The 56280-nt window shown below is 71.8% G+C and carries 52 protein-coding genes (2 of these 52 only partly in view); 25 read left to right on the top strand and 27 right to left on the bottom strand.

Features of this window, described 5'->3' with window-relative positions; genetic code table 11:
• A protein-coding gene (locus AC07F3_RS07460; protein WP_479111383.1) for a response regulator crosses the window boundary here: on the top strand, nt 1-79 show its 3' end. Its footprint begins 617 nt before the window's first position; 79 of the gene's 696 nt are visible here — the last part of the coding sequence; its start codon lies off the left edge, out of view; its stop codon occupies nt 77-79.
• Nucleotides 80-91: 12 nt separating this feature from the next.
• On the opposite strand, the gene AC07F3_RS07465 is transcribed toward AC07F3_RS07460, so the two are convergent.
• A complete protein-coding gene (locus AC07F3_RS07465; RefSeq protein ID WP_479111385.1) occupies nt 92-799 on the bottom strand; it encodes a hypothetical protein in 708 nt (235 codons plus the stop codon).
• A 260-nt stretch (nt 800-1059) separates the two neighbouring features.
• On the opposite strand from AC07F3_RS07465, the gene recO reads away from it, so the two are divergent.
• Entirely contained in the window at nt 1060-1809 is a 750-nt protein-coding gene (gene recO / locus AC07F3_RS07470; protein ID WP_479111387.1) for a DNA repair protein RecO, read from the top strand.
• Nucleotides 1810-1831: 22 nt separating this feature from the next.
• Nucleotides 1832-2680, top strand: coding sequence for an isoprenyl transferase (locus tag AC07F3_RS07475; RefSeq protein ID WP_114035398.1), 849 nt, complete (start codon nt 1832-1834; stop codon nt 2678-2680).
• Between the two features lie 88 nt (nt 2681-2768).
• On the opposite strand, the gene AC07F3_RS07480 is transcribed toward AC07F3_RS07475, so the two are convergent.
• From AC07F3_RS07480 to AC07F3_RS07495, 4 genes are read right to left on the bottom strand one after another with little or no spacing between them, the layout of a single operon-like run.
• On the bottom strand, nt 2769-3206 hold the full coding sequence (locus AC07F3_RS07480) for a Fur family transcriptional regulator (RefSeq protein ID WP_114035399.1): 438 nt from the start codon (nt 3204-3206) through the stop codon (nt 2769-2771).
• 59 nt (nt 3207-3265) lie between these two features.
• Nucleotides 3266-4168 carry a metal ABC transporter permease gene (locus AC07F3_RS07485; protein ID WP_479111923.1) on the bottom strand — a complete coding sequence of 301 codons (903 nt, stop codon included), beginning with the start codon at nt 4166-4168 and terminating at the stop codon, nt 3266-3268.
• Nucleotides 4169-4173: 5 nt separating this feature from the next.
• Nucleotides 4174-4932, bottom strand: coding sequence for a metal ABC transporter ATP-binding protein (locus tag AC07F3_RS07490; RefSeq protein ID WP_479111389.1), 759 nt, complete (start codon nt 4930-4932; stop codon nt 4174-4176).
• A 32-nt stretch (nt 4933-4964) separates the two neighbouring features.
• Nucleotides 4965-5963 carry a metal ABC transporter substrate-binding protein gene (locus tag AC07F3_RS07495; RefSeq protein ID WP_479111391.1) on the bottom strand — a complete coding sequence of 333 codons (999 nt, stop codon included), beginning with the start codon at nt 5961-5963 and terminating at the stop codon, nt 4965-4967.
• A 167-nt stretch (nt 5964-6130) separates the two neighbouring features.
• Here AC07F3_RS07495 and AC07F3_RS07500 point away from each other — a divergent pair, with 167 nt between their 5' ends.
• Nucleotides 6131-7513 (top strand): glycine--tRNA ligase, encoded by a 1383-nt coding sequence (locus tag AC07F3_RS07500; protein WP_114035402.1) that lies wholly within the window; start codon nt 6131-6133, stop codon nt 7511-7513.
• 184 nt (nt 7514-7697) lie between these two features.
• Here AC07F3_RS07500 and AC07F3_RS07505 read toward each other — a convergent pair whose 3' ends face one another.
• Complete coding sequence (locus tag AC07F3_RS07505; protein ID WP_479111393.1) at nt 7698-8129, bottom strand: hypothetical protein; 432 nt, start codon at nt 8127-8129, stop codon at nt 7698-7700.
• Between the two features lie 177 nt (nt 8130-8306).
• Between AC07F3_RS07505 and AC07F3_RS07510 the strand changes: the two genes are divergently transcribed.
• From AC07F3_RS07510 to AC07F3_RS07520, 3 genes are read left to right on the top strand one after another with little or no spacing between them, the layout of a single operon-like run.
• Complete coding sequence (locus tag AC07F3_RS07510; RefSeq protein WP_479111395.1) at nt 8307-9554, top strand: sensor histidine kinase; 1248 nt, start codon at nt 8307-8309, stop codon at nt 9552-9554.
• Nucleotides 9542-10198 (top strand): response regulator, encoded by a 657-nt coding sequence (locus tag AC07F3_RS07515; RefSeq protein WP_479111397.1) that lies wholly within the window; start codon nt 9542-9544, stop codon nt 10196-10198. The genes AC07F3_RS07510 and AC07F3_RS07515 overlap by 13 nt, the downstream gene beginning before the upstream one ends.
• Nucleotides 10195-11046, top strand: coding sequence for a DUF4097 family beta strand repeat-containing protein (locus AC07F3_RS07520; protein ID WP_479111399.1), 852 nt, complete (start codon nt 10195-10197; stop codon nt 11044-11046). Before AC07F3_RS07515 ends, AC07F3_RS07520 begins: the two co-directional genes overlap by 4 nt.
• Before the next feature lie 201 nt (nt 11047-11247).
• Here the strand turns inward: AC07F3_RS07520 and AC07F3_RS07525 are convergent, their stop codons facing one another.
• The 3 genes from AC07F3_RS07525 to AC07F3_RS07535 all read right to left on the bottom strand — a co-directional run bounded on the left by AC07F3_RS07525 (nt 11248) and on the right by AC07F3_RS07535 (nt 14732).
• Nucleotides 11248-11844 (bottom strand): TetR/AcrR family transcriptional regulator, encoded by a 597-nt coding sequence (locus AC07F3_RS07525; protein WP_469834123.1) that lies wholly within the window; start codon nt 11842-11844, stop codon nt 11248-11250.
• Between the two features lie 113 nt (nt 11845-11957).
• Nucleotides 11958-12974, bottom strand: a complete 1017-nt coding sequence (locus AC07F3_RS07530; RefSeq protein ID WP_479111401.1) for an aldo/keto reductase — start codon at nt 12972-12974, stop codon at nt 11958-11960.
• A gap of 303 nt (nt 12975-13277) precedes the next feature.
• The gene (locus tag AC07F3_RS07535; protein WP_479111403.1) at nt 13278-14732 is read right to left on the bottom strand and encodes an MFS transporter; all 1455 of its coding nucleotides are present in this window, start codon (nt 14730-14732) and stop codon (nt 13278-13280) included.
• Nucleotides 14733-14843: 111 nt separating this feature from the next.
• Here AC07F3_RS07535 and AC07F3_RS07540 point away from each other — a divergent pair, with 111 nt between their 5' ends.
• The gene (locus AC07F3_RS07540) at nt 14844-15719 is read left to right on the top strand and encodes an MmyB family transcriptional regulator (RefSeq protein ID WP_479111405.1); all 876 of its coding nucleotides are present in this window, start codon (nt 14844-14846) and stop codon (nt 15717-15719) included.
• Here the strand turns inward: AC07F3_RS07540 and AC07F3_RS07545 are convergent.
• The gene (locus AC07F3_RS07545) at nt 15692-17152 is read right to left on the bottom strand and encodes an MFS transporter (RefSeq protein WP_479111407.1); all 1461 of its coding nucleotides are present in this window, start codon (nt 17150-17152) and stop codon (nt 15692-15694) included. The two genes, AC07F3_RS07540 and AC07F3_RS07545, sit on opposite strands and share 28 nt — an antisense overlap.
• A 172-nt stretch (nt 17153-17324) precedes the next feature.
• Here AC07F3_RS07545 and dusB point away from each other — a divergent pair, with 172 nt between their 5' ends.
• From dusB to AC07F3_RS07560, 3 genes are all read left to right on the top strand, one after another.
• Nucleotides 17325-18470, top strand: a complete 1146-nt coding sequence (dusB, locus tag AC07F3_RS07550; protein ID WP_479111409.1) for a tRNA dihydrouridine synthase DusB — start codon at nt 17325-17327, stop codon at nt 18468-18470.
• A 410-nt stretch (nt 18471-18880) separates the two neighbouring features.
• Entirely contained in the window at nt 18881-21616 is a 2736-nt protein-coding gene (gene ppdK, locus AC07F3_RS07555) for a pyruvate, phosphate dikinase (RefSeq protein ID WP_479111411.1), read from the top strand.
• 555 nt (nt 21617-22171) lie between these two features.
• Nucleotides 22172-23203 carry an ArsR/SmtB family transcription factor gene (locus AC07F3_RS07560; protein ID WP_479111413.1) on the top strand — a complete coding sequence of 344 codons (1032 nt, stop codon included), beginning with the start codon at nt 22172-22174 and terminating at the stop codon, nt 23201-23203.
• Here the strand turns inward: AC07F3_RS07560 and AC07F3_RS07565 are convergent.
• The 4 genes from AC07F3_RS07565 to AC07F3_RS07580 all read right to left on the bottom strand — a co-directional run bounded on the left by AC07F3_RS07565 (nt 23161) and on the right by AC07F3_RS07580 (nt 28343).
• Nucleotides 23161-24054, bottom strand: coding sequence for a carbohydrate ABC transporter permease (locus AC07F3_RS07565; protein ID WP_479111415.1), 894 nt, complete (start codon nt 24052-24054; stop codon nt 23161-23163). The genes AC07F3_RS07560 and AC07F3_RS07565 overlap by 43 nt on opposite strands.
• On the bottom strand, nt 24054-24962 hold the full coding sequence (locus tag AC07F3_RS07570) for a carbohydrate ABC transporter permease (RefSeq protein ID WP_479111417.1): 909 nt from the start codon (nt 24960-24962) through the stop codon (nt 24054-24056). Before AC07F3_RS07570 ends, AC07F3_RS07565 begins: the two co-directional genes overlap by 1 nt.
• A gap of 5 nt (nt 24963-24967) precedes the next feature.
• Nucleotides 24968-26221 (bottom strand): ABC transporter substrate-binding protein, encoded by a 1254-nt coding sequence (locus AC07F3_RS07575; RefSeq protein WP_479111419.1) that lies wholly within the window; start codon nt 26219-26221, stop codon nt 24968-24970.
• A 223-nt stretch (nt 26222-26444) separates the two neighbouring features.
• Nucleotides 26445-28343 (bottom strand): APC family permease, encoded by a 1899-nt coding sequence (locus AC07F3_RS07580; RefSeq protein ID WP_479111421.1) that lies wholly within the window; start codon nt 28341-28343, stop codon nt 26445-26447.
• Nucleotides 28344-28781: 438 nt separating this feature from the next.
• On the opposite strand from AC07F3_RS07580, the gene AC07F3_RS07585 reads away from it, so the two are divergent.
• Complete coding sequence (locus AC07F3_RS07585; protein WP_479111423.1) at nt 28782-29186, top strand: VOC family protein; 405 nt, start codon at nt 28782-28784, stop codon at nt 29184-29186.
• A 23-nt stretch (nt 29187-29209) separates the two neighbouring features.
• Here AC07F3_RS07585 and AC07F3_RS07590 read toward each other — a convergent pair whose 3' ends face one another.
• From AC07F3_RS07590 to AC07F3_RS07615, 6 genes are all read right to left on the bottom strand, one after another.
• On the bottom strand, nt 29210-30133 hold the full coding sequence (locus tag AC07F3_RS07590; protein ID WP_479111425.1) for an oxidoreductase: 924 nt from the start codon (nt 30131-30133) through the stop codon (nt 29210-29212).
• A gap of 57 nt (nt 30134-30190) precedes the next feature.
• Nucleotides 30191-30955: an SDR family NAD(P)-dependent oxidoreductase gene (locus AC07F3_RS07595; RefSeq protein WP_479111427.1), complete on the bottom strand. Its 765-nt coding sequence runs from the start codon at nt 30953-30955 to the stop codon at nt 30191-30193.
• An 88-nt stretch (nt 30956-31043) separates the two neighbouring features.
• A complete protein-coding gene (locus AC07F3_RS07600; protein ID WP_479111429.1) occupies nt 31044-31628 on the bottom strand; it encodes a TetR/AcrR family transcriptional regulator in 585 nt (194 codons plus the stop codon).
• Nucleotides 31629-31643: 15 nt separating this feature from the next.
• A complete protein-coding gene (gene nirD, locus AC07F3_RS07605) occupies nt 31644-31976 on the bottom strand; it encodes a nitrite reductase small subunit NirD (protein WP_479111431.1) in 333 nt (110 codons plus the stop codon).
• A complete protein-coding gene (gene nirB, locus AC07F3_RS07610) occupies nt 31973-34441 on the bottom strand; it encodes a nitrite reductase large subunit NirB (RefSeq protein WP_479111925.1) in 2469 nt (822 codons plus the stop codon). The genes nirD and nirB overlap by 4 nt, the downstream gene beginning before the upstream one ends.
• A 46-nt stretch (nt 34442-34487) precedes the next feature.
• Nucleotides 34488-35660: an NAD(P)/FAD-dependent oxidoreductase gene (locus AC07F3_RS07615; protein ID WP_479111432.1), complete on the bottom strand. Its 1173-nt coding sequence runs from the start codon at nt 35658-35660 to the stop codon at nt 34488-34490.
• 517 nt (nt 35661-36177) lie between these two features.
• Between AC07F3_RS07615 and AC07F3_RS07620 the strand changes: the two genes are divergently transcribed.
• The 6 genes from AC07F3_RS07620 (at nt 36178) to AC07F3_RS07645 (ending at nt 42120) form a co-directional block, all read left to right on the top strand.
• Complete coding sequence (locus AC07F3_RS07620; RefSeq protein ID WP_479111434.1) at nt 36178-36738, top strand: sensor domain-containing protein; 561 nt, start codon at nt 36178-36180, stop codon at nt 36736-36738.
• A 24-nt stretch (nt 36739-36762) separates the two neighbouring features.
• Complete coding sequence (locus AC07F3_RS07625) at nt 36763-38061, top strand: sensor histidine kinase (protein ID WP_479111436.1); 1299 nt, start codon at nt 36763-36765, stop codon at nt 38059-38061.
• A gap of 289 nt (nt 38062-38350) precedes the next feature.
• Nucleotides 38351-39004 (top strand): response regulator, encoded by a 654-nt coding sequence (locus AC07F3_RS07630; RefSeq protein ID WP_479111438.1) that lies wholly within the window; start codon nt 38351-38353, stop codon nt 39002-39004.
• 338 nt (nt 39005-39342) lie between these two features.
• Nucleotides 39343-40998, top strand: a complete 1656-nt coding sequence (locus tag AC07F3_RS07635; RefSeq protein ID WP_479111440.1) for a ferredoxin reductase family protein — start codon at nt 39343-39345, stop codon at nt 40996-40998.
• Nucleotides 40999-41108: 110 nt separating this feature from the next.
• A complete protein-coding gene (locus AC07F3_RS07640) occupies nt 41109-41303 on the top strand; it encodes a hypothetical protein (RefSeq protein ID WP_479111442.1) in 195 nt (64 codons plus the stop codon).
• A 37-nt stretch (nt 41304-41340) separates the two neighbouring features.
• A complete protein-coding gene (locus AC07F3_RS07645; protein WP_479111443.1) occupies nt 41341-42120 on the top strand; it encodes a sulfite exporter TauE/SafE family protein in 780 nt (259 codons plus the stop codon).
• Between the two features lie 149 nt (nt 42121-42269).
• On the opposite strand, the gene AC07F3_RS07650 is transcribed toward AC07F3_RS07645, so the two are convergent.
• The 3 genes from AC07F3_RS07650 to AC07F3_RS07660 form a co-directional block, all read right to left on the bottom strand.
• Nucleotides 42270-42950 carry a class F sortase gene (locus AC07F3_RS07650; RefSeq protein WP_479111445.1) on the bottom strand — a complete coding sequence of 227 codons (681 nt, stop codon included), beginning with the start codon at nt 42948-42950 and terminating at the stop codon, nt 42270-42272.
• A gap of 45 nt (nt 42951-42995) precedes the next feature.
• Nucleotides 42996-43658 (bottom strand): hypothetical protein, encoded by a 663-nt coding sequence (locus AC07F3_RS07655; RefSeq protein ID WP_479111446.1) that lies wholly within the window; start codon nt 43656-43658, stop codon nt 42996-42998.
• 115 nt (nt 43659-43773) lie between these two features.
• A complete protein-coding gene (locus tag AC07F3_RS07660; protein ID WP_479111448.1) occupies nt 43774-44562 on the bottom strand; it encodes an aminotransferase class IV in 789 nt (262 codons plus the stop codon).
• 69 nt (nt 44563-44631) lie between these two features.
• Between AC07F3_RS07660 and AC07F3_RS07665 the strand changes: the two genes are divergently transcribed.
• Nucleotides 44632-45231, top strand: coding sequence for an NADPH-dependent FMN reductase (locus tag AC07F3_RS07665; RefSeq protein ID WP_479111450.1), 600 nt, complete (start codon nt 44632-44634; stop codon nt 45229-45231).
• A 107-nt stretch (nt 45232-45338) separates the two neighbouring features.
• Here the strand turns inward: AC07F3_RS07665 and AC07F3_RS07670 are convergent, their stop codons facing one another.
• Nucleotides 45339-46583, bottom strand: coding sequence for a sensor histidine kinase (locus AC07F3_RS07670; RefSeq protein ID WP_479111452.1), 1245 nt, complete (start codon nt 46581-46583; stop codon nt 45339-45341).
• Between the two features lie 62 nt (nt 46584-46645).
• Nucleotides 46646-47488, bottom strand: coding sequence for a hypothetical protein (locus AC07F3_RS07675; protein ID WP_479111454.1), 843 nt, complete (start codon nt 47486-47488; stop codon nt 46646-46648).
• Nucleotides 47489-47620: 132 nt separating this feature from the next.
• Here AC07F3_RS07675 and cutA point away from each other — a divergent pair, with 132 nt between their 5' ends.
• Nucleotides 47621-47950: a divalent-cation tolerance protein CutA gene (gene cutA, locus AC07F3_RS07680; protein WP_479111456.1), complete on the top strand. Its 330-nt coding sequence runs from the start codon at nt 47621-47623 to the stop codon at nt 47948-47950.
• Entirely contained in the window at nt 47947-48402 is a 456-nt protein-coding gene (locus AC07F3_RS07685) for a gamma-glutamylcyclotransferase family protein (RefSeq protein WP_479111458.1), read from the top strand. Before cutA ends, AC07F3_RS07685 begins: the two co-directional genes overlap by 4 nt.
• On the opposite strand, the gene AC07F3_RS07690 is transcribed toward AC07F3_RS07685, so the two are convergent.
• Nucleotides 48356-50464 carry a molybdopterin oxidoreductase family protein gene (locus AC07F3_RS07690; RefSeq protein ID WP_479111460.1) on the bottom strand — a complete coding sequence of 703 codons (2109 nt, stop codon included), beginning with the start codon at nt 50462-50464 and terminating at the stop codon, nt 48356-48358. The genes AC07F3_RS07685 and AC07F3_RS07690 overlap by 47 nt on opposite strands.
• Before the next feature lie 274 nt (nt 50465-50738).
• Entirely contained in the window at nt 50739-51425 is a 687-nt protein-coding gene (locus tag AC07F3_RS07695; RefSeq protein WP_479111462.1) for a SanA/YdcF family protein, read from the bottom strand.
• A 258-nt stretch (nt 51426-51683) separates the two neighbouring features.
• Between AC07F3_RS07695 and AC07F3_RS07700 the strand changes: the two genes are divergently transcribed.
• The 4 genes from AC07F3_RS07700 to dnaG form a co-directional block, all read left to right on the top strand.
• Complete coding sequence (locus AC07F3_RS07700) at nt 51684-52640, top strand: sirohydrochlorin chelatase (RefSeq protein WP_479111464.1); 957 nt, start codon at nt 51684-51686, stop codon at nt 52638-52640.
• A 100-nt stretch (nt 52641-52740) separates the two neighbouring features.
• Entirely contained in the window at nt 52741-54060 is a 1320-nt protein-coding gene (locus tag AC07F3_RS07705; RefSeq protein ID WP_479111466.1) for a deoxyguanosinetriphosphate triphosphohydrolase, read from the top strand.
• A 109-nt stretch (nt 54061-54169) separates the two neighbouring features.
• Entirely contained in the window at nt 54170-55432 is a 1263-nt protein-coding gene (locus AC07F3_RS07710; RefSeq protein ID WP_479111468.1) for an NAD(P)/FAD-dependent oxidoreductase, read from the top strand.
• A 29-nt stretch (nt 55433-55461) separates the two neighbouring features.
• A protein-coding gene (gene dnaG, locus AC07F3_RS07715) for a DNA primase (RefSeq protein ID WP_479111470.1) crosses the window boundary here: on the top strand, nt 55462-56280 show its beginning. 1077 nt of this gene lie beyond the right edge of the window; 819 of the gene's 1896 nt are visible here — the first part of the coding sequence; the start codon lies at nt 55462-55464; its stop codon lies beyond the right edge, outside the window.

Here is a 56280-nt window from a genome sequence, read left to right on the forward strand (position 1 = left end):
GGGCAAGTCCGGGGTGCGCGACCGGGCCCAGCTGGTGATCCTGGCGTACGAGTCGGGGCTCGTGGTGCCGGGAGCCTGAGCCCGCCCGGCCTCAGCCCTGGCCGGGTCCGTCCGTGGGGTCGGCCGGCTTGATCAGGGAGTCGTCGGAGGGCCGGGTCCGGGTGGTGCCCTTGGCGGGATCCGACGCGGCAGGCAGCGGGGCGAGCTCGGTGCCGTTCCAGCGCAGGGTGGTGGCGGACTCGCGGTTCCGGCCGCCCGCGGGCTCCGTGACGATGAGGTCGGTGCCCAGCGTCGCGGCGCTCGTCCCGGGACGCCCCGCGTACTCGAGCACGGCGTGCGCCTGCTCGCCGACGGCGGTGTACACCCACAGGATCGTGCGGCCCAAGTCGTCGTAGGCGAGCACGAGTTCACGCTTTCCGTCACCCGTGAGGTCGGCGTACGCGGGTGGCCGCAGCCGGCACGACGAGCCGTCCGGGCAGTCCTTGAGGCCGCTCTGCACCGCGCGGTCGGTCGCCGGGTCGGCGGCGAGCAGCCGCACCCCGTCGACCCGGGCCAGATCCCCGTCCGGCACGGTCACCCCCGGCACCGCGGCGCGCGCGTGGAAGCCCTGGCCGGGCCGGGTGGGCGTGGCGCCGGCGGTGTGGTCGGGCCACAGCGGCGACGCGGTCGCCGACGCGGCGGGCGTCGCCGCCGGCCCGTCGTCCCGCACCCCCTCGCCCGCCGAGCAGCCCCCGAGGGCCAGCACGGCCAGCACACAGGCCGTCGCGCGGGCACGGCGACCGGTCGTGGGCAGCGGCATTCCGTCCGTCCAGGTGGGGTGAGGGCATCTGCATGCGGAGACCTGACACAGGAGAAGAGGCTCCTGCTGCCGCAATGGTGCCCCATCCCCCTGTGCAATCCCCCCGAGCCACCCCCACCCGCCCCCCACCCCGCCCTCGCAACACCGGGCCCCCCGGGCCGAGACACCCCGGCGTGATCCCTGCCACGTCGCCGGGGGACCTCCGGGCGCGCGCCGGGGTTCGGGGCGGGTGGGGTGGGGCGTGCAGGACAATGGGGTGCATGAGTCTGTTCCGTGATGACGGCGTCGTGCTGCGCACCCAGAAGCTCGGGGAGGCCGACCGCATCATCACGCTGCTCACGCGCAACCACGGGCGGGTGCGGGCGGTGGCTCGGGGGGTGCGGCGGACCAAGTCCAAGTTCGGGGCGCGGCTCGAACCGTTTTCGCACGTCGACGTGCAGTTCTTCGCGCGGGGCAGCGAACTCGTCGGCCGCGGGCTCCCGTTGTGCACGCAGAGTGAGACCATCGCTCCGTACGGTGGCGGGATCGTCACGGACTACGCCCGGTACACCGCGGGCACCGCCATGCTGGAGACGGCGGAACGGTTCACCGACCATGAGGGCGAGCCGGCCGTGCAGCAGTACCTGCTCCTGGTGGGCGGGCTGCGCACGCTCGCCCGCGGTGAGCACGCCCCGCACCTCATCCTCGACGCGTTCCTGCTGCGCTCGCTGGCCGTCAACGGCTATGCCCCGAGTTTCGAGGATTGCGCGAAATGCGGCATCCACGGCCCCAACCGGTTCTTCTCCGTGGCGGGCGGCGGCGTCATATGCGGTGACTGCCGCGTGCCCGGCAGCGTCGTACCCTCTGCGGAGGCCATCGGTCTGCTCAGCGCGCTGCTCACGGGGGACTGGGCGACGGCGGACGCCAGTGAGCCGAGGCATGTGCGGGAGGGCAGCGGGCTCGTATCGGCCTATCTGCACTGGCACTTGGAGCGCGGCCTGCGCTCCCTGCGGTACGTAGAGAAGAACTGAGCATCTAGGGAGAGAGCTCCACATGGCAGTACGCGGAATCCTGGGCGGGCGGTCGCGGCGTGACTACAAGACCCCCGAACCGCACCCCTCGGGCGCGGTGCCGCCGAAGATCCCGGCGGAGCTGGTGCCCAACCACGTCGCCTGCGTCATGGACGGCAACGGCCGCTGGGCCAAGGAGCGCGGCCTGCCCCGCACCGAGGGCCACAAGGTCGGCGAGGGCGTCGTCCTCGACGTGCTCAAGGGCTGTCTGGAGATGGGCGTCAAGAACCTCTCCCTGTACGCCTTCTCGACGGAGAACTGGAAGCGCTCGCCCGAAGAGGTCCGCTTCCTCATGAACTTCAACCGCGACGTCATCCGGCGCCGCCGCGACGAGATGAACGAGCTGGGCATCCGCATCCGCTGGGTGGGCCGCATGCCCAAGATGTGGAAGTCCGTCGTCCAGGAGCTCCAGGTCGCCCAGGAGCAGACCGTCGACAACGACGCCATGACGCTGTACTTCTGCGTCAACTACGGCGGCCGCGCCGAGGTCGCCGACGCCGCGCAGGCCATCGCGCGCGACGTCGCCGCCGGGAAGCTCGACCCGTCGAAGGTGAACGAGAAGACCTTCGCGAAGTACCTGTACTACCCGGACATGCCTGACGTCGATCTCTTCCTGCGGCCCAGCGGCGAGCAGCGCACGTCCAACTACCTGATCTGGCAGTCCAGTTACGCCGAGATGGTCTTCCAGGACGTGCTGTGGCCCGACTTCGACCGGCGTGACCTGTGGCGGGCCTGCCTGGAGTTCGCCTCCCGCGACCGCCGCTTCGGGGGCGCCATCCCGAACGAGGCGCTGGCCGCCCTGGACAAGTCGGGGGACCTCCCTCGCGCGTGAGGCGCCGCCAAGGAGAAGAGGCCCGTGCGCGCGGCGCCGGGCCTCAGGGGGTGGGGGCGGGCCCCGGGAGAGGGGCCCGCGCCGGGTGCTAGGACGCCGGTGAGGCGGCGCAGGACTCGCAGGTGCCGAAGATCTCCACCGTGTGCGCCACGTTCACATAGCCGTGCTGGGACGCGATCGACTCGGCCCACTTCTCGACCGCCGGCCCCTCGACCTCGACCGCCTTGCCGCACACCCGGCACACCAGGTGATGGTGGTGGTCGCCCGACGAGCAGCGCCGGTACACCGACTCCCCGTCGCTGGTGCGCAGCACGTCCACCTCGCCCGCGTCCGCGAGGGACTGGAGCGTGCGGTAGACGGTGGTCAGGCCCACCGAGTCGCCCCGGTGCTTGAGCATGTCGTGCAATTCCTGCGCACTGCGGAACTCGTCCACCTCGTCCAGCGCCGCCGCCACCGCGGCACGCTGCCGGGTCGACCGGCCTCGTACGGGGGCGGTATTCGACCCGCCGAGTGGCGCTGTCGTCACAGGTGCCTCCATGCCTTGACCCGTACAAACTCTCCTTGGGCCATTGTGCCAGCTCCCGCTCAGGCCGTGACCTCGCCGGCCGGGGCCTTTGCGGGGGCGGGCACGTCGAGTCCGCACTCGCCCTCGGCCGGCGCGGCCGCCGCGGCCCGGGCCCGCCGCCTGGCGAGCGGGGTCGCGAGCGCCGTCAGGACGATGAAGATCGCGATCGTGAAGAGGACGATGACGGCGCCGGGCGGGACGTCCTCGTAGTACGTGACGACGGTTCCGCTGAGGGTCACCGTCACGCCGATCGCCACCGCGATCGCGAAGGTCAGGGCGAAGCTGCGGGACAGCTGCTGGGCGGCCGCGACCGGCACCACCATCAGGGCGGAGACCAGGAGCAGGCCGACCACGCGCATGGCCACGGTCACGGTGACCGCGGCCGTGACCGCCGTCAGGAGGTTCAGGGCGCGCACCGGCAGACCCGTCACCCGTGCGAACTCCTCGTCCTGGCTGACCGCGAACAGCTGGCGCCGCAGGCCGATGGTGACCAGCAGGACGAAGGCGGCCAGGAGGCCGATCGCCCAGACGTCGGACGGGGAGACCGTCGAAAGGGAGCCGAAGAGATAGGAGTTGAGGTTGGCCGTGGAGCCGCCCGGCGCGAGGTTGATGAAGAGCACACCGCCCGCCATGCCGCCGTAGAAGAGCATCGCGAGCGCGATGTCGCCGCGCGTCTTGCCGTACCAGCGGATCAGCTCCATCGTGACCGCGCCGAGGACGGAGACGAGCGTGGCCATCCAGACCGGCGAGGTGGACAGCAGGAAACCGAGGCCGACGCCGGTCATCGCCACGTGCCCGATGCCGTCGCCCATCAGCGCCTGGCGGCGCTGGACGAGGTAGATCCCGACGGCGGGCGCGGTGATCCCGACGAGGACGGCGGCGATCAACGCCCGTTGCATGAAGGGGGAGTTCAGGAGTTCCATCATGATCAGCTCAGCAGTCCCGTGCGTACCGGCTCGGCGGCCGTGTGCGGATGTACGTGGTCGTGGCCGGGCAGGGCGTGCTGTCCGACCGCCCTCGGCGGCGGGCCGTCGTGCACGACGCATCCGTCGCGCAGCACCACCGCCCGGTCGATCAGCGGCTCCAGGGGGCCGAGTTCGTGCAGGACGAGCAGGACCGAGGCGCCGGCCGCGACCTGCTCGCGCAGGGTCGCGGCGAGGATCTCCTGGCTCTCGATGTCGACGCCCGCCATGGGCTCGTCCATGATCAGGAGTTCCGGGTCGGCTGCCAGGGCCCGCGCGATCAGCACGCGCTGGTGCTGGCCGCCGGAGAGGGCGTCCACGGAGTCCTTGGCCCGGTCGGCGAGGCCGACCGCCGCGATCGCCCGGTCGACGGCCTCGCGGTCGGCCTTGCGCAGGATCCCGAAGCGCGTCCGCGAGAGCCGCCCCGAGGAGACGACCTCGCGGATCGTCGCGGGCACCCCGCCCGCGGCGGTCGTGCGCTGCGGTACGTAGCCGACGCGGCCCCATGCGCGGAAGCGGCGCCGGGGCGTTCCGAAGATCTCCACCGAGCCGCCGCTGAGCGGCACCTGCCCGATGATCGTCCGGATCGCGGTGGACTTGCCCGAACCGTTCGCGCCGAGCAGCGCGACGACCTCGCCGCGGTGCACGGCGAGATCGATGCCGCGCAGCACGGGGCGCGAGCCGAGCTCGGCCGTCACCTTGGTGAGCGATATGACGGGCTCCATGGCAGGTGCCTCCCCAGCGGGTGGACGGATGGTCACTTGGCGCCGAGCGCGGTCGTGAGGGCGGTGAGGTTGGACCGCATCACCGAGAAGTAGTCGGTGCCCTTGGACTTGTCGGTGATGCCCTCAAGGGGGTCGAGTACATCAGTCTTGAGGGAGGCGTCCGACGCCAGGGTCTTGGCGGTCTTGTCGCTGACCAGCGTCTCGTAGAAGACGGTGGTGACGCCGTCGGCCTTCGCCATCTTCTGGAGGTCCTTGATCCGGGCCGGGCTCGGCTCGGAGTCGGGGTCGAGGCCGTTGATGGCCTCCTCGGTCAGCCCGTAGCGCTCGGCGAGGTAGCCGAAGGCCGCGTGGGTCGTGATGAAGACCTTCGACTTGAGGGCCTTGTTGTTCTTCAGGGCCGCCGCGTACTCCTGGTCGAGGTCGCCGAGCTTCTTGACCAGGGCGTCGGTGTTCTTCCGGTAGTCCGCCGCGTGGGCCGGGTCGGCCTTCGCCAGGGCGGCGCCGACGCCCTTGGCGACCTCGGCGTACTTCACCGGGTCCAGCCAGATGTGCGGGTCGTCGCCGGTCTCCGCGTGGCTGTGGCCGTGGTCGGCGTGGTCCTCCTCGCCCGCGGCGTGGTCGTGCTCGGCGGCGTGGCCGCCCACCTCGTTGCCGTGCTTCTCCATCGTGGTGAGCGTCGAGGCGTCGACCTTGGTCTTGACGTCGGCCTGCTTGACGGCCGCGTCGACGGCGGGCTGAAGGCCCTTGAGGTAGACGACCGCGCCGGCGTCGTTGAGCTTCGCGGTCTGCTTCGCGCTGATCTCCAGGTCGTGCGGCTCCACGCCCGGCTTCGTCAGGTTGGAGACCGAGACGTGGTCCCCGCCTATCTGCTCGGTCAGGAACTGCAAGGGGTAGAACGACGCCACCACGTCCAGCTTGCCGTCCTTCTTCCCGTCGGCCGCCGCGCCCGCTCCGCAGGCGGTGAGGGCCGTGAGACCGAGGAGGGCGGCGCAGGAGAGGGCGGCCGGGGGTATGAGGCGTCGTACGTTCATGACATCCATTTTCAACAAGGATGGAAACGGTTGTCAATAATCTGTGCGGACCGCCCCGTGTGAGGAGCGGTGGACGAGAACCGATTTGATACAGGGGGTGCGGCCGCCGCTAATCTGAGGCATTCGCCGTTCCCCCGTTCGTCGTCGTCGTTAATGAAGAGAGCACCGTGGCCGCCGACAAGATCGACACCATCGTCAACCTGAGCAAGCGCCGTGGCTTCGTCTACCCGTGCAGCGAGATCTACGGAGGCCAGAAGGCCGCCTGGGACTACGGGCCGCTGGGTGTCGAGCTGAAGGAGAACCTGAAGCGCCAGTGGTGGCGCTACATGGTCACCTCGCGCGAGGACGTCGTCGGCATCGACTCGTCGGTGATCCTGGCCTCCGAGGTCTGGGAGGCCTCCGGTCACGTCGCGACCTTCACCGACCCGCTCACCGAGTGCACCTCCTGCCACAAGCGCTTCCGCGCGGACCACCTCGAAGAGGCCTACGAGGAGAAGCACGGCAAGGCCCCCGAGAACGGCCTCGCCGACCTCAACTGCCCCAACTGCGGCAACAAGGGCACCTTCACCGAGCCCAAGAACTTCTCGGGCCTGCTCTCCACCCACCTCGGCCCGACCCAGGACTCCGGCTCGGTCGCCTACCTGCGCCCCGAGACCGCGCAGGGCATCTTCACCAACTTCGGCCAGGTCCAGCAGACTTCCCGCAAGAAGCCGCCGTTCGGCATCGCGCAGATGGGCAAGTCCTTCCGCAACGAGATCACGCCGGGCAACTTCATCTTCCGCACCCGCGAGTTCGAGCAGATGGAGATGGAGTTCTTCGTCAAGCCCGGCGAGGACGAGCAGTGGCAGGAATACTGGATGGAGCAGCGCTGGAACTGGTACACGGGCCTCGGCCTGCGTGAAGAGAACATGCGCTGGTACGAGCACCCCGCCGAGAAGCTCTCGCACTACTCCAAGCGCACCGCGGACATCGAGTACCGCTTCAGCTTCGGCGGCAGCGAGTGGGGCGAGCTGGAAGGTGTGGCCAACCGCACCGACTACGACCTCACCGCGCACTCCAAGGCCTCCGGCCACGACCTGGTCTACTTCGACCAGGAGGCCGGCGAGCGCTGGACGCCGTACGTCATCGAGCCCGCGGCCGGTGTCGGCCGGGCCATGCTGGCGTTCCTGCTCGACGCGTACAGCGAGGACGAGGCGCCCAACGCCAAGGGCGTCATGGAGAAGCGCGCCGTGATGCGCCTCGACCCGCGCCTTGCGCCGGTCAAGGTCGCCGTCCTGCCGCTGTCCCGCAACGCGCAGCTCTCGCCGAAGGCCAAGGGCCTGGCGGCGGACCTGCGGCAGAACTGGAACATCGAGTTCGACGACGCGGGCGCGATCGGCCGCCGCTACCGCCGCCAGGACGAGATCGGCACGCCGTTCTGCGTGACCGTCGACTTCGACACCCTCGACGACAACGCGGTGACCGTGCGCGAGCGCGACACGATGGCCCAGGAGCGGGTGTCCCTGGACCAGATCCAGCAGTACCTCGGCAGCAGGCTGCTGGGCTGCTGAACCGGGTGCACCTCCGGGGGCACCGCCCCCGGCCCCCGCGTTCGCCCGCGGACCGTGCGGGACGGGGCGCGCCCAGGCGGTGAAGCCGCGCCCATGGCGCGGCCCCGCGCCCCGTTGTCAGCACCGCGAAGCCCCGGACTCCTCGGCCAGGAATCCGGGGCTTCTCCCTTGCCGCGTACGGGAGTTACGGCTTGCGCAGGGCGACCACCGCGCAGGCCACCGCCATCGGGAGCTCCGCCGCCAGGGCCAGGGTCAGGGCGGTGGGGAGGTCGCCGGGGGCCGCCGTCGTCACGTCGAACCAGGCGTCCATCACCAGGAGCGCCGCCGTCGCCGCGGCGATCTGCGAGGCGCGCGGGTCCTTCCTCTTCAGCAGGACGCCCGTGCCGGTCAGACCCACCGCGAGCAGCGCGTCCAGACCGATCCACGCCGTCGACCAGTTGGAGACCTCCGTGGTCTGCGGCAGTGTCCTGGCGAGCACCACCATCCACGGCACCAGTGCCACCCCGGCCCCGGTCAGGACCGTCGCGAGACGCGGCCGGCGGCGCAGCATGCCCGAAGCGCCCACGACGGTACGGGACGCGCGGCTCGTACGGATCTGCGGGGCGACGAGAGTCATGGCGGCGGGCTCCTTCCGGCCCGGCGGTCCCTCCGCCCGAGCACAGCAACAAGACTCCCGTTCCGAGGGACTCCGGTCAGTAACGCGGCTGTCCGAACCGGGGGTGGTGCTGGCTATACCCCCGGGCGGGCAGCAGCGTGATGGCAGCGCTCCGACCAGCCCAACTACGCTGTGCACATGGCAACTCCCGGCCCGCTGCGGCGCGCATACGTCTGGACCGCCGCGCACGCACCGTGGTCGGCGTGGGCCTGGCGCAACACCGCCCTCGTGACGGCCGCCGTACCCGTGGCGGTACCCGCGGTGCTCGCCCTCGCGTACACGTTCTCCAACCCCGGGCACCTCTTCAAGACCCTCGCCTTCGTGCTCCTGCTCGCCCCGCTGCTCACCCTGCTCCAGCGCAGCCGCTTCTGGTCGCTGGCCGGGCTCGACATCCCGAGGATCCACTGGGCCCAGCCGTGGTACCGGCCGCGCGGGCTCACTCTGCGCCTCGGCGCCGAATCGACCTGGCGGCAGTTCGGTTACCACCTGCTCGTCTCCCCGCTCGTCGCGCTCGGCGGGGCCCTGGTCGTGCTCGGCTGGGCCACCGGCGTCGCCTGCGCCCTCGTCTTCTCCTGGGTGTGGGCGCTGCCCGTCGACGACCGGCCCACCGGCTGGACCGGGGACTACGTCGTCTTCACCGTCCTCGGCGTCGTGCTGCTCCTCGCCACCCCCTGGTTCGCGGCCCTCGTCGCCCGGCTCGACGGCGCCGCGGCCACCGTCCTGCTCGGCCCCAACCGCGCCAGGGAACTGGAACGCCGCGTCGAGGACCTCGCCGAGAGCCGGGCCGGCATCCTCGACGCCGCCGACCTGGAGCGCCGCCGCATCGAGCGGGACCTGCACGACGGCGCCCAGCAGCGCCTCGTCTCGCTCGCCATGAACCTCGGCATCGCCCGCGCCACCCTCACCGACCTGCCGCCCGAAGCCCGGGCCGTCATCGACGAGGCGCACCGCGAGGCCAAGGAAGCCATCGAGGAACTCAGCAATCTCGTACGGGGCCTGCACCCGGCCGTACTGGAGGACCGCGGCCTCGACGCCGCGATATCCGGCATCGCGGCCCGCGCCCCCTTCCCCGTCGAACTCATCGTGGACCTGCCCGAACGCCCCTCGCCCACGGTCGAGGCCGTCGCCTACTTCGTCGTCTCCGAAACCCTCGCCAACGTCGCCAAGCACGCCCGCGCGACACGCTGTTCCGTCGAGGTCCGCCGCCGCGCCCAGCTCCTGACGATCACCGTCGGCGACAACGGCGTGGGCGGCGCCGACCCCGCGGGCGGCACCGGACTGCTCGGCCTGCGCAAGCGCGTAGGGTCGGTCGACGGAAGCATCAGGATCAACAGCCCCCACGGGGGCCCGACCGTCATCACTGTGGAGTTGCCGTGCGGGCTGTGATCGCCGAGGATTCGGTGCTGCTGCGGATAGGCCTCGTCAAGGTCCTGGAAATGGCCGGATTCGAGGTCGCCGCCGAGGCCGGGGACGCCGAGGGCCTGCTCCGGGCCGTCGAGGAACACCAGCCGAAGCTGGCACTCGTCGACGTCCGGATGCCGCCCGGCTTCACCGACGAGGGGGTGCGCGCCGCCCTGATGATCCGTCAACAGTGGCCGGAGACATCCGTGTTGCTGCTGTCGCAGTTCGTCGAGGAGCGGTACGCGGCCGACCTGCTGGCCACCCAGACCGGCGGCATCGGCTATCTGCTCAAGCAGCGGGTCGCCGACGTGGAGGAGTTCATTGACGCACTCAAGCGGGTCGCGGCGGGCGGCACCGCGCTCGACCCGCAGGTCGTCGCCCAGCTGCTCCTGCGCCGCGGCGGCGGGCCCGACCCGCTGGAGCGGCTCACCCCGCGCGAACGCGACGTCCTCAAGCTCATGGCGGAGGGCCGCTCCAACGCGGGCATCGCCGCCGAACTCGTCGTGAGCGAGAGCGCGGTGGCCAAACACATCAACAACATCTTCGCCAAGCTCGACCTGCCGGTCGCCGACGGCGACCACCGCCGGGTCCTCGCGGTCCTGCGCTTCCTGGACGGCGGCCCGGCATGACCGCCACCGAGCAGCGCGAGGCGCCCAAGGGCGCGGCGCCCCACGGCGGGGCGGAGGGGCGCCCCCGCCACCGCACCGCGTGGATCATCGTGGCGATCATCGGCGCCCTGGGCGTCGTGGCCCCGTTCACCCTCTCGTTCGTGGCCGACTCCATCAGCAAGTCGGCCCCGTACGAGAGCCCTCTCAACGGCCGCCCCCACGCGGTCGCGGCCGTCGAGGTGGACTCCGGCGCCGCGCGGCTCACCGTAGGGACCGGGCCCGCCGGGAAGGTCACGATCAACGGGAAGCTCACCTGGTCGGTGAAGCGGCCCAAGGTCAAGGAGACCTGGGACGGCGACACCCTCAAGGTGCGCACCAGCTGCAACGGATTCGTCGACGAGTACGTCCAGAACTGCCAGATCGACCTCAACCTGGCCGTCCCCGCCGACGTCCGCCTGAAGGTGAAGAGCGGCTCCGGCGAGGTCAAGGTCCGCGACGTGGCGGGCCCGGTCGACCTCTCCGGCGGCTCCGGCGGCGTGAAGCTGCGCGGGCTCAAGGGCACGGTCCGGGCCAAGGTGGGCTCCGGCGAGCTCACGGCGGACCAACTGGCCTGCTCCGAGGCCGACTTGGAGGCCGGATCCGGCACCGTCAACGCCGAGTTCCTCGCCGCGCCGCGGCAGGTGAAGGCCAAGGCGGGATCGGGCACCGTCTCCCTGACCGTGCCGAACGGCACCCGCTACCAGGTGTTGGGCGGGTCGGGATCGGGCGCCCGGAACATCCAGCAGGAGCTGATCGACCCGGGATCGGACCGGGTCATCGACGCCTCCACCGGCTCCGGCACGGTCACCGTCGGCTATCCGCAGTTCTGAAGCCGCGCCCCGCCCACTCATGCCGCGCGTTGGGCAGCCTCGGCCCCGTCGCGCATGAGCGGCCGGAACCGCCGAGCCCGGGAGCGCCCGGGCCCGGAGCCGCTCGGCCCGGGAGGAGCTCCGCCCCGGAGCCGCTCGGCCCGGCAGCAGGAGGATGGCCGCACACCGCCGGGCCGACCGAGGCGGCGGCACCGGGCCGCCCTACCGCTTCAGCCCCTGGAGCAGGAGGTCGACCACCGCGCCGAAGTCGTCCCCGATGGACGGGCGGGACCACTCCGCCGCGTACACCGGATCGTGGAAGCGGCCCGTCGCGTCGAACACCGCCCGTGCCGAGACGGCCGGTGACTCGTACGGAATCGTGAACTCGCCCCGGGCCACGCCGAACCGGATGATCACCGTGAGCTGGCCGACCAGCTCCGCTATGTGCTCCTCCACGACCCTGCTGTTCTCCCGGAGCAGCACCTCGTACGTCCGGAACAGCTCCGGGTCGTCGCCCGCCTTGTGCAGCTTCGCCTGGAACAGCTCGCTCAGCCAGAGCCGCAGCACGACGCCCGACTCCAGGTCCTGGCGGGCCGCGATGTCCCGCAACAGATCCGTCGAGCGGTTCAGCCACCGCTCGGTGACCGCCTCCCGCAACGCGGCCTTCGTACGGAAGTGGCGATAGACACTGCCGTGGCTCACGCCGAGCTGGCGCGCGACATCGACGACCGTGGCCTTCGCCGGGCCGTGGCGGCGCAGCACCTCCTCGGTCGCGACGAGGATGCGCTCGGCGGTCAGGGGTTCCGTGCTCATGGCCATGACGTTACCTGCCGCTCGAAAGGGCCCGCCGGGCCTGTGGACAACGCCGGTCACGGGGTTGTCCACAGGCCCGGGCGGATGCGGCGCCGGGTCCCGGACTCGGCGACGAACGCTCAGTGCTCACTGTCCAGGTGGGCCATCTGGGCCTGCGGGTACCGGTCGCCCGCCGCCGCGCCCGCGGGGACGGCGGCCTCGATCGCGGCCAGGTCGGCCGCGGTGAGGTCCACGTCCAGGGCGCCGAGCGCCTCGGTCAGCCGGTCCCGGCGGCGCGCACCGACCAGCGGCACGATGTCCGCGTCGTACCGGGGCCCCTGCGCGAGCACCCAGGCGATGGCGGTCTGCGCGACCGAGACGCCCTTCTGCTCGGCGATCTTCCGCAGCGCGTCGACGAGGTCGAGGTTGTGCTGGAGGTTCTCGCCCTGGAAGCGCGGGCTCATGCCGCGGAAGTCGCCCGCGGCCAGCTGCCGGTCACGCGAGAAGTGCCCGCTGATCAGGCCGCGCGAGAGCACCCCGTACGCGGTGATGCCGATGCCCAGTTCGCTCGCCGTCGGCAGGATCTCGGCCTCGATGCCGCGCGAGATCAGCGAGTACTCGATCTGGAGGTCCGAGATGGGAGCCACGGCGGCGGCCCGCCGCAGGGTGGCCGCGCCGACCTCGGACAGGCCGATGTGCCGTACGTGTCCGGCCTCGACCAGCTCGGCGATGGCGCCGACGGTCTCCTCGATCGGCACGTCCGGGTCGACCCGGGCGATCCGGTAGATGTCGATGTGGTCGACGCCCAGGCGCTGCAACGAGTATGCGGCGAAGTTCCGGACCGCGGCGGGCCGTCCGTCGTACCCCGACCAGCCGCCGTCCGGGTCGCGCAGCGCGCCGAACTTCACGCTGGTCAGCGCCTTTTCGCGAGCCGATGCGGGGGCGGAACGCAGCGCCTCGCCGATCAGCATCTCGTTGTGGCCCATGGCGTAGAAGTCGCCGGTGTCCAGCAGGGTGACGCCGGCGTCGAGCGCGGCATGGATGGTGGCGATGGACTCGTCGCGGTCGGCCTCTCCGTACAGCGCGGACATGCCCATGCAGCCGAGGCCGAGCGCGGAGGTCCGGGGGCCGGTCGTTCCGAGGGTGCGGGTTCGCATGAGGGGGCTCCTTGGTGGTGGGGTGTGTGTCCACCATGACATGACAGATGACAGATTTCAATATCTGTCATTCGTCATTCGTCAGGAGGGCAGGGGCGGGGTGGGGTGGGGGTTGGGGGCAGGGCCAGCGGTTAGTCGTTAGCCGTCAGCCCTCCGTGGATAGCCGTCAGCCGTCACCTGTCATCCGTCATCCGTCAGGCCACCTCCCCCACCCACCCCCTCCCGGCGTCAGGTCGGGCCCCACGGCGAAGGGCCCGGAACGTGGCATACGTTCCGGGCCCTTCGCCGTCGCGGCTCACCGGCTCACCGCATGAGGCGCGGCAGCCGCAGGCTCAGCAGCGTCGTCAGGACGATCAGGCCGAGCTGCGCGAGGAGCGTGACGACCAGCGCGTCGCGCATGCCCATCGAGGGGGCCAGCGCCAGGAAGAGGGTGCCCAGGGTGGCGACGCCCAGGGCGAGCGCGGACTGCTGGGTGGTGACCACCACGCCGCTGCCCACACCGGCCCGGTCGGACGGTATGTCGGAGAGCATCAGCCGGATGAGGACCGGGAGTTGGAGCCCCTGGCCGAGTCCGGCGACGGCTACACCCGGGGCGAGTTCGGCGACGCTGAGGCCCGACCAGCCGCGCCACACGGTCAGCACGACCAGTGCGATGCCCACGGTCTGGATCACGCCGCCCGCGGTGACCACGCGGGTGCCGAAGCGGCCGATGAGCCGGGGACCGGCGAGGGAGGCGGCGAAGAAGGCGAGCGCCATCGGGACGAGGGCGAGTCCGGCCGCGACCGGTCCCATCCGCAGACCCTGTTGGAGGACCACGGCGACCACGAACATGAAGCCGCTGAAGCCGATCGAGAACGGCACCACCATCACCAGACCGCGCCGCAGAGAATCCATCTCCAGCAGGCTCGGCGGCACGAGCGGGGTCCGGCCGAGCCGGTCCGCGCGCCGCTCCACCAGGAAGAACGCGGTGGCCGCGAACGGGAAGACGCCGAGCGAGACCCAGGTCCACAGCGGCCAGCCCGCCGCTCGCCCCTCGGTCAGCGGCAGCAGCAGCGAGATCAGGGAGAGCGCCAGGAGCAGGGTGCCCGCCACGTCGATCGTGGTCGGCCGGTCCGAGCGGGTCTCCGGCACCGAGCGGGCGGTCAGGAGGATGCCGACGACGGCGACCGGCACGTTCACCAGGAACACCGAGCGCCAGCCGGTCCCGGCGATGTCGGCCGCGACCAGGACGCCGCCGAGGATCTGCCCGGCCACCATGGACAGGCCCGCGGTGGCTCCGTACAGGCTCATCGCCTTGGCGCGGCGCGGGCCCCGGGTGGTGGCCTGAATGGTGGCCAGGACCTGCGGCATCATCAGCGCGGCGGCGGCACCCTGTGCCACCCGCGCGCCGACCAGGGTCCACGCGCTGGGCGCGAGGCCGCAGGCGAGGGAGGTGAGGCCGAAGGCCGCCATGCCGATCAGGAAGAGCCTGCGCCGGCCCGCCATGTCGCCGAGGCGCCCGCCGAGCACCAGCAGGACGGCGTAGGCGACGCCGTATCCGGCGACCACGAGCTCCAGCAGGGCCGGACCCGCGGCGAGGTCGCTGTCCATGGACGGCAGGGCGACGTTGACGATGAAGAAGTCGATCAGCGGCAGGGCCGCGCCCAGCAGTACCGTGAACAGCCCGAGCGGCCCGATCACCGCCCCGTGTTCGGTGACCGGGACAGTGGGGGAGTAGGTGGAGGGGTTGGAGGTCGTCCGTACCGTTGTTTCACTCACGGGGAAGACGATCCTCCTCTCCTGAGCCTGGTACCAGAGTCTCCTTATCCTGGTACAAGCACTACCTGGAAACCGGCTGACAAGCCCCCGCGGGTGCGGCACCCTGAAGCCATGAGCACTGTGGCCCCCGCGAGCGACGTCCGCCGTCACGAGTTGGCCGATTTCCTGCGCAGCCGCCGCGAGCGCATCACCCCCGAGCAGGTGGGGCTGCCTCCAGGGCGGCGCCGGCGCACCCCGGGGCTGCGCCGCGAGGAGGTCGCGCAGCTCTCCGCCGTCGGGGTCACCTGGTACACGTGGCTGGAGCAGGCCCGCGACATCCAGGTGTCCCCGCAGGTCCTGGACGCGCTGGCGCGAGCGCTGCTGCTCGACTCCAGCGAGCGCAGCCACCTCTTCTCGCTGGCCGGCGCCCTCGATCCGGCTCCCCACTGGGCGTGCCCGAACGTCACCCCGGCGCTGCGCGCGATGATCGACCAGCTGGGGCCGATTCCGGCCTGCATCCAGAACAGCCGGTACGACATCCTCGCGTACAACACCACCTATGGCCGGCTGCTCTGCGATCTCGACGCGCTGCCGCCCGAGGACCGCAACTGCCTGTGGCTGGCCTTCACCAACCCCGACTGGCGGGCCTCCGTCGTCGACGTCGCGGAGGTGAACCGGGTGATGGCCGCCAAGTTCCGCGCCTCGATGGCCGAGCACCTCGCCGAACCGGCCTGGAAGGCGCTGCTCGCCCGGCTGGACGGGGCGTCGGCCGAGTTCCGCGAGGTGTGGGCCCGGCACGAGGTGGTCAACCAGGGCGGCAAGACGAAGCATCTGCGCAACGCCCACGTGGGCCTGTTGTCCGTCGAGCACACCAACCTGTGGCTCGGCCCCTCGGCGGGGCCGCGCGTGGTGATGTACGTGCCGACCGACGACGAGACCCGCGGGCGCCTCGAACGACTCCAGGAGCTGGCCGAGGCCGATCAGGCGTTGGCGTCCGCCGGGGCCTGAACGGCGGGCGCCTCCAGGCGTTCCGCGGTCCGCCGCGCCGACTCGCCGGCCCAGCGCCCGCTGGTGGCGAGCCCCACGCACAGCACGCTCAGACCGCACCCCGTGATGATCCACCAGGCGGGCCGGGCGGCCCCGGGGAAGTGGTCGGCGTAGGTGCCCGACGTGACCCCTGCCATGCCGCCCGCCAGGACCGCGCCGATCACGGCGACGCCCAGGGTCTGTCCGATCTGGCGGCTGGTGGAGGCGACCGCCGCGGCCACGCCCGCCTGGGAGCGGGGCATGCCGGAGACCGCGGTGTTGGTGATGGGCGCGTTCACCATGCCGAAGCCGAGGCCGAACAGGACGTACCCGGTGAACAGCAGCGCCGTGGTCCGCTCGGCATCGAAGACCGCGAAGAGCAGCCCGCTCGCGGCCATCGCGATCCCGGCGATCAACAGCGAGAGGCGCGGCCCCCGGCTGCCGACGAGGCGTCCCGACAGGGGGGCGCAGACGAAGGTGAGGGCCGCCATGGGCAGCATGTGGAGCCCGGCGTTCAGCGCGCTCAGACCGCGGGCGTTCTGAAGGAACAGCGTGTTGAGGAAGAGGAACCCGCTGAGCGCGGCGAAGGCCGAGACCGCGATGACGGTGGCACCGCTGAACGGGGCGCTGCGGAAGAAGCGCAGGTCGATGAGGGGCTCCGCGCGCCGGGGCTCGTACACCAGGAGGGCCGCGAGCGCGGCGACGGCGATCGCGACGAAGGCCAGGATCTGCGGCGAGTCCCATCCGGCGCTGGGCACCTCGATGATCGCGTACGTCAGGGAGCCGAGCAGCGCGATGACCAGGAGCTGGCCGACCGGGTCGGGGCGGCGGGGCTTGGGGGCGCGGGACTCGGGGACGTAACGCCAGGTCAGGAAGAGGGCGAGCAGGCCTACGGGCAGGTTGAGCCAGAAGATCGAGCGCCAGCCGACCGATTCCACCAGGACGCCGCCGATGATCGGGCCCGCGGCCATCGAGATGCCGACGACCCCGCCCCAGACGCCGATGGCGCGGGCGCGTTCGCGCGGGTCCGTGAAGGTGTTGGTGATGATCGACATCGCGACGGGGTTGAGCATCGAGCCGCCGACCGCCTGCACCATCCGGAAGGCCACCAGGGACTCCAGGTTGGGGGCGAGCGAGCAGAGCACGGAGCCGACGGTGAACAGGACGAGGCCCACCTTGAAGACCTTGCGGCGGCCCACGCGGTCGGCGGTCGAGCCCGACAGCATCAGGAGCGAGGCGAGGACGAGGGTGTAGGCGTCGATGGTCCACTGCAGGCCGGAGACACCGGCGTGGAACTCCTTCTGCAGGGAGGGCAGGGCGACGTTGAGGACGGTGTTGTCGAGGCTGACGATCAGCAGGCTCATGCAGCAGATCGCCAGGATGAGCATCCGTCGGCGGTGGGTCGGCTCGGACATGGCTTCGATAGTACGCCTAACTAATGACTCGGGGTGGACGCGACCCGGGTACCGGCGGTCCCGGTATGCGCGCCACCGGCACCGGGCGCGACCAGGGCGCAGGGACCCCGTATCCGCGCCACCGGCACCGCGGACGCGGTTTGTCCACAGCCCCCGGAGGGGCACCGCCGGCATGCGCGACAATGAACAGATGACCACGCTCTCCATCGGCCCGCACACCGTGCAGCCGCCCGTGGTGCTCGCACCCATGGCCGGCATCACCAACGCTCCGTTCCGCACCCTGTGCCGCGAGTTCTCCGGCGGCAAGGGTTTGTTCGTCAGCGAGATGATCACGACGCGGGCCCTGGTCGAGCGCAACGAGAAGACCATGCAGCTCATCCACTTCGACGAGACCGAGACCCCGCGCTCGATCCAGCTGTACGGAGTGGACCCGGTCACGGTCGGCAAGGCCGTCCGCATGATCGTGGACGAGGACCTGGCCGATCACATCGACCTCAACTTCGGCTGCCCGGTGCCCAAGGTGACGCGCAAGGGCGGCGGCTCGGCCCTGCCCTACAAGCGGCCGCTGCTGCGCGCGATCCTGCACGAGGCCGTCTCCAACGCCGGTGACCTGCCGGTCACCATGAAGATGCGCAAGGGCATCGACGACGACCACATCACGTTCCTGGACGCGGGCCGCATCGCGGTCGAGGAGGGCGTCACCGCGATCGCCCTGCACGGCAGGACCGCCGCCCAGCACTACGGCGGCACCGCCGACTGGGACGCCATCGCCCGCCTCAAGGAGCACGTCCCGGAGATCCCGGTGCTCGGCAACGGCGACATCTGGTCGGCGGAGGACGCCCTGCGCATGGTCAAGGAGACCGGCTGCGACGGCGTCGTGGTCGGGCGCGGCTGCCTGGGGCGGCCCTGGCTGTTCGGCGACCTGGTGGCCGCCTTCGAGGGGACGGACTCCTTCGCGCGCCCCACCCTTCGCACCGTCTCCGAGGTGATGCTGCGGCACGCCACGCTGCTCGGCGAGTGGATCGGCGACGAGACGCGCGGAGTGATCGACTTCCGCAAGCACGTCGCCTGGTACCTGAAGGGGTTCTCGGTAGGTTCGGAGATGCGCAAGAGCCTGGCCGTCACCTCCTCCCTGGACGAGCTCGGCGCTCAGTTGAGCGAGCTCGACCTGGACCAGCCGTGGCCGGACGGCGCCGACGGCCCGCGGGGCAGAACGTCCGGAAACAACCGGGTCGTCCTGCCCGACGGCTGGCTGAAGGACCCGTACGACTGCTCCGGCATCACCATGGAAGCCGAGCTGGACACCTCCGGAGGCTGATCCGGGACAGCCCGGACGGGTCCGTGGGGCGGTCCGAGGAGTGGATTACCGCTCGATCGAGCGCGTGATTCTCGCCACCCTTGATAGGGGTTGCGCTCAGATGAGCGCTTTCCGAACGGCTGCATCTCTGAAAGGGGTGGCACTGAGTGCCACCCCTTTAGCGTTCGAGTAGTGAACTCACTTGGCGTCGAGTCCGCTCAGAAGAGCGGTTATAGACCATTTTTTGACCGTTTCCGTTCAAGTGTTGAAGGAGTGCCGGAGGGGATCGTTACGCGCCAGTCACTTTCGATCTGGTGGCGGACGAGTGGTTACGCCCCCGTGACGCGCAAGTGGACGTACCCAGACACCTTCGATCTGGGTATGTTCCTCGCCGTCAGGGCAGCCACCGCGGATTCGAGGAGTCGAGACCCGTGTCGGAAGACAAAGACCTCCAGCACACCCAGAAGTTCGTCTACGACTTCACCGAGGGGAACAGGGACCTCAAGGACCTTCTCGGCGGGAAGGGCGCGAACCTCGCCGAGATGACCAACCTCGGTCTCCCGGTCCCTCCCGGGTTCACCATCACCACCGAGGCGTGCAAGGTCTACCTCGACAGCGGTGACGAGCCCGCCGAGCTGCGGGACGAGGTGAGCGCGCACCTCGAAGCCCTCCAGAAGACGATGGGCAAGAAGCTCGGCCAGGCCGACGACCCGCTGCTCGTCTCCGTCCGCTCGGGCGCCAAGTTCTCGATGCCCGGCATGATGGACACCGTCCTCAACATCGGGCTCTCCGACGAGTCGGTGGCCGGGCTCGCCGTCCAGGCGGGCGACGAGCGCTTCGCCTGGGACTCCTACCGCCGCCTGATCCAGATGTTCGGCAAGACCGTGCTCGGCGTGGACGGCGAGCTCTTCGAGGAGGCCCTCGACGACGCCAAGGCCGCCAAGAAGGTCACCGTCGACACCGACCTCGACGCGAGCGACCTGAAGAAGCTGGTCAAGCAGTTCAAGAAGATCGTCAAGGCCGAGGCCGGACGCGACTTCCCGCAGGACCCGCGCGAGCAGATGGACCTCGCCATCAAGGCGGTCTTCGAATCCTGGAACGGCGACCGCGCCAAGCTGTACCGCCGCCAGGAGCGCATCCCGGGCGACCTGGGCACCGCGGTCAACGTCTGCTCCATGGTCTTCGGCAACCTCGGCCCCGACTCGGGCACCGGCGTCGCCTTCACCCGCGACCCGGCCTCCGGCCACCAGGGCGTGTACGGCGACTACCTGCAGAACGCGCAGGGCGAGGACGTCGTCGCGGGCATCCGCAACACCGTGCCGCTCGCCGACCTCGAGTCGATCGACAAGGCGTCGTACGACCAGCTCATGCAGATCATGGAGACCCTGGAGACCCACTACAAGGATCTCTGCGACATCGAGTTCACCATCGAGCGCGGCCAGCTCTGGATGCTCCAGACCCGGGTCGGCAAGCGCACCGCCGGTGCCGCCTTCCGGATCGCCACGCAGCTCGTGGACCAGGGCCTCATCGACGAGGCCGAGGCGCTCCAGCGCGTCACCGGCGCCCAGCTCGCTCAGCTGATGTTCCCGCGCTTCGACGACCAGGCCAAGGTGGAGCAGCTCGGGCGCGGCATCGCCGCCTCCCCGGGCGCGGCCGTCGGCAAGGCCGTCTTCGACTCCTACACCGCGATCAAGTGGTCCCGCTCGGGCGAGAAGGTCATCCTCATCCGCCGCGAGACCAACCCCGACGACCTCGACGGCATGATCGCCGCCGAGGGCATCCTGACCTCGCGCGGCGGCAAGACCTCGCACGCGGCCGTCGTCGCCCGCGGTATGGGCAAGACCTGTGTCTGCGGCGCCGAGGACCTGGAGGTCGACACCAAGCGGCGCCGGATGACCGCGCCCGGCGGCGTCGTCATCGAGGAGGGCGACCTCGTCTCCATCGACGGCTCCACCGGCAAGGTCTACCGCGGCGAGGTCCCGGTCGTGCCGTCGCCGGTCGTCGAGTACTTCGAGGGCCGCATGCACGCGGGCGCCGACGACGCCGACGAGCTCGTCGCCGCCGTGCACCGGATCATGGCGTACGCGGACCGGGTACGCCGGCTGCGGGTACGCGCCAACGCGGACAACGCCGAGGACGCCTCGCGGGCCCGCCGCTTCGGCGCCCAGGGCATCGGCCTGTGCCGTACCGAGCACATGTTCCTCGGCGAGCGGCGCGAGATGGTCGAGCGCCTGATCCTCGCCGACGCGGACGCCGAGCGCGAAGAGGCACTCCGTGCCCTGCTGCCGCTCCAGAAGAAGGACTTCGTCGAGCTCTTCGAGGCGATGGACGGACTCCCGGTCACCGTCCGCCTGTTGGACCCGCCGCTGCACGAATTCCTGCCCGACATCACGGAGTTGTCGGTCCGTGTCGCGCTCGCCGAGTCCCGCAAGGACGCGAACGAGAACGACCTGCGCCTGCTCCAGGCCGTGCACAAGCTGCACGAGCAGAACCCGATGCTGGGTCTGCGCGGCGTGCGCCTCGGCCTGGTCATCCCGGGGCTGTTCGCCATGCAGGTCCGGGCGATCGCGGAGGCGGCCGCCGAGCGCAAGAACGCCAAGGGCGACCCCCGCGCCGAGATCATGATCCCGCTGGTCGGCACCGTCCAGGAGCTGGAGATCGTCCGCGAGGAGGCCGACGCGGTGATCGCCGAGGTCGAGGCCGCCACCGGCACCGAGCTCAAGCTCACCATCGGCACGATGATCGAGCTGCCTCGGGCCGCCCTGACGGCCGGTCAGATCGCCGAGGCCGCCCAGTTCTTCAGCTTCGGGACCAACGACCTCACCCAGACGGTGTGGGGCTTCTCCCGCGACGACGTCGAGGCCAGCTTCTTCACCGCGTACCTGGAGAAGGGCATCTTCGGGGTCTCGCCGTTCGAGACCATCGACAAGGACGGCGTCGGCTCGCTCGTGCGCTCGGCGGTGGAGGCCGGCCGCGCCACCCGCCCCGACCTGAAGCTCGGCGTCTGCGGTGAGCACGGCGGCGACCCCGAGTCGGTGCACTTCTTCCACGAGGTCGGCCTGGACTACGTGTCCTGCTCGCCGTTCCGCATCCCCGTCGCCCGCCTCGAAGCGGGCCGCGCGGCCGCTGTGGCCCCCGCCGGGGGCAAGGGCAGCGACTCGCGATAGAGCCCCGGAGCCGCCGCCGGGTCCCCGACCCTCAACACCGATCCGGCGGCGGCTCCGGTCCACCAAGAAGGGGCAGCAACCCTGTGCGGGGGTGGCTGCCCCTTTCGCGTTGCCTCTTCCCGTCGCCCCGGTAAGCCTTCGCCGGACATGTTCGCCGTACCGGACCGAGGTGTGCGAGCGCTTAATTCCTGTTGAATGGCGGACATTTAAGCGGGTGGTGGCCGGAAATGCAGAGTGCGGTTCACGGATCCCCACCCGTGAACCGCACTCTGTCAACCGCGCCGAGCACGGAGCCGCCACCTACGCCCACCGCCGCCAGACACTGTGAAGCCCCCCACGGTCTTCGCAGAATCTTTCCGGTTGGCTCGGTGTCGTGCCCGACGAGGTACAGCTTTTCGTCCCCGGTGTCCCTTCCGCGAGGCCTTTCAACTGTGGCTGAAAGGCCCGTGGTCACGTGCAGTGACGGGAGGCATACTCAGTCGAGTCGGTCGGGGGATCAATTGCGGATGCAACACAACGCAACAGGTTGCAACACAGTGGACAGGTGGGGTTTCGGTGCTGCGCATTCATTTCACCGGCGAGGATCTGGCTCGGCTCCGTATGGCGCCGGGTCCCGACACGCTGTGGGAAACGATTCTCAGCTTTCACCGCTTAAGGGACCGGCGGGGCGCCTCCGTATTCGGTGAATGGCGACAGGAAACTCGTGGCCGCTTGAGCGGAGAAACGCGATTGCTCTCCGCGATCGTTCCGTGTCGGGGATATTTCCCCGACTTTCTCACGCCGCCCCAAGGCCCGCATTCCCTCGATTCCGGTCTGGAGCGCATTCGGGAGACCGGGCCCCAGCGGCTGCACACCGAACTCTCCCGGCTCCCCGGTGGCCGCCCGACCACCGGCTGGGCGGCCTCGCTCGCCGACGGCTGCACCGGTCAACTCGGCCGCCTCGCCGACGCGTTGGCCGCCTACCACCGGGCCGCCGTCTCCCCGTACTGGGCGCACATACAGACCCGCGTGGACGCCGACCGGGCGGCCCGCGGCCGGGCGCTGCTCGACGGCGGCGCCGGTGAACTCCTCGCCTCGCTGCCCCCGATGCTGCGCTGGCGCGCCCCCGTCCTGGAGGCGGACTACCCGGTGGACCGCGAACTCCACCTGGAGGGGCGGGGGTTGCTCCTCCAGCCCTCGTTCTTCTGCCGCCGCACCCCGGTCGCCCTGCAGAACCCGAAGCTGCCGCCGGTGCTGGTCTACCCGGTGACGCACACGCAGGCGCCGTACGAGTCGCCGCCGGGCCCCGACCGCGGCACCTCGCTCGGCCGGCTCGTCGGCCACACCCGCTCCAGCGTGCTCCAGTCCATCGGCAACGGCTGCACCACCAGCGAACTCGCCCGCAGGGCAGGCGTGTCGCTCGCCTCCGCCAGCCAGCACGCCGGGGTCCTGCGCGACGCCGGCCTCCTGGTCACGCTGCGCCACGGCAACTCCGTACTGCATACACTGACGCCGCTCGGCTCCGCGCTGCTGTGCGGCGGGACCCCGCGCGTGCCGCGGCCCCGTCAGTCGTCGATCCCCGAGCGCTCCACGCCGGCCACGATGTAACGCTGGAGCAGCAGGAAGACCAGGACCAGCGGGACGATCGACACGGCCGCCGCCACGAACAGCTCGTGCAGGTTGACCACCTGGGCGGTGGTGAAGGTGGAGAGCGCCACCTGGACCGTCCAGGCGTCCCGGTCCTGGCCGATGACCAGCGGCCACAGAAAGGAATTCCAGGCGCCGATGAACACAATGGTGCCGACGGCCGCGAAGACCGGGCGCGCATTGGGCACGACGATCCTCCAGTACGTACGCCAATATCCAAGTCCGTCGACCCGGGCCGCGTCCTCCAACTCCCGTGGAAATCCCGTGAAGAACTGGCGAAAGACGAAGCACGCGAACCCGGAGAACAGGGTCGGGACGATCAGGCCGCGCAAGCTCGACACCCAGCCGAGGGACGAAACGAGAACGAAACTTGGTACGAACGTGACCGCCGCGGGAACCATCAGCGTGCCGATCACCGCGTAGAAGACCTGGTTGGCGAAGCGGTACGGGATGCGGGCGAGGCCGTAGCCCGCGAGCGAGGCGAACAGCAGGGTGCCCACCGTGGTGGCGACGGCGATCAGCGCCGAGTTGAGCAGCGAGCGAGCCATGGGGACCGCCGGATCGGCGAAGAGCTCGCGCACGTTCGACCAGTGCAGGGTGGACGGGAAGAGCGTCCACCCGGGCGAAGTGATCTCCTGCTCGGTCGCGAGCCCGTTGCGGACCAGGAGGTAGAAGGGCACCAGGAACAGCAGGGCCAGCGCGGCCAGGATCACCAGGCGCAGGGCGCGCCCGACCCGGACGAGCGCCTCGTCGGAGGCGGTGCGGCGGGCCGCGGCCCTGCGGGGGGTGTCCGTCGTGCGGGGCGCGGTCATCAGTCGGCCTCCTTCCGGCCCAGGCCCAACCAGCGGGCCTGGAACACCGTCACCACCGCGATGATCAGCGCGAGGATCACCGCGCCGGCGCTGCCCATCCCGAGGTTCTGTCCCTGGCCGAGGGCTGTGTAGTAGAGGTAGACCAGCGGCGGACGGGCGTAAGGCGGATAGCCGCGGGCGTCGGAGAGCAGGTTGTAGAACTCGTCGAAGGCCTGGAAGGCGTTGATGACCAGGAGCAGCACCACCGCGATCGAGGTGGTGCGCAGCTGGGGGAAGGTGATGTGGCGGAACACCTGCCAGCCGGGCCGGGCGCCGTCCACCGCGGCCGCCTCGTACAGGCGCGGACTGATCCGCTGGAGTCCGGCCAGGAAGAGGATCATGTAGAACCCGGCCTGCAACCACAGCCGTACGGTCACGATGACCAGCCAGTACCAGGGGGGATGCGTCGTCGAGAGCCAGGCGGTCTGGTCGAGGCCGAACCAGCCGAGCACGGTGTTGGCGAGCCCGAACCGCACCCCGTTGAAGATCGACATCTTCCAGATCAGCGCGGCGACCACGTACGAACAGGCGGCGGGCAGGAAGAACACCGAGCGGAAGAAGGCCTGGAAGCGGCGGACCCGGTTCACAAGCAGCGCGAGGGCGAGCGCGAGGGCGTACGTCGCGGGCACGATGAACAGCGAGAACACCGCGAACGTGCCCAGGCTGGAGGTGAACGCGTCGTCCCGCAGCATCGCCGTGTAGTTGTCGAAGCCCACGAAGTCGGTGGGGGAGACCGTGTTGTGGGCGTCGAAGAAGCTGAGGTAGACGCTCCACAGCAGGGGGACGTACGTGAAGAGGGCGAGCCCCGCCGCGAAGGGGCCGACGAAGATCCAGAACCAGAGGGTGTTGTCCGAAATACGTCGTCGCATGGGTGTCAGCGCTTCTTCACCCGCTGAAGTTCGTCATGGGTCTTTCGGATGACGGATTTCAACTCACTGTCAGGGCTGGCCCCGTCCTTGATGATCCGGTTCAGCGCGTCCTGGTAGGCGCTCTGGAGCGTCGGCGTCCACAGCAGCGGCTGCGCGTAACCGTTCTGCGTCGCGTACGTCACCACGTCGGCGGCGGCGCCCTGCCGAAGCTTGGCCGCCTTCTTGGCGAGCGAGAGCCGGGCCGGGATGTGGAAGCCGTAGGAGAGCGCGAAGTCCTCCTGGAAGTCGGTACGTTCCACCCACAGCCACTTCACGTACGTCTTGGCCTCCGCCTGGTGCCTGGAGCGGGTGGACACGGCGGCGGCGTACGCGCCGACCGGCACCGAGGGCTTCCCGTTCGGGCCGTCCTTGGGGAAGGGCAGCACCCCGAAGTCGTCGCCGAGCGCCTTGTCCACCGCGGGCAGCGCCCACAGCCCCGACCACTGCATGGCGGTGAGGCCCTGGAGGAAGGCGGACGGGTCCGACCAGTCACTGGGGGCGCCGAGCAGCAGCGACTTGTCGGCGTACAGCTGGTGGAGCTTGCCGAGGGCGCGGGCGGCGGCCGGGTCGTCGAAGCCCACTTTGCCGTCGGCGGTGACCAGGCTCAGCCCGGCCGCGTACAGCGGCGTACCGCCGAGGACGCCCGCGCCGCCGTCGTTGCCGAGGAAGAGGCCCTTGACCTTGTTCCGTGTCAACGCCTTGGCCGCGTCGACGAGTTCGTCGATGGTGGCGGGCGGCTGCACGCCCGCGTCCTTGAGGAGGCTCTTGCGGTAGTAGAGGAACTGCGTGTCGACGACCTGCGGGATGCCCCAGATCTTCCCGTCGTACGTCTTGGGCGCGAGCACGGCCGGGTTGAAGTCGTCCTTCACCCCGTCGAGCAGGGCGGTGAGATCGGCGACCTGCCCGCCCTGGATCTGGTCCAGGGTCGGCCCGTTGACCTCGAAGACGTCCGGGCCGGAATCGGTGAGCAGGGCGGCCGCGGTCTGCTGGTCGTAGTTGCCGGGCCGCCACTGGACGGTCACCTTCGCCTTGTCGTACGCGGCCGCGTAGCGGCGGACGGCGGCCTCGGTCCCGGCCTCTCCGTACTGGTGGTACCAGTGGTCGAGCGTCATCTTTCCGTCCGGTGAACTGCCCTTGTCGCGGCCGGTGTTCGAGCCGCATGCGGTGAGCAGGCCGAGTGCGGCCCCGGTGCCGAGAAGTGTCCGGCGGTTGATCGTCATGGCGTACGCCCCCTGTTCGTCATCCCGCTGTACGGCTCAACGATCAACCATGCAGCGGGATTACGACAGCGCTATTGCGGCGATGTGTCAGCCGGGCCGGACGCACCGGCGGGGGCGGGAACCCTCTTGTCCGGGCCGGACGCGTCGGCGGGGCTGGGGGCTTTCTCGTCCGGGCCGGACGCGTCGGCGAGGGGAGCCCTCCCTTGGGGAGCCTCCCCCGGCGTCAGGCGTCGAGGCGGGCGGCCGGGGGCCCGAGCCGGAAGCGCAGGCGGCAGATCACCGCATCGGTGTCCCTGCGGACGGCGCGGGCGAGGACGGCACCCCGCTGGTTCTGGAGCACCCGCTGCCAGATGTGCGCCGGCTCCACCTCCGGTATGAGCACGGTGACCCGGGTGTGGGGGTGGTAGGCGTGGACGCGGCTCACATAGCCCGCGACGGGGCGGCCGAGGCTGCGGTGCGGGGAGGACAGCTCGACCAGCTCCACCCCCGGGTTCCACAGCTCCCAGTCGCGGCGCAGCGCCTCCGTCGCGCGGCGGTCGTCCTCGTCGGGGTGGCTGACCGTCACGGCCCGCACCTCGTCGCCCAGGGACACGGCCGCGTTGAGGGCCTCGCAGGTCAACCGGGACAGTCCCCCGAGGCTTGAAGAGCCAGGGAGGTGCCCCCATGAGACCGGCACGATCACCAACGAGCGGTCGCGGCGCGGCGGTTCGGGCACCCGGCCGAGACCCAGTCGCTCGGCGATGCGCCCGTAGGCCCGGTGCACGGCCTCGAAGGCGAGCACGAGCAGGGGCAGCGCGATGACGATCAGCCAGGCGCCCTCGGTGAACTTGGTGGCGGTCACCACGACCGCCGAGACGCCGGTGAGCAGGGCGCCGAAACCGTTGAGGAGGGCCTTCCACCGCCACCCTGGCGAGCGCTCGCCGCGCCAGTGGATCACCATGCCGGTCTGGCAGATGGTGAAGCCCACGAAGACCCCGATCGCGAAGAGCGGGACCAGGGTGTTGGTGTCGCCGCCGGAGAAGACCAGCAGGGCCGCGGAGACCGCGGCGAGCGCGAGCACCCCGTGCCGGTGCACCTGGCGGTCGGCCTTGAGGCCGAAGACGTGCGGCAGGTAGTTGTCCCGGGCGAGCAGCGACATGAGGACGGGCAATCCTCCGAAGGAGGTGTTCGCGGCGAGGGCCAGCAGGACGACGGTGGCGAACTGCACGACGTAGAAAGCCCAGTTGTGCCCCAGGGAGGCGTCCGCGAGCTGGGCGAGTACCGTCACGCCCTCGACCGGCTGGAGGTGGAAGCGGCCGATGAGGACCGACAGGCCGACCAGCATGACGCCGAGCAGCGCGCCGAGCGCGACCTCGGTGCGCTGGGCGCGCTTGGCCGCCGGGGCGCGGAAGGACGGCACGGCGTTGGCGACGGCCTCGACACCGGTCAGCGCCGAACAGCCGGACGCGAAGGCCTTGAGCAGCAGCAGCGCGCCCACGCTCGTGGCGTTCCCCGCGAGGACGGAGGCGTGCCCGTCGGCGGAGTGGGTGGAGGCGGGCGCGGTGCGCAGGAGACCGGCGACGACGATCGCCAGGATGGAGGCGATGAAGACCGCGGTCGGGACGATGAACGCCTTCGCCGAATCGACGATGCCGCGCAGGTTGACGGCGGTGACCAGGACGAGCACGCCGAGGCAGATGACGAGCCGGTCGCCGTAGAGCTCCGGGAAGGCCGAGGTCAGCGCGGCCACGCCCGCCGTGACGGACACGGCGACGTTCAGGACGTAGTCGAGGATCAGCGAGGCGGCCGCGACCAGGCCGGTGCGCGGGCCCAGGTGGCGGCGGGCCACCGCGTAGGAGCCGCCGCCGTTGGGGAAGGCCGCGATGACCTGCCGGTAGGAGGCCACGAGCACCGCGAGCAGCCCGGCGATCGCCAGCGTCACGGGCAGTGTGAACCCGAGCCCGTACGCACCGGCCGAGGCGAGCACCAGGACGATCGCCTCGGGGCCGTACGCCACGGAGGCCATCGCGTCGAGCGAGAGCGCGGCGAGACCCTGGGTGGCGGTGAGCCGGTGCCGGTCGACCGCTCCGGGGGGTTCTTCGGGGGCAGCGTCGCTGACGACGGCCTTCGACGTGGTGAGCATGCGCCCAGCGTGCGACCGCCGCCCCGCCCCGCCGCGCACCCTTGGCGCCCCCTTGTCGGAGGACACCCGCATCCATACGCCCTCTTGACGGGGGAGGCGGGCAGGCGCCCTTGGGCGTGCGGGGCACGCCGTCGTGGACGGTCGCCATCAAGGCCTCGACGCCGAGCGCGCCAAGGCGCGGGGCGAGCGGATCGCGCTCGCGACACCGCGTCGGCTGAACGGCCGCGCCGCGGACACGACGGGCGAGGGCCCGGGCCTCAATCCCCCTGGCGGCGCTGCCCTGTGGGGCGCCGCACCTTGGCGAACCGCGCGCGCCGCCCTCGCCGTGGCCCGCACTCTGTCGGCGCCGAAAAAATAAACGCGGCGCGACGATGAGTTTTCGTGCGGGCCGCCGTCTACCCCTCGTAAGCGACGCCACCACGTACGAGGGAGCACCCCATGCCCACCATGATCTTCGTCAACCTGCCGGTGAAGGACCTGGAGCGCTCGAAGGACTTCTTCGGCAAGCTGGGTTACTCCTTCAACCCCCAGTTCACCGACGAGAACGCCGGCTGTCTGGTGATCAGCGACACGATCTACGCCATGCTGCTCACCGAGCCGTTCTTCAAGAACTTCACCAAGCGGCAGATCGCCGACACCGCGACGACCGTGGAGTCGATCGTCTGCCTGAGCGCGGACAGCCGCGCGGAGGTCGACCGCCTCGTCGACACCGCCCTCGCCTCCGGCGGCTCGCCCGCCCAGGAGACGATGGAGCAGGGGCCCATGTACGGCCGCTCCTTCCTGGACCCGGACGGGCACCACTGGGAGGTCATGTACATGGACTCGGCCGCGATCAACGCCTGAGGCGTCCGGCCCCGCCCCCGGCGTCAGGACATGTCGTACGTCACGCCGGTGAGCTGCTCCGAAGCCACCCAGAGCCGTTCACCGGCGACGTCGTTCAGCGTCCACTTCGCCCGCCAGGACTTGGCGGGCGCGCCGCGCCACATCATGAGGGACGGCCCCGTGAACGAGTCGGGCCGCACCCCGGGCGCGGTCGCCGCGTACAGCGTGGGCAGCGCGCCGACCTCGGCGGGCTGAGCGATGATCCGGTTGCCGAGCTCGACGACCCGCTCGGCCACCTTGCGGCCCTCCATGCGGACGGCCTGCGTCTGGAGGTTGGTCGCGGAGTAGCCGGGGTGCGCGGCCGCCGAGACGATGTCCGAGCCCGCCGTCCGCAGCCGGCGCGCGAGCTCGTGGATGAAGAGCAGGTTCGCGGACTTGGAGCGCCCGTAGACGATCCAACGCCGGTAATTCCGCTCGCTGTTGAGATCCCCGATATCAATATTGGCCAGTGCGTGCATCCCACTGGACACGCTCACCACGCGCGCCGCACCAGTGGCCCGGAGCCGGGGCAGCAGCAGCCCGGTGAGCGCGAAGTGCCCGAGGTGGTTGACGCCGAACTGCCTCTCGAACCCGTCGGCGGTCTTCCCGTACGGGAGCGCCATCACGCCCGCGTTGTTGACGAGCAGATCGAGCCGTTCGTCGGGGAACGTGGCGGCGAACTCCCGCACGGAGGCGAGGTCGGCGAGGTCGAGCCGCCGGAACTCGACCTCCGCGCCGGGGACTTCACTTCTGATCCGGTCCTCGGCCTCCTTGCCGCGCACGTCGCTGCGGCAGGCGAGCACCACCCGTGCGCCACGGCGGGCCAGCTCCCGCGCCGTGACCAGACCGATGCCGCTGTTCGCCCCGGTGACGACGGCCGTACGGCCGCTCTGATCGGGGATGTCCTGAGCACTCCAGCCCTGAGTCATGCATCCACCGTACTGGTGGGTATGCCCGTCGGGCCGAGTGGGGGAGGGGCGCGCGGGTCAGGCGGAGGCGCCGCCGTCGATGACGAGGTCCGTGCCGACGACCGAGGCGGCATCGTCCGAGGCCAGGTACAGCACGGCCGCCGCGACCTCCGCCGTGGTGGAGACCCGGCCGAGCGGCTGCGCCTCCTTCATGCGGGCCGCCCGATCCGCCTCGGACTCGCCGGGGCGCAGCGACATCGTGGTGTCGACCGGGCCGGGGCTCACCGCGTTGATCCGCACCCCGTCCTGAATGTGGTCAAGGGCCGCGCCCCTGGTAAGCGCGCTGACCGCGGCCTTGGACGTGGCGTACGCGGTCAGCCCGGGGCGGCGGCTGTGGGCACCCACGTTGGAGGAGATGTTGACGATCGCGCCGCCCGACTCCTGGGTACGCATCTGGGCGATCTCCGCCTGGAGGGCGTGGAGGACGCCGGTGAGGTTGACAGATATCAGCGTCTGCCAGTCACTCTCTGACAGGTCACCGATGGGGGCGCCGCCCCGGAAGATCCCGGCGTTGTTGACCGCCACGTCCAGGGAGCCGAAGCGCTCGACCACGTCGGTCACCAGGGCACGGACGGCGGGGGACTCGGACACGTCGGCGGTGAAGGTGGCCGCCGTCCCGCCCGCCTCCGTGATCAGGGCCACCGTCTCGTCCAAGGTCGCCGCCGTGCGCCCGGCGACGGCGACGCGGGCTCCCTCGGCCGCGAAAGCGAGTGCGAGGGCCCGGCCGAGCCCGGAACCGGCGCCGGTGACGAGAACGGTCTTGTGCGCGAAACGAGCAGACATATTCTTGACCAATCGTTCTGTTATAAGGGTGTGCGGAGAGCGGGCCCCAGGGGCTGCTTGAGGGGTGTCGGGCGACAGATGACAGCGGTCAGTCGAGCACGGTCAGTATCTGTTCGGCCGCGTCCCTCACGCGGCCCGGATCGCCGGACGCCTTGCCGACGATCCGTACGCCCTGGAAGAAGACGAGCAGCATCCGGGCGATACCGCGCGGATCGCGGTCCGCCGCCAACTCGCCCTGCGCCTGGGCCCGTACGAGCGCGGAGTGCAGCAGGGTCTCGACGTGCTCCCAGCTGAGCTCGACGCGGCGGGCCGCCGCGCTGTCGTGCGAGGCCAGTTCGGCGGCGGTATTGGTGACGAAACAGCCGCTCAGGCGGGAGCCGTCCGCCGTGGACTCGGCGGCGAAGCGGCGCACGACCTCGCGCACGGCGGGCAGCGCGGGACCTGGCCGCGACAACTCGGCGAGCAGTACGGGATCGCGGTGCTCGGCGTAGCGGTCGAGCGCCTTCAGGTACAGCTCGTGCTTGTTGCCGAACGTCGCGTAGATGCTGGCGCGGCCGATGCCGAGGTGCTCGACGAGGTCCGCCATCGACGTCGCCTCGTAGCCGCGACGCCAGAACAGCTCCAGGGCTGACTGCAACGCGGCGTCCGGGTCGAATTCCTTGGTCCTGGCCACACGGTGACAGTAGAACTAATTGGAACGATCGGTCAAGTAAGTCTGGACGGTCTGCGTCTCGTCGTCGAGGCAGGCCCCGGTCTCCAGGTCGAAGCGGTGCTTGAGGAGCGGGGAGGCCACATAGGGGCGGCCTTCCGGCGTCGAGCCGAGCAGCCCGCGCGAGAGCACGTAGGCGCCGGTGAACGGGTCGCGGTTGTCGATCGCGTACGTACGGCCGCGCCGGTCGGTGAAGACGGCTGCCTGGCGGCCGTCGGGGAGCAGGGCCGCGACACCGCGACCAGGGGTGAGGCGGGCGGCCTCGCAGACCTCGAACCAGCCTTCGTCCAGCTTGAGTTGGACCATCGTCATCGCGTGGCTCCCAGGGTGAGGAGGGGAAGTTCGGGCTTGATCTGGTCGCGCTCGGGGACGAACCGGACCGAGGGGTCGGGCGCGTCGGGCGCGTTCACGAAGGACACGAAGCGGGCGAGCCGCTCGGGGTCGTCCAGGGTCTCGGCCCACTCGTCGCGGTAGCCCGCCACGTGCGCGGCCATCAAGGCCTCCAGCTCGGCGCAGATGCCGAGCGAGTCGTTCACCACCACGTCCCTGATGTGGGCGAGGCCGCCCTCGATCCGCTCCAGCCAGACCGACGTACGCTCCAGGCGGTCGGCGGTACGGATGTAGAACATCAGGAACCTGTCGATCAGACGGACAAGTTCGTCATCTGTCAGGTCCTGAGCCAGCAGATCGGCGTGGCGCGGACTGGCGCCGCCGTTGCCGCCGACGTACAGGTTCCAGCCGTTGGCCGTGGCGATCACGCCGAAGTCCTTCGACTGGGCCTCGGCGCACTCGCGGGCGCAGCCGGACACCGCCGACTTCAGCTTGTGCGGCGAGCGCAGGCCCCGGTAGCGCAGCTCCAGGTCGATCGCCATCCGGACCGAGTCCTGCACCCCGTACCGGCACCAGGTCTGCCCCACACACGACTTGACCGTGCGCAGCGACTTCCCGTACGCGTGCCCGGACTCGAATCCGGCGTCCACCAACCTGGTCCAGATCGAGGGGAGTTGGTCGACGCGGGCGCCGAAGAGATCGATGCGCTGGCCGCCGGTGATCTTCGTGTAGAGGCCGAAGTCCCGCGCCACCTCACCGATCACGATGAGCTTGTCCGGCGTGATCTCACCGCCCGGGATGCGCGGCACGATCGAGTAGGAGCCGTTGCGCTGCAGGTTGGCGAGGAAGTGGTCGTTGGTGTCCTGGAGGGCGGCCTGCTCCCCGTCCAGGATGTGCCCGTTTCCCAGCCCGGCCAGGATCGAGGCGACGGCCGGCTTGCAGATCTCGCAGCCCTCGCCGCCGCGGGCCTCCTCGCGGCCGTGCCCGTCGAGGAGTTCGGTGAAGGAGCCGAGACGCAGTGCGAGCGTGATCTCGTACAGCTCCTGGCGGGTCTGCGCGAAGCAGCCGCACAGGCCGCCGTCACCCGACTTCGGGAGCAGCATCCCGATGGTCTTCACGCAACTGCCGCACCCCGTACCGGCCTTGGTGCACTTCTTGACCTCCGGCAGCGTGGCGCAGGCGGCGATCGCGCCCTTGGTGACGTTGTGGCAGGAGCAGACGACCGCGTCGTCCGGCAGCGCCTCGGGGCCCAGCGCGGCGGGTGCGCCGAGTCCGGCGGGCAGGACCAGCTGCTCGGGGGCGAGCGGCGGCACGTGCCCGGTGAGCGGGCGCAGCATGCCGTACGCGTCCGCGTCGCCGACCAGGACGCCGCCGAGCAGCACCCCCTCGGACGACACGACCAGCTTCTTGTAGATCCCGGAACGAGAGTCCGAGTAGACGACGTCCAGGCTGTCCTCGGCCGTGCCGTGCGCGTCGCCGAACGACGCGACATCGACGCCGAGCAGCTTCAGCTTCGTCGACAGGTCGGCCCCGGTGAAGGCGCGCCCCGCCCCGGCGGCGATGGTGTCGGCCGCGGTCTCCGCCATGTCGTACCCGGGCGCGACCAGGCCGTAGACCCGGCCGTCCGAGGCGAGCGCGCACTCGCCGATCGCGAACACCGAGGGGTCGCTCGTGCGGCACTGTTCGTCGACGACGATGCCGCCGCGCTCGCCGACCGCGAGACCGCAGTCCCGGGCCAGTTGGTCGCGGGGACGGACACCGGCCGAGAAGACCACCAGGTCGGTCGACAGATGAGAGCCGTCAGAAAGTGTCATTCCATTGACGCGTCCCTCCTCATCGGCGGTGATCTCCTGGGTGCCGACTCCCGTGTGCACGGTGAGCCCCATGTTCTCGATCGTGCGCAGGAGCGCCGCGCCACCGCCCTCGTCGACCTGGACGGGCATCAGCCGGGGCGCGAACTCCACGATGTGCGTGTCCAGGCCGAGCCCGCGCAGCGCGCCCGCCGCCTCCAGACCCAGCAGCCCGCCGCCGACCACCGCACCGGTCGTCGCGGTCTTGGCGTACCCCTCGATGGCCAACAGGTCCTCGATCGTCCGGTAGACGAAGCAGCCCGGAACGTCCTTGCCGGGCACCGGCGGCACGAACGGATACGACCCGGTGGCCAGGACGAGCGTGTCGTACGCGAAGGCACGGCCGGAGCGGGCGGTGACCGTGCGCGCGGCCCGGTCGATGGACTCGGCGGGATCGTCGACGTACAGCTCTATGCCGTGCTGCCGCAGGAAGCCGTCCGGTACGAGGGAGAGTTCGTCGGGCGTCCTGCCCTCGAAGTACGAGGTGAGGTGGACCCGGTCGTAGGCGGCGCGCGGTTCCTCGCAGAGCACGACCACCCGGGTGCTCCCGGTCGCGCCGCGCTCGGCGAGCGCCTCCAGGAAGCGCTGGCCGACCATGCCGTGGCCGACGACCACGATCGTGGAAAGGTGTTCGGTGGACACGTCAGGAACCTCCGTCGTGGGTGAGCAGGTGGAGCAGGGGCGCGTCCGGCAGGGGCTCGTCGCCCTCCCAGGCCCGGGCGAGCGCCCCGACCGCGCCGAGGTCGCCGAGGAGCACGCCTCCGACCAGGCGGTCGCCGCGCACGACGACCTTGCGGTAGGCGCCCCGTGTCGCGTCCGCGAGGTGGGCCACGTCGTCCCCGGGACGGGGCGTGGGCTCGCCGAAAGCGGCGAGGTCGAGAGGGCGCGGACCGCCGAGCGTCAGCCGGGTCAGGCCGCGCGTCCCGGTGTAGGAACCGCGCCCGGTGCTCAGCAACGCGCCCAGCGCGTCGGCCTGTTCGAGCGCCGGGCCCGCGAGCCCGTACACCGTTCCGCGGTGCTCGGCGCAGTCCCCGACGGCATGGATGTACGGGTCCGAGGTGCGCAGCTCGTCGTCGACGACCACGCCCTGGCGGACGTCGAGCCCGGCGGCCACCGCCAGGCCGGTCCGGGGCCGGACCCCGGTCGCCAGGACCACCAGCTCGGCGCCCAGGACGAACCCGTCGGCGAGCTCGACGTCGGTGCCGGCCGCCCCGGTGAGCCCGCGGACCCGGCACTCGGTGTGCACCTCCACCCCGAGGAGTTCGAGATGAGCACGGACCAACGCGGCCGCCCCTGCGTCCAGTTGGCGCTCCATCAGGCGCTCGCCCTGCTGGGCGAGGACGACCTGGGCGCCGCACTCGGCGAGCGCCCGCGCGGCCATCACGCCGAGCAGCCCGCCGCCGATGACCACCGCACGGCTGCCCGCCCGGGCCTTCTCGCGCAGCGCGAGCGCGTCGTCGAGGGTGCGGAAGGGGTGCACGCCGTCCGGCAGCCGGCCGTCGCGCAGGCCCCTGAGCGGCGGCAGCACCGGGTTCGAACCGGTCGCGAGCACGAGGCGCCCGTACGGGACGGCGGTGCCGTCGTCGCAGTGCACCAGGCGCGCCGCACGGTCGATCCGCACCGCCCGCACGCCCCGCCGCACCGGTACCGGTGGCAGCGAGATCACCTCCGGCCCGTACCGCCCGGCGAGCACCTCCGCGAGGAGCACCCGGTTGTACGGTGCGTGGGCCTCCTCGCCGATGACGGTCACCGGGACGTGCCGGGCCAGGCGGGCACCCGCTGTGCCGCCGCCGATCACCACGATGTCCGAACTCATGCGCCCAGCGTGCGCGGCGGCTGTTACCCGGCCGCATCCCGCCGATTTCGACGGGGGAACCTTGAGCTCAGCGGGGCGGGGGGTGGGGTGTGAGGGGGTGGGCGGCGCGGGCTCGGGATGTCGGAATGGGGAGGTCCAACCCTGGGGGCGTGGGGTGCGGCGTCCGTGGTGGGGCGCGGCCGGGCCATGGAGGATGGGGTCCCGGAGCGGGGCGAGGGGCGCGGGGGTGGGACGCGGGGGTGGGGTAAACCGAACCATGAAGTTCCGTGCTGGCACGATCGAAACGGCGGGCCCCGGACGGGAGCCTTGACGCATGGACCTCGCACAGCGGCACCCCGCACCCACATCGCCCCACCCTCACGCGGGCTCGGCCCGCCTTCACTCTGACGCGGCCCGCCTCCGTGCCGACTCGGCTCGCGTTCGTCCGGACTCGGGGCGCCCCTTCCCGGGGTCGGCCGACCCTCTCGCGAGCCCGGGCGTCACCGGTCGGCAGGCCACGCACCGTAGGCCTCCGCGCGTGGGCTGGAAGGACATCCTCCGGGAGCCGTTCCGGGCCCGGACCTGGCTGCGGCTCGCCTATCTCCTGCTGGCGCTGCCCGTCGGCATCCTGTGCGTCCCGATAGCCCTGGTCGGTGGGCCGGCGGGCCGGGTCCAGCGGGGCCTCGCCCGCAAGTTGCTCGGCCTGGAGGTGGTGGCCCCGGGGCGCACCGGCCCCTCGGCGCTGGCCCACGCGGTGATCAGCCTGCCGCTCAACCTGGTGGCGCTCACGGTGTCGGGCTACTTCTGGACGGTCGTGGTCATGAACCTGGCCTATCCACTCAGGCCGAACGGCGACCCGAGCCAGGCGTGGGGCGGTCCCACGATGGCGGGCGCGTGGGCGGTGCACGGCATAGGCGGCGGGGTGACCTTCCTGCTCATCACGCCCTGGGTGATGAAGGGCTTCACCCTGCTCCAGGCCCGCCTGATCAAGGGCTTCCTCGGCGCCGACCGCACCGGGCTGCTCAGGGCCACGTGGCCGGCCCTCCTGGTCGCCGCGGTCTGCGTGCTCCTGTCCGTGCCGGTGATCCACCAGCTCTGATCAACGGCTCTAGGGTTGTTCGTCATGCACCGCCTGCGCCTTCCGGGCCCCTCGGAGTTCCCCTACCGGCGGGACCGGCTCGGCCCGGTCGCCCGCACCGCGCTCTACTCGCTCATCGCACTGCCGCTCGCCCTGGCGGGCCTGGTGCTGGTCGCCGCGGTTCTGCTGATCGGCGCGGTGCTGTCGTGGACGGCGCTGGGCCTGTGGCTCGTCGCGGCGGCCGTCCGCGGGGCCCTGGTCCTCGGCGACCTCCAACGGGCCCTGGCCCACCGCCTGTTGGGGATCGAGATCGAGCCGCCGGTACGGGCGGAGACGAGCGGGGTGTTCGACTGGCGGCGCTTGGTGCTGGGCGGCAGGCCAGGGTGGCGGGCGGTCGGCTGCGCCCTGGCCGCCCCGCTGACGGCCCTGCTGGCCATGGGCTCCGTATACATCGGCTATGTGCACGGGGTGCTGCTGACGCTGTATCCGGTGCTCAAGCGCTGGAACTACTTCACGATCCGGGAGCCCGACGGTTCCGTACGACATGCGGGAATGGTGGTGGGAGGGGTGGAGCTCGACAGCTGGCCCCGGTGGCTGCTGCCCTTCGCGGTCGGGCTGCTGCTCCTGTACGCGGCGCCCTGGCTGGTCCGCCACGCGCTCGTCCCGCACCGGCTGCTGCTCACCGCGCTGCTCGGGCCGGACCGGGCCGACCAGCGCATCCGGACCCTGGAGGAGACCCGCGCCCAGGCCGTCGACGACGCGGCGGCCACCCTGCGCCGCATCGAACGCGACCTCCACGACGGGACCCAGGCCCGCCTGGTGGGCCTGGGCATGCACCTCACGATGATCCGCGAGCTGGTTGCGGGCGGTGCCGAGCAGGACCGGATCCTGAAGGTCGTCGAGACCGCGCAGGGCAACGCCAAGAAGGCCGTCGCCGACCTCCGCCATCTGGTGAAGGGCATCCATCCGCCCGTGCTGGACCAGGGTCTGGAGGCGGCGCTCGCCACGCTGGCCGCGGACAGCGCGCTGCCCGTCCGGGTGACCTGCGGAATCGAGGGCAGACCGAGCCCGGCCGTCGAATCCATCGCCTACTTCTGCACGGCGGAGCTGCTGGCCAACGCGGCGAAGCACAGCGGGGCTTCGGAGGTGACGGTCACCGTGTACGGGGCGGCGAAGGTCCTGCTGCTCACCGTCCAGGACAACGGGCGCGGGGGAGCGGTGGTCGGCGCGGGGAGCGGACTGGCCGGGCTGCGAGCCCGGGTGCGTACGGTCGACGGCTCGCTGACCTGCGACAGCCCACCCGGAGGGCCTACGGTGGTGAGCGTGCTGATGCCCTTCAGATGAGCGGCGCCCAGTGGGAGGGGACACTGAACACCGGGCTTGGAACACCGGCTCGTGTTCACCAGCGGATGACCACCAGCCGACGACCACCAGCGGATGACCACCGGCCGACGACCACCAGCGGATGACCACCGGCCGACGACCACCAGCGGATGACCACCGGCCGACGAACACGGGCCGACGAACACCGGTCTTTGCACCTGGGCCTTGAGCAGCGGGTCGTGAACACTGGTCTTTGAACAGCGGCCTTCGACTACGGAAGATCAGACGGAAGAACAGGACGGGTCATGTGATGCGCGTCGTCATCGCCGAGGATTCCTCCATCCTGCGCGACGGACTCGTTCAGCTTCTGGAGATGCGGGGAGTGGAGGTGGCGGCCGCGGTCGGGGACGCGGAGGCGCTGCTCAGGGCGGTCGCCGAACACCGGCCGGACGCGGCGGTGGTGGACATCCGGCTGCCGCCGACGCAGACCGACGAGGGACTGCGGGCCGCGGTGCAGATCCGGCGTACGGCGCCGGGTACCGGGGTGTTGATCTTTTCTCAGTACGTGGAGACCAAGTACGCGGCGCAGTTGATCGGGGACGGTGGGGCGGGGGTCGGCTATCTGCTCAAGGAACGCGTAGTGGACATCGGGGAGTTCGTGAACGCGCTGGAGCGGGTGGCGGCGGGCGGCACCGCGCTCGACCCGGAGGTGGTGGCCCAGCTGTTCGGCGCGAGCCGACGGGCGGCGGCGCTCGACGCGCTCACCCCGCGCGAGCGGGAGGTGCTCGGGCTGATGGCGGAGGGCCGCACCAACCACGCCATCGCGGAGGGGTTCGGGGTGTCGGAGCGGGCTGTTGAGAAACACATCGCGAACATCTTCGCCAAGCTGGACCTCCCACCCTCGGAGTCGGGCCACCGGAGGGTGCTGGCCGTGCTGCGGTACCTGGACCGGCAAGGGAGCTGACCCCGGCGGTTCGGCGTACTGACGAGGACGGGTTGCCCTCGGGTCGGGCGGGCGTACCGAGGGCGGGTTGCCCTCGGGTCGGGCGGGCGTACCGAGGGCGGGTTGCCTTGGGTCGGGCGGGCGTACCGAGGACGGGTTGCGTCGGGCCGGGGCGGGCCCGCTGGCAAGGCTGGCTGCCTCGGGACGGACAAGCGCACCCGCAGGGCGGTCTGCCGCGGGCCAGCTCGGGCTGGGTCGGCTTAATCGGTGGTCAGCCCCTCCTCAAGGGCGCCTTAAGGATCCCGGATTCGCCTCTGACCAGGGGCTTTCCGGTACCGCTCCGACCTAGGCTGCCCGGCGTGACGATCGAGGCCACCGACCCGCAGCTTGCCGCGTACCCAGCCCTGTCCGCCTACCTGGCACACCAGTCGCGCCAGCCGACCCCCTCGCACGAGCCGACCCCCACCCGGGTGCCGACCCCCTCGCATGACCCGGCCCTCTCCCGGATGCCGACGCCTTCCCACATGCCGCCCTCCTCGCACGAGCCGACTGCCTCGCACTCGGCATCGCCGTTGCCCCCGTCGCTGTTCTCGCCGCAGGCGGGTCCGATGGTGTCGGTGGCGGGGTCGGGGTCGGCGGGGGAGGTGGGGGCGCAGTTCCTTCAGGCGGGTTCGGACGGTACCGGGCCGGGGGGCGGTGGGGTGCGGGTGTTGCGGGTTCGGCCGGGGGCCATGCGGGGCGGGATCGTGGCCGGGGCCGGCGGGGTGAGTCTGCTGTGGGGTGTTCAAGCCATGCCGTCGGCGCGCCTGGACGCGTTGTTCGGGAGCGGGGCCCATCTGTCCGGGCTGCTCGCCGGTTACGGGATCCTGGTGATGCTGTTGCTGATGGCGCGGGTCCCCGCGATCGAGCACGGGGTCGGCGCCCACCGCCTCGCCCGGTGGCACTCGGTGGGCGGGCGCTACGTCCTGGGCCTCGTCGGCGCGCACATGGGCCTCGCGCTCTGCGGGTATGCCGCGCACAGCGGTACCGATCTGGTGAGTTCGGCCGTTCAACTGCTCGGCTACCGGGGCATCCTGGCCGCCGCTCTCGGTACGTTCGCGCTCGCGGCGGCCGGGGCCAGTTCGGTGCGGGCCGCCCGTGCGCGGCTGTCCCGGGAGAGCTGGCGCGCCCTGCACTTCCTCACCTATCTCGGTGCCGCGCTGGCCTTCGCGCACCAGCTGGTCGGTCCCGATGTGTCGGGGAGCCCGCTGGTGGTGTGGGCCTGGGCGATGCTGCACGCCACCGTCGCCGTGCTGATCGTCTGGTACCGGGGGGTCGTGCCCGTACGGCAGGCGCTGCGGCACGCCCTCCATGTCGTCGAGGTGCGTGACGAGAGCCCCGATGTCGTGTCCGTGGTCATGCGCGGCACCGGCCTCGACGCGCTGCGCGCCGAACCCGGGCAGTTTCTGCGCTGGCGGTTCGTGCAGCGCAGGCTCTGGCACACCTCGTTGCCGTTCTCGCTGTCCGCGCCGGTGCGGGACGACACCGTACGGATCACCGTCAAGGCGCTCGGTGTCCACAGCCGGCGGATCCGACGGCTGCGTCCCGGCACCCGGGTCCTGGCCACCGGGCCGTTCGGCGCGATGACCGCCCACCGCCGCACCCGCCGCAAGGTGCTGCTCCTGGCAGGGGGCGTCGGCATCACGCCCATGCGGGTCCTCTTCGAGACGCTGCCCGCCGCACCCGGCGACCTCACCCTGCTCTACCGGGCGAGCAACGCCGCCCAGTTGGTGCTGCGGGACGAGTTGGAGGCCATCGCCGCGCAGCGGCAGGCCGCGTTGCACTACCTGCTCGGCCCCTCCGACGCGTCCTTCGACCCGCTCGCACCCCAGGCCCTGCGCAACCTCGTCCCCGCCCTCGCCGAGCACGACGTCTACCTGTGCGGCCCCGGCCCCATGGCGCACGCCGCGACCGTCAGCCTCATCAAGGCAGGGGTTCCTGAAGAGCACATCCACACCGAGCAGTTCAGTCCCTGAATCCCGCGGGACGGTCCGGCTCGCTGACGGATGCGGGCCTCCGCCCCCGAGGAAACAGGCCCCGAGCACCACCCCGTCCCCACCCCGCCGAACCGAGGAATCGCAGAGTCATGGCCCGTCACCGCAAGTGCGCCGCCCCTGTTCCGCTCGACCGAGCCCGGCGTCGGCTCGCCGTGGGGCTCACCGCGGCCAGCGCGCTCGCGGCCACGGTCCTCGCCGTCACCGTCACTCCGGCCGCGCCGCCCGCCCCCGACCGGACCCCGGCCACCGGAAGCTCTGATCTAGCTCAGGCATCCGGAAAGTAATAGACGCTTCGGGCGGCCGCTCCTTAAAGTCGCGATCATGCCTGACATATCGCTGACCATGCTCATCGTGCTCTGCCTCGCCGCGGGCGCGGCCGGCTGGATCGACGCGGTGGTCGGCGGTGGCGGACTGCTCATGCTGCCCGCCCTGCTCCTCGGGCTGCCGCACGTGCCCGCGGCGCACGTCCTCGGCACCAACAAGGCGGTCGCCATCGTCGGCACCTCCGGCGCGGCGGTCACCTATGTGCGCAAGGCGCCGGTGCGAGTGAGGACGGCGGTACGGATCGGACTGGCGGCACTCGCGGGTTCGATGGTCGGCGCGTTCTTCGCGGCGGGCATCAGCAGCGCCGTTCTGCGGCCGGTCATCCTGGTGGTGCTGCTCGGCGTCGCCGGGTTCGTGATGTTCAAGCCCGCGTTCGGGACCGGGCCCAGCGGGCAGCCGGTCACCCGGGCCCGTACGGTCACCGCGATCGTGCTGGTGGGCGGAGGCATCGGCCTCTACGACGGACTCTTCGGCCCCGGCACCGGCACCTTCCTGGTCCTCGCCCTCACCGCCGTGCTCCATCTCGACCTGGTGACCGCGAGCGCCACCGCCAAGATCGTGAACGTCTGCACCAACGCGGGCGCGCTCGCCATGTTCGCCTACCAGGGCAACGTCATGTGGCAACTGGCCGCCATCATGGCCGTGTTCAACCTCGCGGGCGGCATGATCGGCGCGCGGATGGCCCTGCGCAAGGGCAGCGAGTTCGTGCGCGGCGTGTTGCTGGTGGTGGTCTTCTCCCTGGTCGCGAAGCTCGCCTTCGACCAGTGGAACGCCTAGCCCGCGCCTCCCTCGGAGCGACCGCGGCCACGCCGCGGTGTGCCTCCCGCGCGAAGGGCGTCCAGCACCGGCCCGCGCGTTCACGCCGCCACGTTCACGCCGTACGTCCACGTCCTACGTTCACGCCGTTGCGTTCACCACGACGCGGCTCAGGTGGGGGTGGCCGGTCCGGTGGTCAGGGCGGGCCGGACCACGCCCGTCAGGTGGGCGAAGGCGACCACGTTGCCGCGGTAGCCGGTCGTCTTCGAGAAGCCTCCGCCGCAAGTGATCAGCCGCAACTCCGGCCGCCCGGCGGCCCCGTACACCTTCGCGTCGGGGAACGCGTCGTTCTCGTACACCTCGACGGCGTCGAGGGTGAACACCGCGGTCCGGCCGTCCGCGCGGGCGACCTCGACCTGCGCGCCCTTCTTCAGCGCGCCCAGCGCGTAGAAGACGGCGGGGCCGCGGGCGTCGTCCACGTGGCCCGCCATCACGGCGGTGCCCCGGGTGCCCGGCGGGGTGCCGTCCTTGTACCAGCCCGCCATGTTCGTGTTCCCCGGCGGCGGCACCTCCAGACTGCGGTCGGGGCCGAGGCCGAGCCGCATCACGGGCGCGTCGACCCGGATCGAGGGGATCCTGACGCGCACCGGTTCGGAGGGTGGCAGCCCGTCCGGGGGCGGGAGTTCGGTCACGGTCCGCGCCGTGGACCCGGCCGGGGGATCGGAGGTCACGGCGCCCCGGTGCGAGCCGGGCCCCGGCGCGAACGCCTCGGCCGCCGACGGCTGCGGAGGCTCCACGGATTCGAGGCCGTGCTCGATCAGCCACAGGCCGCTGAACGCGGCGATCACCATCAGCCAAGCCGCGTTGCGCCGTGCGGCCGGGGCCGACAAGGGCGGTCAGCCCCGGCCCTGCGCGCCGCTCGCCCGACGACGCAGTAGCCAGGTGCCGCCCACGGCGGCCGCGGCCAGAACGGCCGTGCCCACCGCGATCTCGGTGGTGTCGGGGCCGATGCTGCCGCCGACGCCGGTCTTCACGTGCCCTCGCGGGTCGTTCGCCTCCCAGGACTTGTCGTGCCCCTGGCTGCCCCAGTCCCAGGACTTGTCCTTGGCGTGCTGGTCGTTCCAGTCCGGCGCCTTGTCCTTGCCCCGCTGGTCGTTCCAGTCCGAGGACTTGTCATGGGTGTGCCGGTCACGGTCGCCGCCCGCGGTGACGGTGAGCTGGGCCTCGACGACCTTGCCGTTCTCGCAGCTCACGCTGATGCGGAAGGTGCCGGGCTGGGCGTGCGGGGCGACCTGGAACTGGCCCGCGAGGACCTCCTTGTGCGTGGAGACCGACATCTGGAAGTCGCCCGCGCCCACCGCGTTGGCGTCGCCCGTGCCGCGTGCCGCCGACCCGCAGGCGGTCGTGTTCGCGGTCACCGTGGTGCCGGGGGAGGCGCTGGAGGGCCACAGCTCCAGCGAACCGCCCGGCGCGTTCTCGGCGTACGCGAGCGAACCCGCCGGACCCAGCACGGCGGCGGACGCCAGCAGGGCACTGGTCAGGAGTCGGGCAGTACGCATGGATCCTCCGGGGACGCGGACGGGCCTCTGCCTTCGACCTAAGAGGCGCACCGCCCGCTCCGCCCGTCGGCGGGGGACGAAAGGGTGACGGAGGGCGGGCCGTACGGGTGACCCGTCACCCGGCGTGAATCACATCCCAAGGCGCCTCCTCGTACGCGCGCCACACCACCTTCATCAGCTCCGCGTCGACCGCGAACTCGCGCTCGTCGATCCGGCCCACCGGGGCGATCCCGTGCGAGTTCATGACGAAGGCCGCGCTGTACGCGTCGAGGCCGGCCAGGGTCACTTCGCGCCGGGTCGACTTCAGGCCGTACTCCCGCAGCCGGGGCTGGAGCACGGCCATGGTGATGCCGAGCAGCGCGGGCCGGTCCGGCCACACCACCGAACTCCCGTCCCAGAACGCGATGTTGGTGATGGCGCCCTCCGCGATCACGCCGCCGGGGCCGGTCAGGAGGGCCTCGGTGAAGCCCTGCCGTTGGGCGAGCCGGCCGTAGTAGCCCTGCGCGAAGCCGCCGAGGTGCTTGATGTGGGCGATGGGGCGCTCGTAGGGCACGGAGAGCAGGGACTGCGCGGTGGAGGGCATGTCGGTGGGCTCGCGCACGACGACCATCGGGGTGGGCGCGTCGGCCGGGCCGTACACGTAGACCCGCACCGCCGCGTCGGACCGGCCGCAGGCGTCCAGGGCCTGCCCGATCAGCGAGCGGACCCGCTCGCCGTCGAGGCCCGGGCCGAACAGCTCCCGGTTGGCCCGGTCCAGGCGGGTCAGGTGGTGGGCGAGGCCCCGGACGCGTCCGTCGCGCACCTGGAGGGCGGTGAAGTGGCCGTAGCCGCCGGTCAGCGCGGGAACGAGGAGGTTCTCGGCATCCGCGGGACGGCCGTCGATCTCGACGTACGGAAGTGTCATGGGCCTCAAGATAGTTCGCCACCGGCCGGGCTTGACCTCAAGTGGACTTGAGGTTGAATCCTTCCCGGCATGGACATCACCACAGCCGAGAAGGCTCCTCTGAAGCTCACCGTTGTCGTCGCCTCCAACCGCGAGGGCCGGTTCGCGCCGGTCGTCGCCGACTGGTTCCTCGCCCGGGCCCGCGCCCACCAGGGCCTGGAGATCGAGGTGCTCGACCTCGCCGAGGCCGAACTGCCGACCACGATCTCCCACCGCCCCTCGCCCGCCGTAGCGGCCCAACTCTCCGTCATCTCTCCAAAGTTGGCCGACGCCGACGCCTTTGTCGTGATCACTCCCGAGTACAACCACTCGTTCCCCGCCTCGCTGAAGAACCTGATCGACTGGCACTTCGTGCAGTGGCAGGCGAAGCCCGTCGGCTTCGTCTCGTACGGAGGGATCTCCGGCGGTCTGCGGGCCGTCGAGCAGCTGCGGCAGGTCTTCGCCGAGATGCACTCCGTCACCGTGCGGGACACGGTCAGCTTCCACCAGGCGCACGGCCTCTTCGACGAGGACGGCGAGCACCGCGAGCCCTCGCAGGCCGACGCGGCCGTGAAGAAGATGCTGGACCAGGTCGCCTGGTGGGCCCACGCCCTGCGCGACGCCAAGGTGACGCACCCGTACGCCGGTTGAGGTCTCGGCGTGTGGGGCCGGAGCGGAGCGCGGTCGGGTCGGCCCGCTCGCGGCGTGTCCGCAGGACGACGGTCCGGACGCCCGTGGGGTCCCCTCCGGGGCCCGTCTCAGGCCGCCGGCAGCTGAACCACAGCCAGCGCGCCTCCGTCCCGCGCGTTGCGCAGGCTCACCTCCGCGCCGATGACCTGGGCCTGGCCGAGGGCGATGGTCAGGCCGAGGCCCGTGCCCTGGCCGCGTTCGCGCGCGCCGGTCACGAAGCGCTGGGGGCCCTCCTTCAGGAGGCGGTCGGGGAAGCCGGGGCCGTGGTCGCGCACGCTGATCGAGGTGCCGTCCACGATCACCTCGACGGGTTCGCGGCCGTGCCGCCGGGCGTTGGCGATGAGGTTGGCGACGATCCGTTCGAGGCGGCGCGCGTCGGTGCGCACGAGGGTGTCCGTCGCGACAGGGCCCTGGGCGGGGTCCTCGGCGCTCCTCAACTCCACGGCCAGGCCGCACCGTTGGAGGACGCCTTCCACGGTGCGGTCGAGCGGCAGCACCTCCAAGTGGGGCTCCTCGGCGTTGGCGTCGAGCCGGGCGACCTCCAGGAGGTCCTCGGTCAGGGTGCGCAGGGCCGCCACCCGGTCGCGCACCAGCTCGGTCGGGCGGCTCGGCGGCAGCAGTTCGGCGGCGGTGTGCAGACCGGTCAGCGGGGTGCGCAGCTCGTGCGCCACGTCCGCGGTGAAGCGCTGCTCGGCCTCCAGGCGACGCTGGAGCGAGGCGGCCATGGTGTCGACCGCGCAGGCCAGTTCGCCCACCTCGTCCTGGCGTCCCGCCGGGGCCGACCGGCCGATCCTGGCGTCGAGCTCACCCTGGCTGATTCGGCGCGCGGTGGCCGCGGCGGTGCGCAGCTCGCGGCTCAGCCTGCTGGCGAGACCTGCCCCGCCGAGCGCCGCGAGCCCGACCACGACGGCGCCCCAGGCCACCAACTGGCCGTCCAGTTCCCGGAGTTCGTCCACGGCCGCGTCCAGGGGCTGGCGCACCGAGAGGACCCGGTCGCCCACGGGCCGCGCGGCCCAGACGGCGGGCCGGGGGCCGTCCAGGTCCAGGTAGGTGCTCCGCTTCCCGTCGCGGGCGGAGGCGCGCAGCGGCTCGGGCAGCGCGGGATGGTCGAGCGCGGCCTCCGTGTCGCCGTGGTCCACCTGGCCCGTCAGCTCGTACAGCTGGCGCACCCGGATGAGCTGGGCGGTCGCGGACTCGCGGGCCGTCGTGGCGACCTGGGCGGCCCGCGACTGGTGGATGAGCAGGCCGATGGTGACGGCCACCAGGGCGCAGCCCGCCGCAAGCAGCGCGGCGATCTTCCAGCGCAGACTCATCCCCCGCGGCAGCCGGCGGGCGCGAACGAGCAGCGTTCGGCACGCGTGCCGCAGGACCGCCGTCACGAGGCACCCCGCGGTGTCCCGGTGGCGCCCGACCTCGCCGGACCCGGCGTCGTGCGCGGGCCGGGGGTGCCGTGCTCCTCGGTGGTGCCGGGCGCGTCCGGGCGCTGCGGGGTGAGGTCCTTGTACGTCTTGACGTTGCTCACGGTGGACAGGCGCACCCCGTCCCAGCGGTAGCGGACCGCCTGCTCGGCGCCGTCGTCCGCGGCGCCCCGCGTCACCAGGTCCGTGCCGACGGCCTCCACCGCCATGCGGATTCCGGAGGTGTACAGGATGGGGACGATCCTCCCGGCCCGCACCGTGTAGACGATCACGACCGTGCGGCGGCTCTCCAGGTCGGCCGCGATGATCAGTTCGGGCGAGCCGTCGTGCCCCGTCAGGTCGTGCAGGACCGGCGGACGGATGCCCGGCCGCCCCGGGTGGTCGATCATGGGCAGCCGGGCGAGGCTCCTGCCGCGCGGGTCGGCCTTGAGGACCGCCATCGGGTCCAGGCCCCGCAGCCCCTCCTTCGGCACCTTCGGCCCGTCGGCGAGCGGCACCGGAGGCTCCGCCTGGCCCGACGCCATCACGCCGTTGCGCTGCGCGTCGCTCGCGTACCAGGCGGGCCACAGCTGCTCGGGCCTGGGCTGGAGGGCGACCGTCGAGGCGCGGGCGCCCTCCACCAGACCGGACCGCGAACCGCAGCCGGAGAGGGCGAGCGCCACCGCGGCGACGCCGAGGGCGGCGACGCCCGCGAGGGCGGCCGCGCGGAGCATCCGGAAGGTCTGGATCATGGTGGGGTGCCGGGGGTAGGGGAGGCGGCCGGGGTGCCGGCCCGCCCGTCGACGGTAGGAGCGGATCATCACGGAAAGCGGGACACCATGTAACAGCCGTGCGTACGCTCCGCACCGGCCGGCAGGTTCGGGACGTAGGGCCTTGCCGGAGGACTCTGTACATCCCGGCCGGACCCGGCCGGATCACCGAGGGAGGAAGCCGTGACATCGGCCGAACGGCTGACCGTGCAGACCACGACCGACAGTGCGGACAAGGCGGCGGCGCTCGCCCGGGGCGCGGTCGAGGCCCGCCTCGCGGCCTGCGCCCAGATCGCGGGCCCCGTCACCTCCCTCTACCACTGGGCGGGCGACATCGAGACGGCCCAGGAGTGGCAGGTCCTGTTCAAGACCACGGCCGCCCGCTACCCCGCGCTCGAACGCCACCTCCTCGCCGCCCACGACTACGAGACCCCCGAGATCATCGCGACCCCGGTGGTGGCTGGAAGCGTGGCCTACCTGTCCTGGATCACGGTCGAGACGGCCGAGCGATGACCACCGCCGAGCCGCCGCTCCCGTTCTTCGTCTACGGCACGCTCCGCCCCGGCCAGCGCTACTACCAGCGCTTCCTGCGCGGCCGCACGATGTCCGAGCGCCCGGCGCTGCTGCGCGGCGCCCTGCTCTACGACGGCCCCGGCTACCCGTACGCCATAGCCGGGGACGGCACCATCACCGGCACCCTCATCGAGGTCGCGCCCGCCGACCACGCCGAACTCCTCGCCGCGCTGGACGCGTTGGAGGACTACCTCGGCCCCGGCCACCCCCGCAACACCTACGACCGGCTGGTGCGCGACGTGCTGGTGGAAGGACGGCCCGTACGGTCGTGGACCTATCTCGCGGCGCCCCGCCTGGTCCGCGAGCTGCTCGCGGGCGGCACCCCGATCCCCGGCGGCGACTGGCTCAGCCGACCGGACCGGACCGCTCCACCCGTACCGCGCACACCTTGAACTCGGGCATCCTCGAGACCGGGTCGAGCGCCGGGTTCGTCAGGTTGTTGGCCCGGCCCTCGCCCGCCCAGTGGAACGGCATGAACACGGTGTCCGAGCGGATGGCGGCGGTGACCCGGGCCGGGGCCGTGGCCCGCCCGCGCCGCGAGACCACCGTCACCGCCTCGCCGTCGCCCACCCCGATCCGCTCGGCGAGCAGCGGGTGCATCTCCACGTACGCGCCGGGCGCCGCGGCGTTGAGTTCGGGCACGCGCCGGGTCTGCGCGCCCGACTGGTACTGGGCGAGCACACGGCCCGTGGTGAGCACCACCGGGTAGTCCGCGTCGGTCTCCTCGTCCGGCCCGCGGTGCGTGACCTCCACGAACCGGGCCCGCCCGTCCCCGGTCGCGAACCGGTCGAGGAACAGCCGGGGCGTACCCGGGTGCGCCTCCTCGGGACAGGGCCAGAACACCCCGTCCTCGGCCTCGATCCGGGCATAGCTGATCCCCGCGTAGTCGGCCGCCCCGCCCGCCGAGGCGCGCCGCAGCTCCTCGAACACCTCCTCGGGATCGACCGGGAACCCCTTCGCCATAACCCCGCAGCCCAGCTTCTGTGCAAGGGAGTTGAGCACCTGAAGGTCGCTGCGGACGCCCTCCGGAGGGGCCAGCGCGGCCCGCCGCAGCAGCACCCGGCCCTCCAGGTTGGTCGTCGTGCCCGTCTCCTCCGCCCACTGCGTCACCGGCAGCACGACGTCCGCGAGCGCGGCGGTCTCCGAGAGCACCACGTCCGCCACGACGAGGAAGTCCAGCGCGCGCAGCCTGCCCTCCACATGGGAGGCGCGCGGCGCCGACACGACCGGATTGGACCCCATGACCAGCAGCGCCTTGACCTCGCCGCCCAGCGCGTCGAGGAGTTCGTACGCGCTGCGCCCCGGGCCCGGCAGCGCGTCCGCCTCCACCCCCCACACACCGGCCACATGGGCCCGCGCCGCCGGGTCGGTCAGCTTGCGGTAGCCGGGCAACTGGTCCGCCTTCTGGCCGTGTTCACGGCCGCCCTGGCCGTTGCCCTGGCCGGTGAGGCAGCCGTATCCGGACAGCGGGCGGCCCGCCCGGCCGGTGGCGAGACAGAAGTTGATCCACGCGCCCACCGTGTCCGTGCCCTTGGCGTGCTGCTCGGCGCCGCGCGCGGTCAGCACCATCCCGTCCGGCGCGTCGCAGAACATCGCGACCGCGGCGCGGAGCTGGGGCACGGGCACGCCGGTTATCCGCTCCACGTACTCCGGCCAGTGCGCCATCACCGCGGCCCGCGCCGCCTCCCACCCCGTCGTCCGCTCGCGTATGAACTCCTCGTCCACGCGCCCCTCGGCCACCACCAGATGCAACAGGCCGAGCGCCAGGGCGAGATCGGTGCCGGGGCGTGGCGCCAGATGCAGATCGGCCTGCTCGGCCGTCTTCGTCCGACGGGGATCTATGACGATCAACCTGCCGCCGTGCTCGCGCAGTTCACGCAGGTACCGCACCGCGGGAGGCATCGTCTCCGCGAGGTTCGAACCGGCCAGGATCACGCAGCCCGTCCGCGCCACGTCCTCCAGCGGGAACGGCAGCCCCCGGTCGACGCCGAACGCCCGCTGGTGCGCGGCGGCCGCCGACGACATGCAGAACCGTCCGTTGTAGTCGATCTGCGAGGTGCCGAGCACCACCCGGGCGAACTTCCCCAGCGCGTACGCCTTCTCGTTGGTCAGCCCGCCCCCGCCGAACACCCCGACCGCGTCGGCCCCGTATCCCTGGCGTACGGAGCCGAACCGCTCGGCGACCAGCCCCAACGCCTCTTCCCAGGTGGCCGGTTCGAGACGGCCGGTGCCCGCGCGCCGGACCAGTGGTTCGGTGAGCCGGAGACGGCGCGCGAGGAGCGCGGGCGCGGTGCTCCCCTTGCCGCACAGCGCGCCCCGGTTGACGGGGAAGTCCCGCGGCACCACGTCGAGCCCGCCGTCCGCCCCGCTCGCGGCCCGCAGCCCCATGCCGCACTGGAGCGAGCAGTACGGGCAGTGGGTGGGGGTCACGGGGGCGGCGGCATCGGTGAGCATGCCCTCCAGCCTGCGCCGACCGTGTTACGCCCGCCCCCGCCCGCGGGTTACGCCCCCGGTGCGGCGGGCTCATTCCGTCGGCGGGGTGGTGGTGAGGGGGTGGCTGTCGGCTGTCATCTGTTAGCTGTCGACTGCCAGGCATGGGGCACTATCTGTCGGCTGTCAGGCGTAGGGCACTATCTGTCAGCTGTCAGCTGTCAGCTGTCAGGCATGGGCGCTATCTGTCAGTTGCCAGTTGCCAGTTGCCAGTTGTCATCCGTCAGCCCCCAACGACTCAGCCCCCCAGCGCCCGAGCGATCCCGGGTTCCCTGGGGCCGAGGAAGGTCGGGTCCGGGTGGAAGGTCGCGTCGAGGAGGGCCTTGCTCGCGGCGAACACCTCGCGGGTGCCGCCGTAGTACCAGGTCAGGTCGTGGGGGGCGGCGACGCCGACGCCGTACGAGCGCACCCCCGCGGCCTCGCACAGCGCGACCGCGCGCCGGATGTGGAAGCCCTGGCTGACCAGGACGGCCCGGTCCACGCCGAAGATCTTCTTGGCCCGGACGCACGAGTCCCAGGTGTCGAACCCCGCGTAGTCGCTGACCACGCTCCTGTCCGGCACGCCGTGCTGGACGAGATAGCCGCGCATCGCGTCGGGCTCGTCGTAGCCCGGCCTGCTGTTGTCGCCGGTGACCAGGACCGCCCTCACCTTCCCCGCCCGGTACAACCGCACCGCCGCGTCGAGGCGGTCGGCGAGGTAGGGGGAGGGCCTGCCGTCCCACAGGCCGGCGCCGAACACCACGGCGACCCCGGACGCGGGAGCGTCGGCCACCGTGCCGATCCGGTCGCTCGTGGTCGTGTACAGCCAGGCGGAAGGGACGAGCGCGAGCACGCAACCGGCGACGACGCCTTGCACGAGACGCCTGCGGCCCGCACGGGTACGCGGCAGGCGTGGTCGTTTCAGTCGGATGCGCGGGCGCGGCACGGGTCCCCCTGGTGGTCTTCTCCGGCGTACGACGTGATCTTCGGCGGCGTACGGCGGAAGGGACGCCGTGGGCGGGAGGCCGGTTCGCCGTCCGGCACGCCCCGTACAGCTCTGTGACACGGCCCCGCCCACCAACCCGCCCACAAACCCGCCCACAAACCTGGCCGCACCCTCGTCCAGGCGGCCCCGTGAGGCCATGGAAAACACCTGTCACCGCCGCGCAACGACCCGGCAACGTGCGCCCGGCAGGATCGGTCCATGACGGAGACGGAGACGAGCCACCCCTTTCCGCGGTCCCGGCCCCAGCCCGCGGTGCCGGGCGGACCGGGCCCCGAACCCCGCGCCCAGGCCCTCACGCTCGACACCACCGCGGAGCTCCTCACCCGCGTCACGGCCCAACTGGGCAGTCGGCTCGGCCACATACGACTGAACGGAACCCGCACCTCCATGACGCCCACCGACCGCCCCGCCCTCGTCGCCGTCGCGCACGGCAGCCGCGACCCCGGCGCGCTGCGGACGGTCACCGCGCTCCTGGACCGGGTCCGCGAACTGCGCCCGGGCCTCGATGTCCGTCTCGGCCACATCGAGCTGAACCGCCCGCTGCTGCCCGACACCCTGGCCGGACTGTGCGGGGAGGCCGTGGTGGTGCCGCTGCTGCTCGGCCGCGGGCATCACGTCAAGCACGACGTCCCGCACGTCCTCGCCACCGCGGGCCGACACCTCGACGCCCGCGTCGCGGCCCCGCTCGGCCCGCATCCGCTGCTGGTCGAGGCGTTGTACGGGCGGCTGGTGGAGGCGGGCTGGCAGCTCGACGCGCGTGCCGTGCGCGGCGCCGGGGTCGTCCTCGCCGCCGCAGGATCGCGCGACCCGGACTCCGCCGCCGACACCCGCCGCACCGCCCAGCTCCTGAGCGAGCGCCTCGGCGGGGTCCCGGTGCTGCCCGCCTACGCCTCCGCGGCCTCACCCACCGTGCCCGAGGCGCTGCGCGCGCTCGCCGCGCGCGGCAGGCACCGGGTCGCGGTCGCCTCGTACTTCACCGCGCCGGGCCGTTTCGCGACGCAGAGCGCGGCCGTGGCGCCCTGGCTCGCGGCCGCGCCCCTGGGGGCGCATCCGGCGATGGCCAGGCTCGTACTGCACCGCTACGACGAGGCGTTGGCGCGAACGCCGGCGTGCGGCGGGGACGCCGCGCCCGCCGCAGCGCTCGTTCCCGCCTGAACCCGGCCCCGGGTGCGCGGGCCCGCGCACCCGGCTTCGCGCAGTGAGCCTCGACGCCCCCTTGAGCCCAGTTGTCGGTGACTCCGTTTACTGTCGGTGCATGGAGTTCTACGCCGAGGCCGACACCGAACGCTGGGCCGCCGAGCCCGACAAGCGGCCCGGCCGCACCGCCTTCCAGCGCGACCGCGCGCGCGTGCTGCACTCGGGGGCGCTGCGCCGCCTGTCCGGCAAGACCCAGGTCGTCACGCCGGGCTCGCTTCCCCGGGCTCTCGGCTCCGCCCGAGCAGGGGAGATTCCGTTCCAGGCCTGGGACGCGAGCCCGCGCACCCGGCTCACGCACTCGCTGGAGTGCGCCCAGGTCGGCCGCGAGCTGGGCGCCGCCCTCGGTTGCGACCCGGACCTGGTCGAAGCCGCCTGCCTCGCCCACGACATGGGCCACCCGCCGTTCGGCCACAACGGCGAGCAGGCGCTCAACGACTTCGCCAAGGACATCGGCGGCTTCGAGGGCAACGCCCAGTCGCTGCGCCTGCTCACCCGGCTCGAACCGAAGCGCTTCGTGCGCTCGTCGGTGACCGGGGAGCCCGTCAGCGTCGGCCTCAACCTCACCCGCGCCGCCCTGGACGCGGCCACCAAGTACCCCTGGGCGCGCGGCGGTCACCCCAGCGACCCGGCCTCGGTGAAGTTCGGTGTGTACGAGGACGACCTGCCGGTCTTCGCCTGGGTCAGGGAGGGCGCCGCGCCCTACCGCAAGTGCTTCGAGGCCCAGGTCATGGACTGGTCGGACGACGTGGCGTACTCGGTCCACGACTTCGAGGACGGCCTGCACGCCGGCCACGTCGACCCCCGCGCGCTCCGCTCCGAGGCCGAGCGGGCCGACATCTGGCGCGTCGCCATCGGCCGGTACGTGCCCGCCGACACCGATCCGCAGGAGCTGACCGAGGCGCTGGAGCGCCTCATGGAGCAGGACTGGTGGCCGCACGGCTACGACGGCTCGGCGGTCTCCCAGGCCCGGCTCAAGGACGCCACCAGCCAGCTCATCGGCCGGTTCTGCCTGGCCGCCGAGGGCGCCACCCGCGCGGCCTTCGGCACCGGCCACCTCACCCGGTACGGCGCGGAGCTGGTCGTGCCGCGCGCCGCCCGCAACGAATGCGCCGTGCTGAAGGCGGTGGCCGACCGCTACGTCATGCAGCGCGACGAGCAGGAGCGGCTCCGGGCCGACCAGCGCGTCGTGCTCGCCGAGCTCGCCGACGCGCTGACCGCCCGGGCCCCCTCCGAGGGGCTCGACCCGCAGTTCCGCGCCCTGTACGACGAAGCGGGCGACGACCGTGCGAGGAAGCGGGTGATCGTCGACCAGATCGCCTCGCTCACCGACGCGGCGGCCCGCTCGCTCCACTCCAGACTTACCGTGCACCACCGGTAATCCCAGCCGCGTCGGCGTCCCAACGGAGCAAGCCCTCTTCCCCCATCACGCTCCGTGCGGGACGCTCGCAGATGGCGGCGCCGCGCAGCAAGCACCGAGGAGGCATCAAGTGGTCGACGCAGATCGGACATTCGTCATTGTCGGAGGCGGTCTCGCGGGGGCGAAAGCCGCCGAGACCCTCCGGGCCGAAGGGTTCAACGGGCGGGTGATCCTCATCGGTGACGAGCGCGAGCACCCTTACGAACGGCCGCCCCTGTCCAAGGGGTTCCTGGCCGGCAAGGAGGACCGGGACAGCGTCTTCGTGCACGAGCCCGCCTGGTACGCGCAGAAGGACATCGAGCTCCACCTCGGCCAGACCGTCACCGCGATCGACCGCGGGGCCAGGACGGTCCGGCTCGGCGACGGCACCCTGATCCAGTACGACCGGCTGCTGCTGGCCACCGGCGCCGAGCCGCGCCGCCTGGACATTCCCGGCACCGAGCTGGCGGGCGTCCACCACCTGCGCCGCCTCGCCCACTCCGAGCGGCTGCGGCACGTCCTGAAGGCGCTCGGCCGCGACAACGGCCACCTCGTGATCTCGGGGGCCGGCTGGATCGGTCTCGAGGTCGCGGCCGCCGCCCGGGGGTACGGCGCCGAGGTCACCGTCGTGGAGCCGGAGGCCACCCCGCTGCACAACGTCATCGGCCCCGAGCTCGGCCAGCTCTTCGCCGACCTGCACGCCGAGCACGGGGTGCGCTTCCACTTCGGCGCCCGCCTCACCGAGATCGTCGGCCAGGACGGCATGGTGCTCGCCGCCCGCACCGACGACGGCGAGGAGCACCCGGCGCACGACGTGCTCGCCGCGATCGGCGCGGCCCCGCGCACCTCGCTCGCCGAGACCGCGGGCCTGGCCATGGTCGACCGCGCACACGGCGGCGGCATCGCCGTGGACGCCTCGCTGCGCACCTCGGACCCCGACATCTTCGCGGCCGGCGACGTGGCCGCCGTCCACCATCCGCTGCTCGGCACCCGGCTGCGCGTCGAGCACTGGGCCAACGCCCTCAACGGCGGCCCGGCCGCCGCCCGCTCGATGCTGGACCAGGAGGTCTCCTACGACCGGGTCCCGTACTTCTTCTCCGACCAGTACGACCTCGGCCTCGAATACTCGGGCTGGGCGCCGCCGGGCTCCTACGACCAGGTGGTGATCCGGGGGGACACGGGCAAGCGCGAGTTCATCGCGTTCTGGCTCAAGGACCGCCGGGTGCTCGCCGGGATGAACGTGAACGTGTGGGATGTCACAGAGCCCATCCAGGCCCTCATCCGGGGCGGGGCCCAGGTGGACACCGAGGCGCTGGCCGATCCGGCCGTCGCACTCGGCTCCCTCGCACCCTGAGTGTCGCGGCGTCCCCGTAGACTTCACGCGTGGCAGGCAGGATCAACGATGACGACGTGAAGGCGGTACGGGACGCGGTCCCGATCGACGCCGTCGTGTCCGAGTACCTCCAGCTGCGCAACGCCGGGGGAGGCAACCTCAAGGGCCTCTGTCCCTTCCATGACGAGAAGTCCCCGTCCTTCCAGGTCAGCCCGAGCAAGGGTCTCTTCCACTGCTTCGGCTGCCAGGAAGGCGGCGACACGATCGCCTTCGTCCGGAAGATCGACCACCTGTCGTTCTCCGAGGCGGTCGAGCGGCTCGCCGCCACCGCGGGCATCACGCTGCGGTACGAAGAGGGCGGCTACAACCCCTCGCACCAGCGCGGCGAGCGCATCCGGCTGGTCGAGGCGCACAAGGCGGCCGCGCAGTTCTACGCCGAGCAGCTCGGCAGCCCCGAGGCCGAGATCGGCCGCGCCTTCCTCGCCGAGCGCGGCTTCGACCAGGCCGCCGCCGCCCACTTCGGCGTGGGCTACAGCCCGGCGGGCTGGGACCACCTGACCCGCTTCCTGCGCGGCAAGGGCTTCAGCGACAAGGAGCTGCTCACCTCGGGCCTCGCCCAGGAGAGCCGCCGCAACCCCATCGACCGCTTCCGCGGCCGCCTGATGTGGCCGATCCGCGACGTGTCCGGCGAGGTCGTCGGCTTCGGCGCCCGCAAGCTGCGCGACGACGACAACGGCCCGAAGTACCTGAACACCCCCGAGACCCCGATCTACAAGAAGTCGCAGGTCCTGTACGGCATCGACCTGGCGAAGAAGGACATCGCCAAGTCCAGCCGCGCGGTGGTCGTCGAGGGCTACACCGACGTCATG

Source organism: Streptomyces sp. NPDC045846 (assembly GCF_056431605.1).

Bases quoted from the DNA above. Each gene is read 5' to 3' on its own strand.
- AC07F3_RS07615 (WP_479111432.1), bottom strand. From the start codon at position 35,660: ATGAGTTCGGACATCGTGGTGATCGGCGGCGGCACAGCGGGTGCCCGC.
- AC07F3_RS07565 (WP_479111415.1), bottom strand. From the start codon at position 24,054: ATGACCGCGCCCCGCACGACGGACACCCCCCGCAGGGCCGCGGCCCGC.
- AC07F3_RS07675 (WP_479111454.1), bottom strand. From the start codon at position 47,488: ATGATCCGCTCCTACCGTCGACGGGCGGGCCGGCACCCCGGCCGCCTC.
- dusB (WP_479111409.1), top strand. From the start codon at position 17,325: ATGCGCGACAATGAACAGATGACCACGCTCTCCATCGGCCCGCACACC.
- AC07F3_RS07465 (WP_479111385.1), bottom strand. From the start codon at position 799: ATGCCGCTGCCCACGACCGGTCGCCGTGCCCGCGCGACGGCCTGTGTG.
- AC07F3_RS07525 (WP_469834123.1), bottom strand. From the start codon at position 11,844: ATGGCCATGAGCACGGAACCCCTGACCGCCGAGCGCATCCTCGTCGCG.
- AC07F3_RS07505 (WP_479111393.1), bottom strand. From the start codon at position 8,129: ATGACTCTCGTCGCCCCGCAGATCCGTACGAGCCGCGCGTCCCGTACC.
- nirB (WP_479111925.1), bottom strand. From the start codon at position 34,441: ATGGTCGGCCAGCGCTTCCTGGAGGCGCTCGCCGAGCGCGGCGCGACC.
- AC07F3_RS07690 (WP_479111460.1), bottom strand. From the start codon at position 50,464: ATGCTCACCGATGCCGCCGCCCCCGTGACCCCCACCCACTGCCCGTAC.
- AC07F3_RS07665 (WP_479111450.1), top strand. From the start codon at position 44,632: ATGGACATCACCACAGCCGAGAAGGCTCCTCTGAAGCTCACCGTTGTC.
- AC07F3_RS07580 (WP_479111421.1), bottom strand. From the start codon at position 28,343: ATGCTCACCACGTCGAAGGCCGTCGTCAGCGACGCTGCCCCCGAAGAA.
- AC07F3_RS07540 (WP_479111405.1), top strand. From the start codon at position 14,844: ATGAGCACTGTGGCCCCCGCGAGCGACGTCCGCCGTCACGAGTTGGCC.
- AC07F3_RS07640 (WP_479111442.1), top strand. From the start codon at position 41,109: ATGGCCCGTCACCGCAAGTGCGCCGCCCCTGTTCCGCTCGACCGAGCC.
- AC07F3_RS07570 (WP_479111417.1), bottom strand. From the start codon at position 24,962: ATGCGACGACGTATTTCGGACAACACCCTCTGGTTCTGGATCTTCGTC.
- AC07F3_RS07510 (WP_479111395.1), top strand. From the start codon at position 8,307: ATGGCAACTCCCGGCCCGCTGCGGCGCGCATACGTCTGGACCGCCGCG.
- AC07F3_RS07495 (WP_479111391.1), bottom strand. From the start codon at position 5,963: ATGAACGTACGACGCCTCATACCCCCGGCCGCCCTCTCCTGCGCCGCC.
- AC07F3_RS07520 (WP_479111399.1), top strand. From the start codon at position 10,195: ATGACCGCCACCGAGCAGCGCGAGGCGCCCAAGGGCGCGGCGCCCCAC.
- AC07F3_RS07490 (WP_479111389.1), bottom strand. From the start codon at position 4,932: ATGGAGCCCGTCATATCGCTCACCAAGGTGACGGCCGAGCTCGGCTCG.
- AC07F3_RS07650 (WP_479111445.1), bottom strand. From the start codon at position 42,950: ATGGTGATCGCCGCGTTCAGCGGCCTGTGGCTGATCGAGCACGGCCTC.
- AC07F3_RS07545 (WP_479111407.1), bottom strand. From the start codon at position 17,152: ATGTCCGAGCCGACCCACCGCCGACGGATGCTCATCCTGGCGATCTGC.
- recO (WP_479111387.1), top strand. From the start codon at position 1,060: ATGAGTCTGTTCCGTGATGACGGCGTCGTGCTGCGCACCCAGAAGCTC.
- AC07F3_RS07485 (WP_479111923.1), bottom strand. From the start codon at position 4,168: ATGGAACTCCTGAACTCCCCCTTCATGCAACGGGCGTTGATCGCCGCC.
- nirD (WP_479111431.1), bottom strand. From the start codon at position 31,976: ATGACGATGGTCCAACTCAAGCTGGACGAAGGCTGGTTCGAGGTCTGC.
- AC07F3_RS07475 (WP_114035398.1), top strand. From the start codon at position 1,832: ATGGCAGTACGCGGAATCCTGGGCGGGCGGTCGCGGCGTGACTACAAG.
- AC07F3_RS07655 (WP_479111446.1), bottom strand. From the start codon at position 43,658: ATGCGTACTGCCCGACTCCTGACCAGTGCCCTGCTGGCGTCCGCCGCC.
- AC07F3_RS07625 (WP_479111436.1), top strand. From the start codon at position 36,763: ATGCACCGCCTGCGCCTTCCGGGCCCCTCGGAGTTCCCCTACCGGCGG.
- AC07F3_RS07685 (WP_479111458.1), top strand. From the start codon at position 47,947: ATGACCACCGCCGAGCCGCCGCTCCCGTTCTTCGTCTACGGCACGCTC.
- AC07F3_RS07595 (WP_479111427.1), bottom strand. From the start codon at position 30,955: ATGTCTGCTCGTTTCGCGCACAAGACCGTTCTCGTCACCGGCGCCGGT.
- AC07F3_RS07530 (WP_479111401.1), bottom strand. From the start codon at position 12,974: ATGCGAACCCGCACCCTCGGAACGACCGGCCCCCGGACCTCCGCGCTC.
- AC07F3_RS07575 (WP_479111419.1), bottom strand. From the start codon at position 26,221: ATGACGATCAACCGCCGGACACTTCTCGGCACCGGGGCCGCACTCGGC.
- AC07F3_RS07645 (WP_479111443.1), top strand. From the start codon at position 41,341: ATGCCTGACATATCGCTGACCATGCTCATCGTGCTCTGCCTCGCCGCG.
- AC07F3_RS07700 (WP_479111464.1), top strand. From the start codon at position 51,684: ATGACGGAGACGGAGACGAGCCACCCCTTTCCGCGGTCCCGGCCCCAG.
- AC07F3_RS07590 (WP_479111425.1), bottom strand. From the start codon at position 30,133: ATGACTCAGGGCTGGAGTGCTCAGGACATCCCCGATCAGAGCGGCCGT.
- AC07F3_RS07705 (WP_479111466.1), top strand. From the start codon at position 52,741: ATGGAGTTCTACGCCGAGGCCGACACCGAACGCTGGGCCGCCGAGCCC.
- AC07F3_RS07630 (WP_479111438.1), top strand. From the start codon at position 38,351: ATGCGCGTCGTCATCGCCGAGGATTCCTCCATCCTGCGCGACGGACTC.
- AC07F3_RS07660 (WP_479111448.1), bottom strand. From the start codon at position 44,562: ATGACACTTCCGTACGTCGAGATCGACGGCCGTCCCGCGGATGCCGAG.
- AC07F3_RS07585 (WP_479111423.1), top strand. From the start codon at position 28,782: ATGCCCACCATGATCTTCGTCAACCTGCCGGTGAAGGACCTGGAGCGC.
- AC07F3_RS07670 (WP_479111452.1), bottom strand. From the start codon at position 46,583: ATGAGTCTGCGCTGGAAGATCGCCGCGCTGCTTGCGGCGGGCTGCGCC.